The following is a 57671-nucleotide window of genomic DNA, read 5'->3' as shown; positions in this document are numbered from 1 at the left end:
TCTTCTTCAAATCACGCACCCTGTCCATTTACTTTGTTGTATTCGTTTCAACTTGTTCAACGGGTTTTGATCCAAGTTCTTTAACGTCAGTCTCGTTTTAATATCGTATTGTATGATTTAATTGGGTGGTGGTAATGATATGTCACCATTCCAAACGTAATTGAGCGAGCGAACAGATGTTAGAGTCATTTAGTTTAGAAGGAAAAGTAGCGATAGTGACTGGTTGTAATACTGGCCTTGGACAAGGTATTGCAATGGGTTTAGCTGAAGCTGGTTGTAAGGTTGTTGGCGTTAATCGTACTGAGCCGAAAGAGACGATTGAGGTAATGAATGCCGCAGGTCACACGTTTTTAGATGTACGTGCCGACCTTCTAAAGCAAGAGTGCATTCCAGGCATTATAGAGAAAGCTTTGACTGAGTTTGGTCAGATCGACATCCTTGTGAACAATGCTGGAATCATTCGTCGTGAAGACGCCATTGAGTTCTCAGAGCGAAATTGGGATGACGTGATGAACGTTAATACGAAGACCGTTTTCTTTATGTCTCAAGCTGTTGCGAAGCAGTTCAAGGCTCAAGGTACTGGCGGTAAGATCATTAACATCGCATCAATGCTCTCGTTCCAAGGTGGTATTCGCGTGCCTTCTTATACTGCCTCAAAGAGCGCAGTGATGGGAATGACACGTGCGATGGCGAACGAATGGGCACGCGATAATATCAATGTCAATGCGATAGCCCCCGGTTATATGGAAACGAACAATACTCAAGCTCTGCGTGAAGATGCTGAGCGCAATCAAGCGATTCTTGAGCGTATTCCGGCTGAACGCTGGGGTACACCGAAAGATGTGGCTGGCCCATGTGTGTTCTTAGCATCGTCAGCATCGGATTACATTAACGGCTATACCATTGCTGTTGACGGTGGTTGGTTAGCTCGTTAACTGACCTTGTAACAAACTCGGTTAAGAATTTTAAATTTGCAGCAATCTTGCAGGAGAACATAAATGAAAATCGCTTTAATGATGGAAAACAGTCAGGCAGGTAAAAATGCCATGGTTGCAGCTGAGCTAGAGTCAGTGGCAGGTGGCATTGGTCACGATGTTTTCAACTTAGGTATGACCGACGAGAATGATCACCACTTAACGTATATCCACTTAGGTATCATGGCGAGTATTCTCATCAACTCAAAGGCTGTGGACTTTGTTGTGACGGGATGTGGAACAGGGCAAGGTGCTTTGATGTCACTGAACCTGCATCCGGGTGTGGTTTGTGGTTACTGTTTAGAACCATCAGATGCGTTCTTGTTTAACCAAATCAATAACGGCAATGCTCTCGCTCTCGCTTTTGCTAAAGGCTTTGGCTGGGCTGGTGAACTCAACATTCGTTATATCTTTGAAAAAGCGTTTACAGGCGAGCGTGGTAACGGGTATCCGCTAGAGCGAGCAGAACCACAACAGCGTAACGCAGCACTGTTAAATGAGGTGAAAGCGGCGGTAGTGAAAGATAACTTTATTGACTCGCTAAGAGCGATCGATCAAGAGTTAGTGAAGACAGCGGTTGGCAGCGAGCGTTTCCAGCAATGTTTCTTTGATAACTGCCAAAACCAAGACATTGCTGATTATGTTCGTTCGGTTTTAGATTAAATCTATCAAGGTCTTACCTAGTTATTAGATGAAGATAGAAAAGAAAAAGAGGAGTACTGAGGCTCCTCTTTTCTTTTGCTCTATGAACCTGTTAGTTTTTAGACGCATAGATAAATGATCTGTGATTCGTTCTAGATGATCAGTCCACACGCTTAAAGTTAGGCAGTAAGGTTTCAGACTGCTGCTCTACAAACGCTTTGCTTGGTGAATATGCGCGGAAGTAAACAAACCAGTTTTCATCTTCTCGGGTTTGAACCCAGTTCGCTTCATTTACACCATTTGGCTTTGTTGGTGAGAAGTGGAACGTGTAGTTACCTTGAGTATCTTTAACCGTTCCTTCTATGTTTGAACCGACATCGGCACGCTCAATCTGATTGTCGATGATGGCACGGTTTTCGACGTTGTAGACGGTAATTGTCCAGAACAAATCGGCAAAATTTACATCCCCATCCAGTGTCAAAGTGTAGTGATTGCTGCCATTAAGTCCGTTGCCATTATCGTCACGGTAATTGTCTAGATAGATCTGACCCCAACCGCCGTTTTCAAAACCGTGCATCGCAATATCGTTGGTCACCGCTTCATAAAACCAAGCCGCACGTCCATCGAGATCCATACCGTAGTCACGATCTTGGTTCGGAGTCGAAGCGGTTGCTATTTCCCACGAATTTCCTTCATTACCGTAAGCTGCGTGTGGCAAGCGTTCCGTTTTGTTGAAGTCGATGTTCTTAACCATAGCTTCACCCATGATGACAGCTTGCTCTAAAATCTCACGTTGTTGAGCTGATGGCGTAAACGCTTTATCTTTCTCAATGCCTAATGGGCGCAGCATGTCGTGCATCATACGATCGCGCTCTGCTACTGGCTCAGATTGGATTGCTTCATTTAGCGTTTCCCAAAATGCCATGCCACGCGGGTGTTTGGCATCTTCGCCACGCTCAGGGAAGTTCACCCCTTTATTGCTAAGTAGTTTGCCACTGAGGTCTGTGATTTTTAGCGCTTCTAAATCTTTCATACGTTGTTGTTCTGACTTAGCCATTAAGCGAACACCGAAGAAAACATTGTTTGTGTCAGACTCAAATACCTTTGCACCCTTTGGAAGGTTGCTCGGCGTTTCAGAACCTTTCGCTTTTACAACATAAACACCCGGTTCTGTCATCTGAGAAATGCCAATTTGCCACATGGTGTGTACTGCGCCACGCAACTCATCCGTCGGGATCTCAATCACTACTGGTTCTTTCTCTACGTTAAACCAGGTAATCGCATAAGGCGTAGAGGTATTGTAAGTTAAGCCGCCCAGCTTGGATTCATGAGACTCAACGTAGGTGATTTGGCCATCTTCTGCCCCCATATCTGCATACGCTTTTTTCCACGCGTAGTTCGAGACTAAAGGTACCGACCAAATGTACGCTTGTGACGCGCGTTGATAATCCATTAATTCAAATAGCTTCTCTGAGCTTGCTTGTGTTGGAATGCCGTGAAGAAAGTCGGTTTCGAAAGTAAAGTCACCTGCACGCGTCTGGATCGTTTCTGTTGCATCATCGTTTCCGGCTATCGCCGCTGCTGAAAATAAAGCCGTTACAGAAACGAGCATGGCAGCAGATCGTAATGGGCAAGTGAAACTTCCGACAAAGGCTTTAGATATCATATTCATAATGTGTCCTCAAAAACTCAAAATTGTTCGTTAAAACTGGAATTTCTCGTTAAAGCTGAAATTGTTCGTTAAAACTGAAATTGCTCGTTAAACTGAAATAGCTCGTCAAACAGAAATCATGGGTTAAGACTGCAAGAGCTTATCCGCACAGAAAATTACTGCTTAAAACTGATAGTTAAATTCGATACGGTGATCACCGTCTTCGATACTGGTGTTTTCTGTCCAGTTTGCGAAATAACGAACGTTGGCTCTTGGGTTAATTTGGTAACTTGCTGCAAACTCATGCGCGAGTACAGAATCACTGCCTTCAAAGCCATGATCTTTGAACGTTGAAGAACCAGACATTGTGCCTAAATACATAGGGTTATAGTTCAGCCAAATTTTGTCGGTAAGTTGCATCTTGGCGTACATACCCGCTACGTAGAAAGTACCGTGCATGTTGTAGCGATCGCTGAGCTGCGCGGCATCGAGGTCGCCTCCAGTCCCTTCAACTAACTCTTCACCTGCAGCGATACCGAGACCAGCAAGCGGATAGAAGTTAAACATGCCCATCTGTGGTAGCGCCTGAATAAAGCTGTAAGATGCACTACCTTGATTACTATCGAAATCCCAAGACATATCGACTTGTGTACCTCGGCCATTGGTTAAATCCACACCGAAGTTTCTAAAACGAATTGAATCAATACTGTCGTCTGCGCCTCGGTTGTTCCAACCAACGGCTTCACCGGCGATGCCTTTTATTTCGAACACATTCATGCCCATGGTTGTGTCGCTACCAGTATCGTAGGTTTGGCCTATTTTTAGGTTTAGGCCTTTATCTGTGTAACCAAAGCCACCTTGTGTATACACCGCCAGAGGGTCGGACATATCTTGAATTTCGGTTTCTTCCGCGATAGCTAAACCAGCGAAAAGGAAAGAAGTAAGAGAAAGGATTGAACGGTGTAATAACATAGTTGCCTCATAAATTTATCTCACTACGTCCGTGTAATTCGTGAATGTGGGATAACTATACAAAGTGGACATTGTTAAGTTAATTCATATAAACTTAACCATTCGTTAATCTGTGCTTTATGGTTGTGTTATGAAACTGAACAATGTCGATTTGAACTTACTGAAAGTTTTTGTGGTGGTGTATCAGGAAAAGAGCTTGCGCAAAGCCGGCGAAAAACTGTTTGTTTCGACACCCGCGGTAAGCCAAAGCATCAAAAAGCTCAAGGAATCGTTAGGTGAAGAGCTGTTTGTTTTGTCTTATAAGCAGTTTCTACCGACGCCTTATTCCGATGATTTGTATCGACGTGTTTTTCCATTATTGGACGGATTAGTCACGGCGATAGAGGAGGGCAAGCAGTTTGCTCCTGCCGATCTAAATGAAGATTTTAAGATAGAGGCGAACCCTCATATTTTGCCTTGGTTAACACCAGCTCTCTTCCATCAACTCTCAATGGAAAGCCCGCTTTCTAGGCTGATAAGCCATACTAGTTCCCAAAACTCGTTAGAAAGACTTCGAAGTGACGACGTTGATTTTGTTATTCATTTTGAAGCGGAGAGCCTGCCTGCCGAGATCATTGCCGTGCCTCTCGTGACCTTAAAGTTTGTATTGGCGGTAAGGGCTGATCACCCTTTCAAGGCGTCTATCGCTACAATTGATGATTTGTTGCCCTTTCCATTCGCTCATGTTGACCTCGCTTACTTCGACCAAAACAAGCACTCGCGATTGGAAGAAGAAGTTTTAAGCCAAGGCAAGTCGATCAATATGGCGCTTCGAACCACGTCAATTGTAGGACTCATCGAAACGATCAAGCACTCCAACATTATTGCCCCTTGTATGCCTCCAGTGATTGAACAACATAAGGGAGTATTGCGCTCAATCGTGATTGAAGGATTAGAGGAGGGGGCTGAGGAAATGGAGGTATTCGCCTATCTTCACAAGAAAAACCAACATTCCTCAAAATACAAATGGCTACTGGATTTGATTGAAACTGCGATGGTGGATGCTAATCACTCGTAATAGCTAGTCTGGTTTGTCTTTGTTGGTGATAACAAGCACACCGTTATCTTGTGAACACTTCTTCAATACACGATTCAAGCCAGCGTATTTTGGATTGGTTACGGTGCTTACGTCCAATGGTCATGCCAATATCACTGTTCGGCATATTGGGTATGTGAGGGAATTTCACAAATGAAAACTCATCAGATAGTGAGTTCGCTAGTAATTTAGAGCAAGGGAACAACACATCACTCTGTTTTACGATTGACAATAAACTGTGTAGATAGGTCGATCGTATTTTCACTTCAGTATTGATTCCGACGTCCGCTAGCACGTTAGGGGCAAGTGCTATATTCTCGTTCCAATCACTCACTACTAAGCTTGCTAATTGAAGCGGCTCTTCCTGATCTTGTGGTAATAATGAGTCAGCAAGGGGATGCCCAGAGCGGCAGATCAAGACAAAGTCATCATTCGCTATTCGTTTTTGGTATACCTGCTTAGATAATTCTAATGGGTAGTAATTGATTCCTAAGTCGATTTCACCAGAGGTCATCAAGTCCGATGTATTTACTCCCCAATCGACGATGTTCACTTTCACCTTCGGGGCTTGTGCTAACAGAATATTAATCAGCTTCGCCGAGATGCTATTGGCAATGAATCCATTGATAGCAATGTTCACGGTGCCATCAAATTGAGCGACATCAAACTCAGATTCTGGTTCAAGCACTTGTTCTAATTGTAGTAACACTGGCATCAAGGTTTGTTTAATTTCAAGTAATTTAGCGGTCGGCTCTAAACCATGTTGTGAGCGTATAAACAACTCATCGTCAAAGTAGTCGCGTAGCTTTTGTAATGAACGACTGATTGAGGGTTGGCTCGTAAACAGGAGTTCTGACGCCTTTCGAGTGTTTTTCACCTCGATCAACACCTTCAATACTTTAAGTAAGTTGAGGTCCAAGCGCTTAAAGCGGTTACTTATTATCATTGTGGGATCCAGAACAAAGATGATTAGATATACCTAAAGTGTATATCTTGTTTTCATATAATCAATTGGAGTATATCACGGCGCATCTACATACTGAGCTCATCGAAACAAACACGAGAAACCATCATGAATAAAACGACGTTAGCGACGCTACTAGCATTAACCGCATTTGGTGTAACGGCAGAGGACAACAATCGTTCATCTACCTATGACCATGCTGCCGTTGGTGGTGTTAACTGGGATAACTACCCTGAAGCCGAGTCTGATTGGAACTTCCTTGGATTACAAAACAAAGTGGGCGTAAACCATTGGCTGCACGCAGACCCAGTATCCAAAGACGCACAAACGGTGATTCGCTCAAATCGTGATGTCGTTTACTCGACGATGGTGGTTGACGTATCAGAAGGTGCAACGTTCCATGTACCAAAAGAAGATAACGATTATTTCCAGATCATTCATATCATGGACGAAAATCATCTTCTGCATAAAGTGGTTCGCCGTGGCGAAACGCTAACTCTAACCGCTGATGATCTGACGAACGGTACTCATGTCCATGTATTAGCGAGAACACGCATTGCAGAATCCATTGAAGATACTAAGCGCCGCCAGAGTCTACTCTCTATAAAAGCGAACTCAGCCACGCCTTATCAAGGCAAAGGTTACAACCCAAGCGACGTTGAAGATTACCGTTTAAAACTCATCAACAACGTGATGAAACATGGCGCACCGATTGAGGGCTTGAAAGGGTTTGGCGCCACGTTAGATGACGTGGAAGATCACCATTTTAAATATGTGACGGCGTTTGGCTATGCAGGGCTACCGGCAGATACAGCGCAATATTTGGAGCGTGTTCCCGGCCAAGGTAAAACTACCTGCCAAGAGTGGACGATTCCAACACCGAACCTAGACTTTGAAGGTCGTGGCGGTTATTACTCTTTGACCACTTATGGCGCAAACGGTTGGATTGATTCTGAGCAATTCTATGCGTCTGGCGAGTCCATGCGTGACAACGGTGATGGTACCGTTTCGGTCACGTTCAATTGTGATACTGGTGCTGAATATGACTTTGAAGTTTCTGAAGGTTGGGCGGGAGTACTGCGCTTATACGAACCAATCGATGTAAACGAGACTCTAGAGTACATGGAAGCATTGCGCCAAATCGAGATGAAAGAGCTTTAGTCAATTATTGATACCGAGCCCTTTGAATTTTAAAATCCCCTCAAGAAAGGCTCTTGCGGGGATTTTTGATTAATCACTGGGTTGTCCAATTGCTGGTTTACTTATCGAGTCGTTGTTCTCATAGGATCAGCGGCTTTATTGCATCTAGTCCTCACTTTGTGTTTCTTTAGAAACGTTCGATCTCATGTCTTTCTTCAACCAGTTATCGAGTACATGTTGCAGTGCATTCAAAGAGGTTGGCTTCTCTAGGCGACCATCCATTAACCTGCTGATCATGTCCAGTTCGTGTTGCCCGGATTCCCCAGACAGTGCAATGATTGGCGTTTGAGGTGAGCGCGCTTTGATGATCTGGCTTGCATCAAAGCCATTCATTACAGGCATTTGCACGTCCATTAAGATCAAATCGACTTGATTGCTTCTAAAAAGCTCAACGGCATTTTCACCATTTTTTGCTTGTAAACTATTTACACCAAGTCGGTTTAAGTACATTTGAACAAGTGTGCGCTGTACCTCTTTGTCATCGACGATAAGAACGGTCGGTGCGTCATGGTTTACGTGTTCTTGAACGCTACTTGGATCATGTTGATTCGTTTGTAAACCTGCCTGTATATCCGCTTTGGTTTTATCTTCACTCGTTGATTGGCTTTGCTTCCAATCATTGAAATCAGGCGTACGAAGCGCGTCTGCTTTGGGCGCATTAGGTACCACTGGGAAATATAGGTGGAATTCAGTAAATTCATCCAGTTTAGAGTGGCACTCAACTCGACCGCCAAATGAGCGCATTACGCGTTGGCAATAACCTAATCCTAAGCCGCTACCACCACTTTTTTGATACGAGAAAAAGTCATCGAAAATCTTATGAGCAATGGTTTCGTCAATGCCCGGACCTGTGTCTCGGAAGATGAGAATGTTCTCGTACGATCCGGTTTTAGTGCTGATCTCAATTTGGCTCTCTGGATAAGAATCAAAGTAATAGATCGCATTACGTATCAGGTTGAAAATGACAAAGTTGAATAAGGTCTCATTGAGTTTTGCGACAAAATCAGCATGTTGTGGTAAACGAATTCGCTCAATAATCTTCTCGTTTTCAAAACCGTATTGGCTTACTGCCTGATCCACAGCTTTGTGAATAGAGGTCATCGCAACCGGCCCATGCTCCGGTGAGCTGTCACTGACCTCACGCAAGATGATGTCAATCAATTGTCGCCCACGTTGAATGGCAGCTTGGCCGTTCTCAATATCAAGCAGTATCTGTTTTGCTGGTGCTTGGTTATCAATGTGCTGCTTTAGTACTTCAAAATGCAATTGTACTTGAGCGAGCGGGTTACGCATCTCATGAGCAATTGAGTTCGCTAGTGCACGGCTTTGACGAATGCGTCTATCAGCTTCGATGGTACTTTGCACACGAGTTAACAGGGTTTGCAGTGCCAAGATTTCTTCATTAGAAAACATCTGGTCGTTGCTCTTGTGTGATGATATCAATAAGTGCGAGACAGACTGCCCTTGACCAAACAAAGGCATAACTAAGGCAGTGTTATTCGAGCTCATCTTGTCATAAAGCGCCCTGATCGAGCTTTTCGTGGGCTCTGCGTAATCTAACTCTTCAGAAAGTTCATCGAATAACAAAACGGACTTATTTGTTGAAAGGTAGTCTTCGTAGAAGGTCTCGTTGTAGTTGCTGTTAACGAGGCGCAATTTGTCTTCTGGAATTTGCAGTAGGTTACCCAAGCGACGCATCGCGTCATCAATAGATAGTTTGAAGTCTTCTTCTAAAGCAAGGATTTGCTGTACAGGCGTTTTCTTGTTTCTGTAAACCAATAAAGAGGCGTAATGGCTCACGCGTTTATAGAGTACATGCCAAGTGATGCCGATAAGCGCACAGATAGGTATTGCGATTAGCCATTGGTTGTTGTCGGTCAATGGGATGAATATTGCGCCGAAAGGTATCACTAAAATTGCACACACCAATAGCGCGTTAAGGCTCATATAAGCTAGGTATTTAACACTGTAGAAGCGAGAGGTCAGCAGAGCATAACCAACGAACAGCATCTCACTAATAGACAACGCTGGTGGTAACCAGGTTAGTGAGAAATCATGCATGAAGTATGTCATGCCAAGGTGAATGGTTGCGGTAGAAAGCATGAAAACTAAGATGCCCGCAATCATGTAACTGGTTTTGGCGAGTATGAGTTTGCTGCTATTAGCTCGCATGGCCACAAGGTTGGTTAAGGTCAGGACAACAAAGCTCACCAGTCCGATAAAGAAATATGGTGTATGAGGACCAAACTCAATAACGAATTGGCTTGGGCCGACAATGTCGACGTGTTCAACGGTTAACCCCGGACTTAAATTAATAAAGAGGGCATAGACTGATGATCCGACAAAAATAGCCTGTTGCCATATGTGTACTTTACCATTGCGTTGCTCGGCTGCGAGCTGACACGAGAAGTAGTAGGCAAATGCAAACGCAAAGAAAGAGGCGAGATTGGCAAATTTTGCCGCCAACACCGCGGCCGAAGCGCCAAGCTCCGGTAATAAGTCAGTATGGAAATACGCGTTGCTGCTGATCCACGCAACAATGCAAACCGAGTAAGCAATGTAAGGCACATGGTGCGTGCCCGCGATGGCTTCATTTTTTTGCTTCAGACGATAGCAATAGTAGAGTAACCACATCACTACGATTGCTGCCGTCATAAGAAGCGTTATCGCTTTGGCATAGATGATCGCCTCTAGGCCGAAATCAAACATGTTCATCTCTTTTTACCGAACTTAGTTTTTCTATCGAGCTTACTTTTTTTACTGAGTTTACTTTTTCTGCTGAGCCTAGCTTTCTACTCTCACGCACTGCGCGTTTGTAGCGACGAAAATCGGTGTTATTAAATACTTTGACCATCACTTCGAAATTCCACAATCCACGATAAATGGTTGTACCGTCATCATTCAACTCGCAATATCCGGAATGGAAATACGCTTTGGGATCGATAGCTTGATAAAACTGGAGCATGAAAGGCTGCTCGATAATGGTGAAGCCGATTTTGTACCCTACTTGGTGCAATACACTCATTAGTTCTTTTTGGGCGAGATAGAGGAAATAGAGTCTTTGTTGAGTATTACCGCTTACTGTCAGGCGGAGCACTTCACATATGGCACTTTTGTCAGACAATTGTAACTGAAACTTATTATCAAATTCTAGGAGAGAATGACATTTTGACAGTGTAGACGGTGTAAATATCTGTAACCCAGCCAAATCATCGTAACCATGATCGGGTAAACAGTATTGCCACTGTTCATTGCTGAACGGTGGCGCGTAACTTAACCAAGTTTCATTCTTAGACCAATCTTGAATCAACGCAGAAGAAACTAGGGTTGGGAAAGCTTCATCGGTCGGGTGTTTGAGTAAAATAAAGTGCTTACCCGTTTGTGAAAGGTGGAGTAAAGGTAGCATCTCAAACCATTTCTCTCCCTTGATAAAAACCTCAAGATTACTTAACGCGATGGCATCACTGATTGGCATAGCTTGAGGGTGACAGGGTGTTTGCACCATAAGCTGATCATTCTCTATCTGTTCAATGATGGCACCGTAGTAAGCGCTGTCTTTGATAGGGAGTTCTATATGAGAGGATACACTCGCATCGAATGGTGATTTCGCTTTTATTGCGGCAATTTCACATTCACACCAAAAGTCTAACCAATGTGTGTAACAATCGCCGGCTGCCGTTTCCAGCAACGTCATCTCTGTCGATAAAGTGTTTGGATAGCGTTGGATGAGATCGCGATAGTCCATCAATTCAAATAGCACTGAGAAGCTGTTATTTTGATGCTCAGGGAAAAGCAATTCCAGCTGGCTTGTGCGATATTTTGTAATGGTTTGGAAAAGAGCAGTGCGTTCTTGTGGCTGATAAGTACTAATAACGAGCTCTATCAGCGCTCGCTGTTTTTTTTCGATAGACAGACTGCTAGCCAACAGTGAGCCTAAAGACGACGTTATTTTCATTTGATTAACCGAACCTAGCCTAGGTTTATATAATTATTTTTATTCGATTTGCACTGTCTACAGGACACAAATTTTTTAGTATTTTTTGAGTCATGTTACTTGGAGCGAGTCTGCCGTAACGTTACTTGAGCCTATGACTTGAGGGATAAGTTGCATAATCGGTCGCAAGTTTACTACTTGCGGTCATCCTTAACAACATAGCCTTGCCATATCTAAATCAATTAGTGATCAAATAAACTACCTTATTATCAGTAGTTTGTATTATTCGATAGTGTTTTGAGCTTATGAGTTCTTGTCGAGCATAAACCTTTGAATTTATAAAATAACGCAAAATATCTATTTTTTGAACCAACCTCATAAATCATAAGCAACTGAATTCACCTTGTTAATCGTAAGGAATATAACGGCGACCCAAAATATATAATTAACTAATGAGTGTTGTATGTCTCATCCCCGTTTATTCCCACGTCATCGTTTGGCGATCGCTTGTGTGCTTGCCAGTGTTTCCAGTTTCTCTTTTGCCGAAAATCAATGTGATGTTTCTGATCTTCAGTTAGCCTCTGATCTCGCTCTTTCTGTCTCTACGGCGGACTACAGTTGCTATGGTTCTTGGTTCTCTGCATCTGAAAATGCATTAAACAATATTTACAGTGAAGCGAGCTTAAGCCGCATTCAAGCCACGCTGAACCTAGAAATTGCGGGTTATCGAGGTGAAGAAGAACAAGCTCGTAAACTCGAAAACCTTGGCGAGTTTGTTCGCGCCGCTTATTACGTTCGCTATAACGCGCAAGCGGAAGATTTTTCTGATGTGCTGAGCCAACGTTTTGCACAGTCGACCAACTTGTTCCTCGCTAACCCTAATGCTTTAGATCAAGGTCGTGAGCAGGTGGGTGCATTGAAAAGCCTGACGCTAATGGTCGATAACGTTAAACAATTGCCACTGACTATGGATGCGCAACTTGCGGCACTTCGCCACTTTAACCGAGAGACCGCGCAAGACTCACAATGGGTCGACGGGCTAAACAATCTGTTTCGAGCAATGGCTGGTCACGCGGCTAGAGATGATTTTTACGATTATATGGCGAGTCATACTCAGCATATCGATACACTTGCAGCGTTCGCTCGTGATAACTCATGGGCACTGGATACTGATGCCGGCTTTCTTGTTTATAACGCAGTCCGTGAAACAGGTCGCTTACTTGCAAGCCCAAACAAAGAAACTAAAGACAAAGCGTTGCGAGTTATGCAGCAAGTGATGGCACAAAACCCGCTTGGCAGTGAGCACGACAAACTTTGGTTAGCAGCGGTTGAGATGATGGGGTATTACGCTCCTGAAGGTTTAAACGGATTGGATCTTGAGCAAGCCAAACGTGATCTAGCCATGCGTGTTCTTCCTAATCGTCATGAATGCCAAGGGCCTGCCATTATCCGCTCACAAGATTTAACGCAAGCACAAGCGATGGAAGCTTGTAATGTGTTGGCCGTTAAAGAGGCCGATTTCCACCAGGTCGCGAATACGGGTCAACAACCTGTCGCCGACGATAACAACAACCGAGTTGAAGTGGCGGTGTTTGGCAGCAAAGGCAGTTATATCGATTACTCGTCGTTCCTGTTTGGTAATACCACAGACAACGGCGGTCAGTACTTAGAGGGTAACCCTGCAGAGGTGAGGAACGTGGCGCGTTTCGTTGCTTACCGTTACGCCAATGGCGATGACCTCTCTATTCTTAATCTTGAACATGAATACACTCATTACCTCGATGCGCGCTTTAACCAATACGGCTCCTTTAGCGACAACTTGGCACACGGTTATGTGGTGTGGTGGTTAGAAGGTTTTGCCGAATTCATGCATTACAAGCAAGGCTACGATGCTGCGGTAAGCTTGATTAACAGCGGGAAGATGAGCCTATCGGATGTGCTTGCGACCACCTACTCTCATGATTCCAACCGTATCTATCGCTGGGGCTACTTGGCGGTGCGCTTTATGATGGAAGAACATCCTCAAGAGGTGCAGAGCTTATTGACACTGTCTCGTACTGGTCAGTTTGCCGAATGGGCGCAGCAAGTGAAAGTCCTTGGGCAACAATACAATGGTGAGTTTGAGCGTTGGTTAGAATCTGTCTCAACCGAGCCTGAGATACCAAACCCGGATCCGAACCCAGGAGAGCCAACTGATCAAGTCACTGTACTTGTCTCAAACCAAGATGTGCTGTTAACCGGCACGGCTTATAGCGAACAGCTTTTCTACATTGATGTACCAGAGAACACCACGCATTTTGAGGTTTCGATTGAAGGTAATGCTCTGGGCCAAAGCCAAGGTGATGCTGACCTCTATATGAGTTACAGCAAAGAGGCGCATTATTACGACTTCGAGTTTAGCCAATACGGCAACGGCAGCAATGAGCATGTGACGTTTGAACCAGAGGCATCAGGTTATATCAAACCGGGACGCTACTACATGAGTATTGCGGGGCGTACCGATTTCAATGATGTGACACTGTTGGCTTCGTTAGAAACAGAAACGCCAACACAACCAACACAAGAACAAGATGATTTAACGCCTGTAGTATTGGAATCCGGTCAGGCCCAAGTATTGACTGTGCACCAACGACGTTATGCAGCAGTCTATGTACCACAGGGCGTACATGAGGTTCGAGTGTGGTTGAACGATAAGAATACAGAGCAACCAAATCGAGGCAACGTCGATCTGTTCGCCAGTCACTCATATTGGCCAACGGCAGGACAACATGACTATGCGTCTGATTACCGTGGTAGCAATGAGTACCTACAAATCCCTGTAACAGAAGAAGGCTATGTGCACTTCTTACTCAGTGCAGAACAGCAAGGGGATGATGTCGAAATGTTGGTGTACTTTCATTAAGACACTAACCTCAATGGCTTTTTATCATCAATGATATTTAAGCCATTGAGATAAAAAGCTGAGCATGAGTGCTCGGCTTTGTTTTTCTGACAGTGTTCTGTGTTTAGGGGATCGTTACAGCATAATTTCTGATGAAGTGATGACATTCGAGGTTTAAGCTTGTCTGCATATGAAACATCATTGTGGGTAACGCCTCGTGAATGACAGAGGTAGAGAGAATTTATGAAGAAAGTACGATTAACATCATTACTTGGAGTAGCAACCTTGTTTAGTGTCGCTGTGTTAGCAGGATGCAGTCAGCAATCTGAGGTTCCAGCTCGATCACAAGAGAATGCGAATCCGATTTGTAGCACTAAAAATCTGACGGGTGGTTGGTCGCAAAGTGATATCACACCACAAGCTAAGCAAGCGTTAGACGTCGTTCTTGGCCAAATGGACACCTCTGCTAAGCTCAAACAGATCTTGAGTGTTCGAACTCAGGTCGTCGCCGGTTTGAACTATGCTATCGAGTTTGAAATGGATAATGGTGAGGTGTGGAATACCGTCGTTTATCGTTCGCTACAAGGTGATATCGAAATGATGCAAGCTGCGCAGCAAGGCCGTCTGTGTCTATAGTATAGATATTTTCAATACCTATATTTTTAGGTAACTTATGTTTGTATACAGAAAGTAGAAATGGCTCCGTATTGGGAGCCATTTTTAATTCTAATTAAGGTCGGTTGATTGAACGGTATTAGCTGGTCAGTTCAGGTTCCAATAACTCTTGAACACAAGCTCGGCTGATGTTTTCATCAATGTAGGCCATCCCAAGTTTATTCAGATAGTCCATGCGATCGGCAGTGCGAAGCTCGATGTCGGGGCCTGCAATGTTGTTCTCTTGATAGATCTCGGTGAGGTGAGACATGAATTGCTCGCCAACACTCATCATCAACAGGCTCATTGCGCCTACATCCGGTCTGACTTTTGCTTGTTGTTTGTCAGATAGATTGACGGCTAACACGATAGGTTGCTCTTCACCCTCAAAACGAGTGCTGCGCTCGCGAATGGTTTGCTGAGCCCAGTAATACGCCAGTTCTTTACTCTGAGTTAAAAAGACGGGTTCAACGGATTCTGTGTAGTTGTTGCCAATGGTCGCCATGGTTTTTGAAGCCGCTTCGTTGAGCGCTTTGTCTCCAGAGCGCTTTAGCCCTTGACCTTGAATAGACGCAAGTAAAGCTGAAGATGTGCCGTGATACCAAGTATCACCCGTTGCGAAACCATTTTCTGATAACAGTGTTTTTGCATCTTGTAAGTGTGTCGGTATTGAAGTCATAGGCACTCTCAATCAAAAGGAATATCAACGAATAGGAATCTGAGCAAATATGTACACAGTTAGCTTAAACAGAAGTTGTTCGGTTAACCGTGGTGTGGAACACAAATCTGAGGCTTTGAGATAAAGCTGGCAGTAGTAGCTTTATCTCAAAGCCTTCCCCCGGATCTTACCTAAGTAAGAGAGAAGGGCGGGGGAGGCTTTAGTCTTAGCGATTAATCAAAAGTGTTAGCGACTAATCAAAAGTGCTAGCGATTAATCAAATTGATTCGATGTATTCGCTTCACCTGCTGCTTTTAGTGCATTCTCACCAGCAAAGTACTCTTTGTGGTCATCACCCATGTCTGAACCAGACATGTTTTGGTGTTTAACACATGCAATGCCTTGGCGGATTTCTTTACGTTGAACATTCGCCACGTAACCCAACATGCCTTGGTCACCGAAGTACTCTTTCGCAAGGTTGTCAGTAGACAGCGCTGCAGTGTGGTATGTAGGTAGTGTAATCAAGTGGTGGAAAATACCCGCTTCACGTGATGCATCGGCTTGGAATGTACGAATCTTCTCGTCAGCGCTTGCAGACAGTTCCGTTTCATCGTATTCCGCACTCATTAGGCTTGCACGGTCGTAAGCTGATACATCTTTACCTGCTGCTGCCAGTGCATCGTATGCTTGCTGACGGAAGTTTAGCGTCCAGTTGAATGATGGAGAGTTGTTGTATACCAGCTTAGCGTTAGGGTGAACTTCACGTACGCCGTCCATCATCTCTTTGATTTGACCGATGTGTGGTTTCTCAGTCTCAATCCAAAGAAGGTCAGCACCCGCGTTGATTGCTTCAATACAGTCGAATACGCAGCGGTCTTCACCTGTACCTTCGCGGAATTGGTATAAGCCTGAAGGCAGACGCTTAGGACGAACTAGCTTGCCGTCGCGGTTGAAGCAAACATCACCTTCAGCCATATCTGCAACATCGATCTCTTCAACATCTAGGTATGAGTTGTAGATGTCACCTTGGTCGCCAGGTTCTTTCACTACTGCGATTTCTTTTGTTAGACCAGCACCTTGTGAATCGGTACGAGCAACAATAACGCCGTTGTCGATGCCTAGTTCAAGGAAAGCGTAACGAAGTGCGCGAAGTTTTGCGTGGAAGTCAGCATGCGGAACCGTTACTTTGCCGTCTTGGTGACCACATTGCTTCTCATCGGCTACTTGGTTTTCGATTTGTAGACAACATGCACCCGCTTCAATCATCTGCTTAGCCATTAGGTAAGTCGCTTCTGCGTTACCGAAACCTGCATCGATATCGGCAATGATTGGCACTACGTGTGTTACGTGGTTGTCGATTTTGTCTTGGATTTGGTCTTGTAGATTCACATCGCCAGCTTCACGTGCCGCATCTAGTTGACGGAATAAGCCACCTAGTTCACGAGCATCTGCTTGGCGTAGGAAGGTGTATAGCTCTTCTACTAGGCCAGCAACTGACGTTTTCTCATGCATAGATTGGTCTGGAAGTGGACCGAAGTCAGAGCGAAGTGCCGCGACCATCCAACCTGAAAGGTATAGGTAACGACGGTCTGTCTTGCCATCAAAGTGCTTTTTAATCGAAATCAGCTTTTGTTGGCCGATGAAACCATGCCAGCAACCCAGAGACTGAGTGTATTGAGAGCTGTCTTCGTCGTAAGCCGCCATGTCTGCACGCATAATATCTGCCGTGTATTGCGCAATATCCAGACCTGTTTTGAATTTGTTTTGAGCTCGCATACGGGCTGCAGATTCAGGGTTAATTGCATCCCATGGAGCACCAGCAGCGCTTTTTGCAACTTCAATCTTTTCGATATCTTGTGTAATTTGCGACATAACTATTCCTTAGTTTCACGTGGACATGTTGGCCAATTTGGCGAGGTCATTTGATTTGGATTAAATCTAACCATGGACAAAGAATAACCATGTATGTGATAATTTTGTTAATTTATAGTTATTATATTCGGTATTTTTCTTATGAATATTGCTCGTGTTGACCTTAATTTACTTGTGTATTTAGACATGTTGCTCCGTGAAAGAAACGTAACGCGTGCAGCAAATCAACTGGGTATTACTCAGCCAGCCATGAGTAATGGCCTACGCCGATTGCGTGATCTGTTTGAAGATCCGCTACTGGTGAGAACAAGTGAAGGGATGATACCGACCGAACGAGCACATAAGTTGCAGCCACTGATTCGAAACATCTTGGTTAATGTAGAGAAGACACTGCAGCCGACCACGGAATTTAATGCAGAAGACAGTGAACGGGTGTTTCGTATCATGGCGAGTGATTATGCTGAGTCGACCATTATTCAACCTCTTCTGAAAAGGTTAAGCGAGATCGCGCCGAAAATACGACTGGATATCATGACGCCAAGTGACGTGAGTTATCAGGATGTAGAGCAAGGCACTGTTGATATTATCATCAACCGTTTTGACGATATTCCACAGTCGTTCCACCAGATGAGCCTTTGGCACGACGGGTTTTCTTGTCTATTTAGTTGTGACAACCCAATAGCCGACAACTTCGATATTTTGTCTTATCTAAAGGCGCAACATATCTGGGTAAGCAAGACAGGTATGGGAACCGGAGTTGGGATCAACCCAAGCGAAGCACAAAAGCTGGGTTGGATAGATGAAGCACTAATGCGTATTGGTAAAACACGCAATATTACGGTGTTTACTCGACACTACTTGTCGGCGATTTTGTTCGCTCAACAGAAAAATTTGATTCTTACCATTCCAACCAAAGCTGCACAATTGCAGCGTAATAATCCTAGGTTGTTGATCAAACCTGCGCCATTTGCGATTGAACCTTTTGAGGTGAAGATGGCATGGAGTCCATTGTTGCAAACCAATCCAGACCACCAGTGGATGCGTCGCTTGATTAAAAGTGTCGCTAATGAAATCGAGAGTGGCGTGACGGAATAACACAGTTTGTAGGGTATTTTTTTTGTGAATATCCAGTATAACTGGCATAAATTAGCTAAATTTATGTCCGTTGCGTAAGTTTAATCTAGTAACGTAAATTTGAGCTAGTAACGTGAATTTAAGCCAGTTACGTAGATTTAATGAGTAGTCATCAGTTAGTTTGAGAGAGATTTTATGAGCAGTCGTATTCAACAGGGAAGCTTGAACATTGATAGCACCCTCTACCAATTAATTAATGAGCAGGTCATTCCTGGAACAGGCATTGTTGCTGAAGACTTTTGGCAATCATTTGCAACAATCCTTGAAGACTTGGCTCCCAAGAATCGCGCACTGCTTATCAAGCGTGAAGATCTTCAACATCAAATTGACGTTTGGCACCAAGAGCGTGCGGGACAAACGCTAGATGCGGCAGAGTACAAACAATTCTTACAGCAGATTGGCTACTTAGTCCCTGAGGGCGAAGACTTTCAAGTAACCACCGCAAGCGTTGAACCTGAAATTGCAACACAAGCGGGCCCGCAACTCGTTGTGCCTATTATGAATGCACGTTTTGCACTTAACGCGGCTAATGCGCGTTGGGGCAGTTTATATGATGCGCTCTACGGCACCGATGTGATCAGCGAAAATGATGGTGCAGAAAAAGGGGGCAGCTTTAACCCTGTACGTGGCGCTAAAGTAGTGAGCTACGCTCGAGGTTTCCTTGATGACGCAGCGCCTCTCAACGGTGTCTCCCATAAAGACGTAACCAAATACAGCATCAGTAACGTCAGCATTGGCAATACATTGACAGCGACCTTAGATAACGGCGAAGAAGTCACTCTAATTGATCGCAACCAGTTCATTGGTTACCAAGGTGATGCAAGTGCACCTTCAAGTATTCTGCTTAAGCACAACAACCTACATATTGAAATTCAAATTGACCCGAGCGCGCCAATTGGCAGCGTTGATGTAGCTGGTATTAAAGATGTGCTGGTGGAATCGGCTCTCACCACCATTATGGATTGCGAAGACTCGGTAGCTGCCGTTGATGGTGAAGACAAAGCATTGGCTTACCGTAACTGGTTAGGCTTAATGAAAGGTGACTTACAAGAGTCGCTAGAGAAAAATGGCAAAACCATTGTTCGTAACCTCAACCCAGATCGTCAATACACCAGTGTGACGGGGGGCGAGATCTCGCTTAAAGGTCGCAGCATGTTGTTCATACGCAATGTGGGTCATTTGATGACCAACCCTGCCATTATTGATGCTGACGGTAACGAAGTCCCTGAAGGCATTATGGATGGCATGGTCACCTCTCTAATCGCAATGCACGATTTAAAAGGCAACAGTGCTTACCAAAACTCGACCGCGAACAGCATCAACATCGTGAAACCTAAGATGCATGGACCAGAAGAAGTCGCGTTCACCAATGAGCTGTTTGGCCGTATTGAAGATGCATTAGGGCTAGACCGATTCACGATTAAAGTCGGTATCATGGACGAAGAGCGTCGTACTTCAGTTAACCTCAAAGAATGTATTCGCGCCGCCAAAGACCGTGTTGTATTTATCAATACCGGTTTCTTAGACCGAACCGGTGATGAAATTCATACCAGTATGGAAGCTGGCCCGTTTGCGCCTAAAACACAGCTGAAAACCATGACTTGGATTGGTGCATACGAAGATCAGAACGTTGATCTTGGCTTAGCTTGTGGCCTGCAAGGTAAAGCCCAGATTGGTAAAGGTATGTGGCCAGAGCCAGACAATATGGCGAAGATGATGGACGCGAAAATCGGACATCCACAAGCGGGCGCAAATACTGCTTGGGTTCCTTCTCCAACTGCCGCGACTCTGCATGCCTTGCACTATCACAAGGTGAGTGTACCAAGCCGCCAGAAAGAGCTTCGTGAGCGTGTGAGAGCAAATGTTGACGATATTCTTACTATCCCATTGCTAGGTAATCAAAAGCTGACCGCTCAAGATATCCAAAACGAATTGGACAACAATACGCAAGGTATTCTTGGTTATGTAGTGCGTTGGATTGACCAAGGCGTCGGGTGTTCTAAGGTGCCAGATATTAACGATGTAGGTTTGATGGAAGACCGCGCTACGCTGCGTATTTCGAGCCAACACATTGCGAACTGGTTACGTCATGGAATTTGTAATGAAGCCCAAGTAATGAAAACCATGAAGCGCATGGCCGCAGTGGTTGATGAGCAAAATGCTAGCGACCCGAGCTACCGCAATATGGCACCTGACTTTGAAAACAGCATCGCATTTTCAGCAGCGTGTCAGTTGGTATTCGAAGGCTGCGCTCAACCTAGTGGTTACACCGAGCCAGTGCTGCATGCTATGCGTCTGAAGCTGAAAGGAACTGCACAATAAATAATAAAAAAAGAAATACCCCTATTTGAACCGAGCCCAAGGTGCCGCGCTAATTTAGCGCGGCTTTTTTTATGTTCAATGGCGTGCTTATTACTTTGCATTAATTTGGGTGTTTAGACGTCTAGACGTTGACAAGCCTTAAGTGTGACATTAGTCTGCTCATCTTCCTGTTCTATTGTGTTGTCGTTCCATGTCCAATTCAAAAAATTCTAATGCGGTAATTGCCCCTTCGGCAGTTGCGCTTATCCCTCTGATCGTGTTCCTAGCGCTGTTTATTGGCGTAGGTACGTACTTGTCACTGCAAGGCGTCGATTTTGCTTTCTATCAGCTTCCAGCTCCGATTGCAGCTTTACCTGCGGTGATGCTAGCGTTGTTGCTAAGCAAAGATAAATTGAACCGTGCTATCGAACAGTTCTTAGGTGGAGTCGGTCACAAAGACATTGTCGCAATGTGTATGATCTACTTATTGGCGGGTGCTTTTGCGGCTGTGGCTAAAGCGTCTGGTGGCGTTGACGCGACCGTAAACCTAGGGTTATCGGCGATTCCAACAAGCATGATCCTACCGGGTATCTTCCTAATTTCAGCTTTCATCGCGACAGCAATGGGCACCTCAATGGGTACTATCGCTGCGGTTGCCCCTGTGGCACTAGGCATTGCAGATTCAGCAGGCATGAGCATTCCACTGACGGCTGGTGTTGTTTTAAGTGGCGCGATGTTTGGTGACAACCTTTCTATCATCTCTGATACCACGATTGCCGCGACACGCTCGCAAGGCTGTGAGATGAGAGACAAGTTTAAAGAGAACATCCGCATTGCACTGCCTGCTGCTCTTATCGCGATTGTTATCTTTGCTTTCAACAGCACGGCAACTCAAGTGCCTGAAACGGGCCCAATCGAGTGGCTGAAAGTCCTTCCGTACATCACTATTTTGATTCTTGCTGTATCGGGTATGAATGTATTCGTTGTGCTGACGATTGGTATCTTGCTGGCGGGTGGCGTAAGCCTAGGTTCTGTTGAGAACTACGGTATGACGGATTACGCTCAAGACATCTACGCAGGCTTCGGCAACATGCAGGAGATTTTCTTATTGTCGATGCTGATTGGCGGTTTGAGTGAGCTCATGCGTCGTCAAGGTGGATTGGCGTTCCTGACTAGCTTAGTAAGTGGTGTGATTCGTGCGTTTGGCTCTTCACACTCTAAGCAAGCGAATGGCCGTGCGAGTGAGTTGGGTATTGCGGGCTTGGTATCTATGGTGAACCTATGTACTGCAAACAACACGGTAGCGATTATTGTGTCTGGTAGTGTGGCTCGCCAATTAGCTGAAGAAAATAACGTTTCTCCACGTCGCTCTGCCAGCTTATTGGATATCTTCTCTTGTGTGATTCAAGGCGTATTGCCTTACGGTGCACAGGTATTGCTATTAGGTTCGGTATTTAACTTATCGCCTTTGGATATAGTGGCTAATTCTTACTACTGTTTCGCGCTTGCAGTCGTTGCTGTGGTAGCTGTGTTTATCAAACACCCAGCGCGTCAAGTGGCTAACGCTGAGTAGTAATTGACCAAACTCAGTCGTAACTGGCTTTGATAAGAAGGCTCCTTAATAGGAGCCTTTATTACATCTGATGAATGGATTACCATGAATTCAAGTTGTCATCGATATCTATTGAATTATCGAGGCTATGTACTCAGTTATTTAAATGGAATTTTGATGCTCGCCATTCCCCTACCATTTATTGCAGCTCTGCTGTTATGCGTCACGGCTGTTTTACTTAGATATCGTTACCCACAGACAAGCCAAAAACCGTTTTGGTTTATTATGTTGTGTGCGTTGATGATTACTGTCGTTGGGCTACGTTGGACGTTTGATATTGCACTGTTCCGTTTCTTACAACCGGTTCTAGGGGCAAGTGTACCGGTGGCTGCATGGCTCTGCTTTGCGGGAGCTCATCGAAGTAAACCTATGTCTCTTTTGCATTGCTTAGGCCCAGTCGTTGTTCTGGTTGGCTCCTTTTCTTATTCGTATATTTGGGATGGAACGATTGATCTATTGTTGATCTCGCTATATCTCAGCTATGGCTGCTTGTTGTTGAAATCATCGTTTAACTTCCCAGAGCACGTCAGGCTGAGTGATGTATCGAATGTTTTGTATGCTGAGCGTACAGCAGGTATAGCCTTACTGTTTTCGGCTCTAGTGGATAGCATTATCTCGTATGATATTTTGCTGCTTAACGCACAACACACCGACTTAATTCTGTCTATTGGTTACCTAGTTCTTATTCCCGCAATTGTTGGGGCTGTAGTCGTTGTGAGTACTAGCACGGCACCAATTCAGGAACAAAACCAACAGCAGAGTGAATTGATAACGGCAAACCATTTACCTGAAGCAATTGATGTATCGTCGACAAGCTTAGAAGTAGATGAAGAAGTCACGCAGATCGTCGCTAAGTTTGATGCGTTAATGAAGGATCATCAGGTGTTCAAAGATCCGGATTTATCCCTCAATCGATTGGCGAAAAAGCTAGGTATCCCAGCACGGAAAGTATCGTCTTCGGTTAATCAAATCCACCACGAGAACCTTTCGAAGGTGATCAACACCTATCGAATAGAACATGCCAAGACTCTATTGAAGCACAGCGATAAAACGATCACAGACATCTTTCTCAGTTCTGGCTTTCAAACTAAATCTAATTTCAATCGAGAGTTTTCGAGAATAACGGGGCAAACTCCGAGTGAGTATCGGAGCTTGCCAAAAACATCAGCTTGAGACAGTTTGAGCGCGTGTTTACTGTTCTAGAAAGCTAACGATGTCAGATAACACCTGTTGATGAAGTTTGTTGCGTGTGGTCTCTACGCCATTTTTACAGATGATGCCATCGCCCGGAACTTCCTCTTCAAGCATCGCTTCTGCTCCCGGTTTGCATTGTTGAATGAAACTGAAGTGAGTGGCGTTTTCGTAGACCTTGTATCGTCTTGAATTCAGAGGCATGTGCTCTGCAATGTAGCCAGACTCCAAGGCTTGAGGTAAGTCCCCAATATCAATACCAGCGGCCAATATTAGGGTTGGTACATTGATGTCATTTAGGCTGCGTACTGAAAAACTCCGCGCAAGCCCTAAATCAAGACTTACAACGCGCTGTATTCTAGGATCTGAAAGGTCTTTATTGTTTGGCTCTGTAGCTTGACTTTTTGACAGCCCTAACTCCGCAGAAAGCCCACAGGTACGCGGGTTAGGGTATTTTAGGCACTCAACCTCTAAAGCTGCTCTATCGATTTTCGCCCCCGCTAATTGCATCACTGTCCAACCTCCCAATGAATGCCCGATTGCCGAAATGTGGTCAGTATTAATGGCGTGTTTCCACTGAGCTTCGGTTAGTAGGTGATTAAGGATTCGTGTGATATCGCGAGGCCTTTCCCACCATTTGGCCGCCTGCTGAGGCGATTGGTTATAAGTCGTGGTTCCCGGATGATTAGCAGCAGCGACGATGTATCCGCGATGGGCAAGCTCTGTCGCTAACCAATTTTGATTGCGCCAGTTTCCTCTATAGCCATGCGACAACAGTACTACGGGAAATTTTCCTTGTTGGAGTTTGGCTCCTTTTATGACCTTGGTACCGATAAATGCTGGATTGTCCCCAATAAGAACAGTGTCTGAATCGTCTAAAGTTGGATACCAAATTGCGGTGTTGAGTGGGCGTTCTAGATTATTAGAGGTATTGGGTAAGGTGATTTGGGTGAATCCAACACTAGAAGCGAGGGCCGAAGTGCAAATAGAAAGTAGGGATGTGAACAGTAAATGTATCCATTTCATGGTTTAACTCCAATTGAGGTCATTGGAGCTAATATGCGTTAAAGCTTGGTATAACGAGACCTCAAACACGATCGAGGACGCCCTAAATCGTGTTTGAGTACAAACTTAGTTATTTTGGATGCGCCTAATTCAGCTTATTAGTCACGAACTCTTTGTTTCTGACCATTAGCCACATCAGGCCGCCTAACGTACCGACGGATAATTGAATAAAGCCTAGGTTTTCAATCAGTGAATCTGGGCGGATTGAAACCAACACCATGCCAAGCGAACCACAAATCATGCTGAAGAACTGTATCAGTGCGACGGCAGAGCCCGTGTCATGATCTTGTTGATTCAACATCAAGTTGGTACCCGGTACTCGCATGATGATCGCCATTAATGTCGCTGGTGCAGCGATGAACATGAAGAACCAAGGGGACAGGTCGCCAATGGTTAGAGTGAAGATTCCCGCAAGCGCTAATAAAGCAAAACATCCTGAGATGACCTTTTGAACCGGCATTCGGTAGGACAACTTCATGTAAATTGTTGGACCAAATGAGGCGCACAATGCATTGAATGCGAACGCGTAACTAAACTGTTGTTCGGTCAATCCAAAGTGATCGATGTAGATATAAGAACCCGCCGCAAGAAAGCCCATCAACGCCATCGGTATGATAGAGAAAATGACCAGCAGCTTGACGAACGAGCGGTTTTTCATGACCACGCCCATTCTTCCCCATGAGCGGAATATGGAACCTTGGTATTTGTTTTCGAGTGTTTCTTGGTAGCAGCAAGCTAATACTGACGCAAATGCACCAAAAATGGCGAGCGTAACAAACATCATTCGCCAAGAAGCAATTTTCAGTAAAAAGGCTCCAAACACAGGCGCAACCATTGGTGCGATGATCACCAGTGACATGATAGTCGCCATGATCTTTTCACGTTCTCGGCCGTCATAAAGATCTTTTACAATGGCAGTCGCGATAACGGTGATGGCACTGCCCACAAAGGCTTGGAATACACGAGCACCAATCAACTGTTCGATGCTATTGGTCATCGCGCACAATATGCTAGCGACCATATAGCCCGCTAATCCAATCAATAGGATCGGCTTACGACCAAATTTTTCGCTGAGCGGCCCCCAGAACAAAAGACCGATGGCGTAAGTAACGAAGTAGCTGCTCAGGGTTAGGTTGACCATGGATCGATCAGTATTAAACACCTCGACCATCTGCGGAAGCGCAGGTAAGTAAAGGTCGATAGTCAATGGAGGGAAAGCACTTATTATGACGAGAAAAAATAGCATACCGGTCTTTCCCAGTACTGGTTGTGGTCTCTTCAAGGTGGCTCTCCGTTGTCCAAGGTCGGTTTCTAATTGATGTGATATTGATATACAGAAGGCTAGGCACGTCAGACAAGAAGGATAGAGTCGTTCAAGAATATGGTGAAAGTATCGATGAGCTTATCTCTATGAGTTCGAATCTACGAAGTCGGTCTGCGCACTGAATTGTATTACAAAACATTATTACTTTTATAGCTAACGAGTTCAATCAGTTAGTAGCAGGGTGGCTTGTGATCGCCAACGACACATTGTAATGATTATCGATTTGGCTTGTTATCTTTTCTTTGGGCGTTTTTCGACTAAACCGTTACGCTCTAAACCACGTCGAACGCTGCTGCAAAGCTTACCAAAGCGGCGCAGTTCCTCGAAGTTGGGGCCTTGGCCAATGGAAATACTGTGCTCCCAATACATTAACTCACTGTCGACCATCTCTAGTAGTTTCTTAGAGCAACCCGAGCAGTTTCCTTTTGGCCCACAGATAAACGTCTCCGATTCGTAAAGTGGGAGTTCGTTTTTAACTTCTTCAATTAAGCTTAGCATTGCCAAATTTAGATTAGGCTTTTTGGTTGCTAGTGGTTTCAAGCTTGGTGCTTGCGCAGTTATCAGAGAAGAAGTTCGTGTGTTGTGGGGCAAATTCAAAGCAGCTGATGACATATCAAAGGCCTCAAGGAGAGAAGAAGGTGGGCATGCTACTCTTCACAACAAAGTGAATCTTGATGTAGTGCAATAAGCGTGGAGATATACCCAAAAGAGGTAGGAGCCACAAGCGGTGTGACTCCTTTTTTAAAGCTCGGTACTAATGAGAGATTTTAGAATTCAGCGTCGAACTGGAACTCCATCCACTCTTTGGTGACTGGGTGGTGCAGTGCAAGTCTTTCTGCGTGTAGGTGCAGTCGGTCGGCTTTATTACCATATAGGCCATCACCCACGATAGGCATGTTAAGCCCTTCTTGGTGTGAACAGTGAACACGTAACTGGTGTGTACGGCCTGTTTTAGGGTGCAGGTAAACCTTAGTGGTTTGTTCGTTTCGCTCAATCACTTCCCATTTGGTTTCTGCAGGCTTGCCGTGTTCAAAGCAAACAATCTGACGAGGGCGGTCATACAAGTCACCACGCAATGGCAGTCGAATATAGCCTTCATCTTGGTCTAGAACACCTTCAATCATTGCGACATATCGCTTCTCAACTTCACGAGTAATGAACTGCTTCTGTAAGCTTTTGTTCGCACGTCGTGTTAAAGCAAATATCAGAATGCCAGAGGTCGCCATATCCAAACGGTGGATAACAAATGGCCCTTCAACATCTTGGTGCATTTCTTGAACGCGTGTGTAGGCCGAATCTTTAATGTTTTTACCCGGCACGGATAGAAAACCTGCTGGTTTGTGTACTACAACAATGTGTTCATCTTGGAACAGGATATCGAGGTCTTTTCCTTCTGCTGGGTTCTCTAGTAATGGGTTTGGATCCACCTCTAGGCCTTTCATCATATGGCCTAAAATCGGTACACACTTACTTTGGCAAGAGGCGTAGTATTTCTTGTGTTTACGGATCTCCGATTTCGGTGAACGACCCCACCAAAATTCAGCCAGTGCCAATGGTGTGTAACCGTTTAAATACGCGTATTGCAAAAGCTTGGGTGCGGCACACTCGCCAGAACCTGCTGGTGGTATTTTGTTTGGCGTGTCTTCAAAGATCTGGTTGAGATCCTCAATGTTACCTTCCGCATTTTGGAAAGCGTATTGTGAAAACAGTTTATGCTGAAGTTGATGAGAAAGGTGTGCTCTTTGCTCTTTGAGTTCAGCTAATTGATTAGTGAACACATCAACTTTGATTTGTAACTCGTTTAAGATCTGTTCCCAGTTGAGCTTGAGATATTTTTGCTGATTTTTGTCGGCAACACTGGCCTTGTTTAACTCGCTATTTAGCTGTTCGAAGGCTTGCTCATCAAGGTTTTCTTTACCTTGTTCACGCTGTTCTTTACGTGTTTTTCGGCCTTCTATAATTAATAAACGCTGAGCTTCAATCTCTTGTTCAGCTTGTGCTTTTTGTTGTGCCAGTTGCTCGCACAGTTCAAGGTAATCAGCGTTTGCTTGCAGCGCTTTAAATTTCGCATTCACAGCCATCATGTCGGCTGTGTCTTGATGGAAAAAGCTGTCGCTGCTCAACATGTCGAATACGGGTGGCACAAAGTGAGGCAGTAGGTTTTGGTCGGCGATTTTTCCAGAGAATGCAGAGAAGTAACCCAATTCACCTTCAGGGCTTTTCACCAGTAACACACCAAACATTTTGCCGCGACCAGCGTCAGAATCCAGTCCGAAGTCATGCTGCCAGTCGGTTTGAGTTTCTAGATATTGTTGAAGCTGATGAGAAGCGATTTCACACAGTGCGTGTGGTTCATAATAGAACGGGAAGGTGAAACGCTCAGGCAACGAATATGACTCGATCGGCTGTTGAAAGCGGGTGAAGCAATGCTCAGGTGTGTGGCCGTTATCTGAGTCGTGCGTTGAGTTTGATGAGTGCATAGTCGTCTTAATACTTATATCGTGGTGATAAATGGGTGTGAGTCTACTGTGTGAGAGTCTAAAAACTGATGCGCTAAAAACAAAAGTGAAGAAACACAGTACAAGACGGCGATTCTACTCTTTATCGAAATACGCCTCAAATAAGAATCGCTCAATGACTGGGTACAAAGGTTGTTATTAGATATACAAACCTCAAGAGTTACGCTTGATGTTTATAAATTGATGAGTGGCCTCTCGTTTTTAATCAAAGAAGACAACTTCACAAATGAAGGGTGGTAGCCTTGCCGCCCTCTTTTTCAATCTAAGGTAACGTTATGATTCCACTCAATACTTCGATTGTATCCGGTGTCGCTATTTCAGAGATCGACGGACAAATGAAAATGCTACTAATGAAGCGTGTGAAGGGCGAGTTTTGGTGCCATGTCGCAGGCTCGATTGAAGCAGGTGAAACAGGTTGGCAGGCTATCGTGCGCGAGTTTGAAGAAGAGACCCAAATTAAAGTGGAAGCCTTGTATAACGCGCAGTTTCTGGAGCAGTTTTACGAGGCTCACGTTAATGTGATTCAGCTAATCCCAGTGTTTGCGGTGCTATGCCCGCCCAACCAAACGATTGAACTGAATGACGAACATACAGAGTACCGCTGGTGCGATTTAGAGGAAGCGAAAGCACTTGCGCCGTTCCCCAACCAACATGCCGTCTACGATCATATTTGGTCGTATTTTGTCGATAAGCCAGTCAATCCGCTTTATCGAGTCAAATTGAGTTAGCGTTGGCTGTTTAAGAGCTAAGACTTACCAAGATACGGGGTTAGAAAAGCGCTCACTTGTGCTTGGCATAGCCCTACATCCACTTTCACGCCGTGCGATTCAAGTATCGCAACACCACGACCATTATTGCGAGGGTCTGGGTCTAGCATCGCCACGACTACGTGTTTTACACCTGCTTTAACCAATGTATTGGCACAAGCGGGTGTTCTGCCAACAAATGAACATGGCTCTAAAGTTACGTAAGCGGTAACCTCTTCCATTGTTCCGTCCGTTTTGCTGTCATAGCCATTCAGTGCTTCAACCTCGGCGTGGTTTCCACCGACTTTTTGTGTGTACCCAACAGACACCACCTTATCGTTCTTAACCAAAACACAGCCCACTGGTGGGTTTGGTTGGCAATCGGGTAGGGCTTGGCGCGAAGCTTCAAGAGCTTGCAGCATGTATTGTTGGTTCATGGTCGTTACTCAGTATGACGAGAGAGCGCAGCAGTTAGTGGTCGCGCGCGGTTGATGAGTTGATTAGTTACTAAGCTAATAAATTAATAAGCTAACAAGTGGGGGCATGTTCGATCTGATTGGGCTTTTAGTCAATGGTTTTAGTACAGAGGTAAAGTTTTGATTCGATAAAGGTTAACTATGTTAACTACGGCATCATAAGGTAGAGTTGATGTTGTCTACGCAATAGAGCTCAATTATTGAATCACCACGATAAATACTTAATTCAATAGGCTAGCCATGAATTCGCTGACCGGCTCTGACAATAAATCTTGTGGGTGGTCACCGCCAAAGGTAGCTAGCCCGCTTTTTCCTTCGATTATGCCAGACTTAATAATTACTTTTGTTTTAACATCAACAACTGTAATTTTTACCCTTACTTTATCTGGCTTTGCTGACCATTCAGTCGCGCGATCTTCCCAGTGTAATATGGTAGGAAAAATTAAGTAGTTGAACTCATTGCTTTTCGCATATTCAAGGACAAAATTGTAATCAGCTGCTTGGTTAGCGATTGCGACGTTGTTTAGTTTTGTGAATAACTCTGATTGAAGAGCTTTACTCACCATTAGTCCTGAGCCTGAATAATAGTGCTTCCCATACTCCCCATTCTTTGAGCGGGCAATTAAAACTGAATCACTTGTTTCAAATTTAGCTGTCGAGTTTACATCCGTAATCTGAAGTTTATGTGTATCAGCACACCCAATGATAACTAAGCTTAAAAGTATTGGTAACGCACGTATGATCGACATAATAGCTACCTTATATGAGTATGAGATAATATTAACCATAGTTTATATCAAACATATTAATGTATAAAATTGGCAACTAATTAGTACGAGCGACAAAGGCACTTTTCGGACTCTAACAACTAATAGTTAACTTGGACCACTGGGTAAGCCAGTCCTTGGATTGTACTCTTTGACCAAAGATATCTCGGCTACGCTTTGGATTGGGTGTGATTTGCAAATCAAACAAACTCTCTAAACCAAAAGATGAAATACACTCGATGTCTCCATTAAGATTTTGCTTTACGGCGACTGCGGTTTCTTTCTCTGGCCAGTAACTCATCGCATCCAATGAGCCTTGGTAAGGTTCATCTCCATTTCTAGTGTGCATGCAGGCTTGATTGCGAACTTGCCAATGCAGTTCGGGTAAGCATTGTTTAAGCTGAGCCTCGTATCTAAAATCCGATTCGTAAGAGGTATCAATGGGATCAAAGTAGATCACATCAATATCATTGAGTGGAGTCGGGGAGGCATAGCCATGTAGGTGATCCCAAACGAGGTTTCTCACAAAGCCTGCAGCAACATAACACTGCGGTAAATCCAACTGAGAGACACAGTCTAAAACCTGCATTCGTAAGGGATCCTGTTTGATCAATGTGACGATACTATTGGCAAGCGGATGTATCATTATGATGTCGGAACATCGGTGACTTGATAATGACGAGTCACGTTCTTGGAAAGATCACCCCATTCAGACGTTTTTACTCGCTGTTGGTGCGCTTCGAATGCTTCTCGGCTAGTGAATTCTTCATACACTTCAAAGCGATTAGGTTGAAGCGTGCTTTGACTGACTCGAAACACGATACAACCAGGTTCTTCCAGTGTCAGTTCTTTGTGTACAACCAAGGCTTGTGTGACGGATTTTAGGTCGTTGTCTGGCACTAGAATATGCCCTTGCAGAATTACTTTACTCATAATTACGTCCATTTAATTTTATTCACTACGGCTTTCTTCTATAAAAAGCTCTACCCATTACAAACATAATCCCATTTTGATGTTGTGACGTATAGGCTGATGTGGCGATTAATTGTTCACATTGAAGATAGGGTTGGTTACGCTGTAACTTTGCGGGTAAGGTGAGTAATAAAAGATAAGATGTTGGAACTAAATCCGCGTTGGTCCGGTCTATTAAGTACGTATCATTGAACTGTATTGATACTGAAATGAATTTGTCATCTGAGATAACTAATCTAAATTTCGAACAACGGCTTAAGATATTAAATTGGTCCATAGTTGGTAGCTAGGTCATACTTTGATGTAAATGGTACTCAAAACTCTATAAATTTTGTGATTTGTATCATTGATCTGGACATCAAACACCGTTAGATTCGAATGGTTGGCAATAAAAATAGCTCATGAAGAGCAGTTAAAGAAAAGGAAATATCCCTTATGAAAAAAATGAGAAGAGCACAGCTTCATCGCGTTCGCATCCAATACTGGAAAGACACAGCGAAAGAAGCTTCAAAGAAATAAGCTTTAAATCGTAAAGCTTTAAGATAAAAAAAGCTGAAAAGCTTAATCAAATGTAAAACGTAACAAATCGATTTCATTAGCACTCTCAAGGACCTTCATCTGGTCGGCGACTAAAGAAATCATCCTCCAAAGAGCTGACAGGCATTAACAACAATGCATTCAATGTCAGCTCATTAATACCTCCTCTTAGATTCTCTTGTCGCTTCACTCTGTTACTCCTAACTAAAACCCTTTTGTCCCTTTGTTCTTGTTACCCATATCTGTATTGGCAAAGTCGTGATCAAAAAAAGCTCCCGATTTCTCAGAAGCTTTGATTTAGATTTTGATATCTGATGTTATCCGATCAGGATAGATGACTCTATCGTTGGAACAGCGTCTTCAAGCTTACATCGTCCGTTCTATTCAATTTCAGGCTCAGTAGATAACCACCAACACCAATCAATGCGTAAATACCTAAAGATAAAATAGGCGCTTCTGCAATCGCGCTGAATGGGTTGCTTGCTATGAGCACATTCATTGGTAATGACGCAATGAGAGATAGGAAATCATTGATGCCATAGAACCCAAACACGGCGACAGAGAGGAACTTAATCGCATAGCTTGAGATAAAAATGACAAGCAGCGGAGAGTTCACCAGCTGCGAAATAGCTAGAGTGATAGTTGCCAGTGGCAATAAAACCAGTGCAACTAACATCATTCGTCCAAAAAACACGACCCAGTTGCTCAGCACATAAAACAGAGATCGCTGCTCAACCAATAGCGCCAGTTGTTGCTCACTTGAGACGTTCAATATCCAGAATAGAAAATCTGCGAACAGCACTAACAATGCACAGATAGCCGGAATAACCACTAAACCGAAGCCTAGCTTCACGCCGTGAGTCATTGCATTGGATACCGGCATACTTCTCCAAAACATTGAACTGCCTTCTTGGCGTTCTTTACGCAGCGTTTTAGGGATATATAGCGTCGACAGGATCAGTGAAATAAGGCCCGCGCCAAAGTAGATTACTGAGTTGAGATCTTGTGCGAACTCTCTGTGGATGTCGCTCACGTCACCATTCACTTGCATTTCAAAGAAAAACTCATGTTGCGCTGCGCCATTAAAGAACAGACCAACGAACAGTAAGAAACCACATAATGCGACAAACAGAGGCAATCGAGTGTTAACTTTGTGCTCGATGAGTTCTTTTTCTAGCATGTAAAAACTTGGATGCATTATGCCTTCTCCGTCTGTGTTGCAAGGAATAGGTCTGCTAGACCAACGTTATAGATGTTACCCAGTGATTCAACCTGCGCTTTGTATTGACCTTCTAATAGCCACTTAGTCGTCCCTAACCCAGGCTGAGAGGTGAGTGGGTTAAGTTTCTGTATCTCGCTTGAATGGTTGTTTGCGACTTCGATAATGAAGTAGTCGTGCTCGATGTCTTCCATGCTTTTTTGCAGGACACAATGACCTTGCTTCAAAATCAGTACATCCGTTAATAGGTGTTCAATTTCTGAAACCTCATGGCTTGCAATGATCATGGCGCGTTCACCGTCGTGGAACCATTCTAGTAGGTGGCGATAAAAAGTATCGCGGTACAGCAAATCTAAGCCCAGTGTAGGCTCATCTAAGATCAACACTTGAGTGTCAGTCGCGATGATGATCGCAAGGTGAAGTTGTACTTTCATCCCTTTAGAAAGCTGCTTGATAGTAGAAGACAACTTAATGTTGGTGCTGCTTAATGTCTGCTCTGCTTTTTGCTTGTTGAAGCTAGGGTGCACACCTTGTGTGTATCGAAGCAGTTGTTTAACCGTCATCCACTCTGGTAACACGTTAACATCTGAGATGTACGACAAGTGCTGCATGAGCTCAGCGTGCTGGTGGATAGGGTGGTAGCCGTTTACTTCAATCTCACCTTGATAGTTGTGTCCACCAAGCAGTGATTTGATCAGAGTCGATTTACCTGCGCCATTGTGGCCCAGCAGACCAAGTACTTGCCCTGGCTTTAACTCAAAGCTGATGTTTTCGACACCCACTTGATTTGAATAGGTTTTGGTTACGTTTTTCACGGAAAGTAAAGTACTCATGACTTGTCCTTTATATGTTGTGCTAGCTGTTTCACGAGTTCTTCGACACTCATATCAATGATGCCTAGCGTCTCAGCGATGGCTGGGATCTGTGTGTTGATGAATGATTTGTGTGCAGACTCTTTCAATTTTTGAAGTGCCCCTTCGGCCACATACATGCCTTGGCCGCGTTTTTTCTCTACCAAGTCTTCATCCACCAGTAACTGATAGCTTTTCATGACAGTAAGGTGGTTGATCTTGAGATCGGCAGCAACCGCACGCACAGAGGGTAATGCTTGTTGCTCTAACCAAACACCTTGAAGAATTTGGTCACTGATCTTTGCGGCAAGCTGCCTAAAAATCGGTTGGTCGTCTTTCCATTCGGTCATAATTAAAACTGCATGGTGATATACATGTGTATAACACTAACCTTTTTATTCGAATTGGCAAGGGTTTTATGAAAATGGATCGGATATTTTTATATTTGGATAAAGCATGTTTGGCGGGGAGGGTACTTGAAGCCAACGTCCTTGTGGGCTTTCAAGCAGCTGTATGAGCGATGATTATTTGAATAGGAAATGGTGTTGCTCGTCAAGATTTCTGTTAGGGGGGCCTATTGCTCCTCTGAGTTATTGGGCCGGCTATACAGATAGCCTTGATGTAAGTTGTAGCCTAGCTGACACAAGATATATTGCTGCCTGCGCGTCTCGACACCTTCATAAATCATCGTGATATTTGATAAGCGTCCAATCTCAGAGATATTAAGCAATACGCCCTGATGGTGCTCTCCTGACTCGATATCCTTAACAAAGCAACGATCCAGTTTTAGATAGGTCGGAGAGATAACATTGATGATTTCGATGTTGTTATTGCCTGTACCAAAGTCATCCAGAGCGATGGTGATACCAAGCTTTTTGATATCCTTAATGTTATCGATAACCTCGCATCCATAGCCAATGTTCGAATATTCAGTAATCTCGACGACAAATTCATTCGCTTCCATCGCGGCTAAATGCTCTCTGAGCCTTGCGAAGTTCGACCCCACCAAAGCGCTCGGACACACGTTGACACCATAGATCTCATGGCTGTTGTGTAATTTGGCTTTTCTGACCGTCTCGATGAGCAAGATAGTGTGAAAGGTGAGTAAATTGGTGCGTCTCATGGTGTTGATGAAGCTTAAAACGCCGACGTTACGAACTCGAGATAGCAACTCGTAATACAGAACGCTGTTGTCTTCGGTGTTGATGATGGGCTCTTCTTCAAAGGAGATGTGTTTCCAACGAAATAGGTAGGTTATAAAGCCCAGAATATAGGAGCGATAAAGCAGTGTGGCGAGAATCAGAGAAAGCGCAGTCCACAGTACGACAATATCGTCACTGTAAAAGGCAATGGTTGCGCCGGTAGGAAGCGGTGTTTGATAGATAGCTTTACTTTCTTTACCAAGGTTCAGAATGTAATAACCATTCTTCTGGATAGAGACCGAGTCGACTAACAGAGGCAATAGTGAGTTCTTGTATCGAGCTTCAATAGAGCGTGTAGAAATACGCACCGTTAGGTCAATGTCACGCTTAGTATCTACGAAGCGTGAATAAGCGAAATCGGTACTATCGTAAAAGTCATCAACTTGATCAAGGTTTACCATTTTCGAGCGTGTTTTGGAGATATAACATGAACCATAAGACGTAGTCATGATGACAGAATCTAGGTTGAGTGAATGTCTTAATGAGTGCACAGCCCCTTGGTTATCACAACCATAGAGCATGATTTCTTCAGCAATATGTTTGGTGTTTTCGCTGTATTCATCTGCAATCTTCGTCGTATAAAGGATTTGGAAAAAGTAGACAACGAAGAGGAAAAATGAAGAGATGGTAAACACGGTTATCAGAGCCTTAATCAGTTCTCTATGATAGGTGTTGAACATCATTTTCAACATTTCTATCTGACTGGGCTTGAATTGATTGATGTCGTACTTTGATGCGACGCAGTTTGTAGAGCTCTTATCGAGATCGATGAAGTAACCCACCTTATAAAGGTTAGAGATAAGTTCGCTATTATTATCTATCTTTGCTTTTTTACATAAGTTTCGATATTTCTTTCTTATTGAGGCGATGATGTTTTTTAATGCATACAAACTAAACTCTTCATCAAAATGTAATTTAAAAGACTCTTCAACATCTCGTGCAGATTGAGGGTTAGATATTGATGAGTGCTCAATAAGGTATTTGAATACAAAACTCTCTTTACTATTAAGACTTTCCTCTGATATCTTATTGCTGTTGTTCTTGATATATATCTTTTCTTCATTGTAGATCAGTTGCAAGCTCTCATTATTGTTGTTTATATTGAAAGAACAGTGCATGGCTCAACTCCTAAGCGACAGTTATTATATTTATGTGATTGATGTGTATTGGCTGGGATTTTCATTCAACCTAAGAGTCCTTTCCAAATAATATAACCAAAATGTCACCATTTTCTCTTAAGATGTTGATACTAATCGCAGAATTTGGGCTTGAATGAAAGGTTATGGAGATGTTCATCCAAAAGTTGAATTTATAAATGAAAGCCAATGATTTACAAGGGATAAAAGGGATTTATCCATTTGTTTTGGTATTTATCCATTTCACCGCTTCTATGTGGAAGATTTAGCTACTGGATTTAGAGGTTTCTAATGTAGCTTTTGATGGTATTCATTCGGTTTATTGATGTGTGAGATTTATCAGAATTTTTCAGGATAAACTTAGATTATGTCAATTTATGTAATATTAATTACAACTTAATTAAGACATGATTTTAGTAATTGAATTATATGGCTAGATGATGGAATTGATAATATTGTATTTTGAGTCTGCTTTATTTGTATTATTACGTATTATTAAATAATGAAATTTTTAGGTGGGAAGTTTTAGATAGCACGAGGATGCTATTTATAATTATATAATTATATATTTATACCTATCTATTTACGAAAGGTGTTTAACCAAAACACTATTGATATCTATATCAGAAATGCACCTATGTAGATCTTTACAGGCTAATTATAAAAAATAAGATATGAATTAAGTTCATGTTATAACGTAAACAGCACTTAAAGATGTAAGTAGCAACAACTTAACCCTATTCGTATTATTTTTGAACAAATTTATCGTAACCAGATGATATTCAAAGATCTGTCTCGATGGCTTAGCTCTAACTTCTGAATGAGTAAAATCGTTGAGTATTTAACATGCGCCATCAAGTACGACGATTTGAGGTTCTTTTTCTGGTTGATAGAGTACCTGACAAAAGTCACCTTCAGGTGAATAGGTGTAGTTATCTGCGTCAAAAGAGATAGCTGCTACTCTTTCGGCATTGCTGCCAGGATCGACTTCTTTGTTGATCACGTGAAGCTCTGTTCTGTCGATATTGAGCAGTCTTCTTAGTGAATCCACATAAGCTATTGGGTAGCCGTGACAGACGTAGTAGGTTTCAATTTCCGTTTTTTCTACATAGTTGCACTCTCCCTCAACGCCAGCAATCGCAGACTTGGCGTAAATCATATCGATACCGGTACGTAGGTTACCCGCTACGTCGTGTATTTTACTCGCACGGGCGCTTCCTTGAACGTTTAAGAACTTGACCATAGCCGTGGCAGACAGGATAGCCAAAATTAAGACTGCGATGATAAGTTCTAAGAGAGTGAAGCCGTTTTGTCTTCTCATATTTACCGATTATTTGATCTGATTGAGGGGCTGCATGAGGGTAATCTAAATACCAAAGCCATTACAGAAGGTAGGTATATCTATTATATGGCTTACAGGTTGATTATTCTCAATAATTGCATAATAAACAATACTTTAACTTCGGTTTGTCGTTGTTGGCCGCAATGTAAGCATACGTAAGCGTTGATACGGGTATCACTCTCTGGACTACGAAGTGTTCAAAACTCTAACTTATTGATAAATAAGTTTTTAAATGTCTATTAATCGACCCGTTAAAAATTGTCTTTCGACTTCATTTGACGGGATGGGCTTACTAAACAAGAACCCTTGAAGATACTGGTACCCACAATCGATCAAGAACGATTTTTGCGTTTCGGTCTCGACGCCTTCAGCAACTACTTTTAGCCCCAGTTTATCGCAGATAGCATGAGTGGCTTGGACTATTGCTTTGCTCCCTTTGTGCGAACCATGGACAAAACTTTTATCGAGTTTAACGGTGCTAATTGGCAAGTCATGCAACATTGAGAGTGAGGAGTACCCTGTGCCAAAGTCATCAAGGTGAAGTTCTATGCCTAATTTTGATATATCACTTAATGCTTGTCTGACTTCACCATGCTTGAAGATCATGGAAGACTCCGTGATTTCAAGGGCAACGCTTTGAGGCTGGATGTTGTAGAAGTTCAGCATTGCCAATAACTGTTCGGCAAAGGTAGCGTGCATCTGAATACTCGAGATATTGATGCTCATCATCAACTCATTATCAAACTCTCGTTGCCACATCGATAACTGTTTGAGTGCGGAATTGAGAACCCATTTTCCGAGAGGAACTATTTGCCCACTCTCCTCCGCTAAGGTAATAAATTCGTCAGGAGCTATGTCACCTAGTTCTTCGTCCGACCATCGAAGTAAGGCTTCAAATCCTTTCACCTTGTCGCTGTTAGTGTTCATTATCGGTTGGTAATGAAGGTTGAGGTCGTCATTCTCTAAGGCATGCGTGAGTCGATGACGGATCTCTACCTTGCGGTGAAGGGTTTGTGCTAGACAAGGTGTAAAAGTTTGAAATCGATTTCGTCCATTTGTTTTGGCCATATGCATCGCCATACCCGCTTGCTTGAGCAGTGACTCTTGATCGACGGCATTATCAGGGAAATGAGCGGTACCGATGCTGCAACCAACAGACAAGGTGCCAATCCCTCTGATGTGGAAACTCTTGTTCAAGGCTTCAATAATACGAGAGCAGAGCAGCGGGATATTGTGATTTCGGCAGGCGTGGGCAATAACAATGAATTCGTCGCCACCAAATCGACCGATCATGCACGTTTCGTCGACGAGGTGTTTAAGACGTTCGCCAACCTGCTTAAGTAGTTGGTCACCGACACTGTGTCCATAAGTATCATTGACCAATTTGAAGCCATCAAGGTCGACAAACATCAACTCAAAGGGCGAGCGATAGGCAATACTGGTTTCCAAAAGGTTGGTGATACCGCGGCGATTGTAAAGCTCAGTTAAACAGTCGTGCTCAGCGTTGTATCTGGCTTTGATCAACTTCTCTTTCTGTTTAGTTGTACAGGTGAGGTTTAACAGAAGCTCGCTTTTATCAAATAGCCATTTTCCTTGAACGTCAAAGTGATGAATTTTGTTATCTATTTCGCAGCTGACTTCTTCTAAAATCTCGCGGCCTTTACGCGCAGCAAACAACCATTGTGCTGCTGCCTCTTCACTTGAAACGAAGTCGGATAGGGTACTAAACGGTGAACCATAGCTTTGAAAGAATGCGGAGTTAGCGCTCACTACGTCTCCCGAGTTATCAAATAGAAGGGATAGATTTGCGCCATCAGAGCAAGCTAAGTCGTGCTTTAGGCTGCCCTCTTCGGCAATGACTTGTACCAACATCCCAGTTCGACCATCGGGCAATGGGATCCCAGAAAATAGGCATAATGCACGTTTGGAAATGTGGTTTGGCGTGAAGTTCCACCATGTTTTGATGCTTTCGTTACGTAGAAATTGTCTTTGGTATTCTTCCAGTGTTGCTTCTATCGCTTTTGACATCTCGACACTAAAGTCACGTGATGTCAGCTCAAACATCGACTCAGACTCCCAGAGGGGGAGCGCGTTACTATTTGCCCAAGTTATTCTTTTATTATCAATATCATATATCCAAATAGGACACTTGAGATGCTCGAAAGGTTGATAATTGGTCATCATATTGAACTCGGTGAACTGATGTGTTGGTCGAACAGTGCCTACCGAACTCATGCATTCAGTAGGCGCTTATCAAATTGAATTCTGGTCTTCAACAGCCGTTAAAAGCCGTGTTGAAGAAGAAAAAAGTGCTACAGAAAGGAGCGCGCTATAGAACTCACAGTTGAAGCCCATCTTTTGACGAATGTTATTTTTGGCGCGACCTGAATGTTTATCCAAGAATTTGCCTGCGCTTGAATCGGATTCACTATTTCTTGTTTATTGTTATCAGCTAATAACTGCGTTGAAAATAAAGGGGGGCTGGTCAGTAACAGTGAAAGCGGTTTATTCATCTTAAAGTGGACCCTGTGTGGTAGTGGTGATTAGCAAATGCTGGATCGAATTATCAATTTCATGAATATTACTTGAAGAAGATATTGCTTAATAGCGCCTGCCGAGGCCCTGAAAATGCAAAACACTGGCTGGTGGGTAACGTAATCGTTTTCTTTCGACTGTTGAACGATATGTTCGGATTTTAAACCTATAAATATGTCATTTGTCAGTGATATTAACCGACAAGTCATTACTATTTGGAGGGTTTATTTGATTGGGTTTTGTAAATGCCTTAAATGTAAGTGTGAGTAAGAAAATAAAGCAAACGTAAGCGTTGTATAGGCAATTAAAACACCGTGAATAGCGAGTTATTGATGGCCAACCTTCTTAAACTAAGGCGTACTGGTGGTTAAGCACTGCGTTTTGTAAACGTGTATGTACAAAAGTGATTACAATATTTTGCGTACGGTAAAAGTGAGGCTCGAATCACAACATTGATGATATATGAGCAGTATATATACTGCCCTCGCTTTTAATAAATACGGGTGATAGGAATGTCGAAAACCAAAGTGCTCATTGTCGAAGATGACCAAGAGATAGCTCGTTTAACTACGCTTTACCTAGAAGCTGAAGGCTACGATGTTAGCGTTGTTCATGAAGGGAATTTAGCACTTGAAGCGATCCGCAGTATTGAACCTGATTTAGTGCTGTTGGACTTGATGCTTCCAGGCATGAGTGGCGCTCAAATTTGCCGTCAGGCTCGAGAGTTTTACAATGGAATAATTTTAGTGTTGACCGCCTCTGCCGATGAAATGAGTGAGGTAAGCTTATTTAAGTTTGGCGCGGATGATTACGTTGCAAAGCCTATTCGTGGCCATGCTTTGTTGGCGCGAATTGAAGCGTTATTACGTCGAGCTGCTCCTATTGCTATCGCGCCAGAAAAAATGGCTGAAAAGCAATGCGATATTGTGATCAACAATATTGCTCAAAGTGCCACTCTGTATGGGCAAAATCTTAAGCTTACTTCTGCCGAGTTTGAAATCTTAAACCTTCTTGTGAATAACATCTGTCAGGTCGTGACTCGAGACCAGTGCTGCCAGTTATTTAGAGGGATTGATTATGCTTTTAATGATCGTTCTATTGATATGCGAGTTTCCGGTTTAAGACGAAAACTACGCATTCACGCAAAAGACAAACAGTTGATCCGTACGGTTCGCAATAAGGGGTACATGCTGGTTGCGTAAGTTCATGACTGCGAAACTTCGTTCTGTTTCGATGTTTGCTCGATTGTATCTTGGGATTGTGGTTGGTATGTCGGCAACGATCTTTTTGTTTGTGAACCTAGGTGAAGGGCACATGCGAAGAACCGAGATCGAAACTTTCCTAAATGATGGTATTTACTTCGTTGAGCAGTATACCCGTCAGCACAATCAATATAATTCACTTTATAAAGAACTCGATAGAACAGGCTACCAACAATTTTATATCTTCAATTTACGCCTGTTAGATAATTGGTCGGGAGAGGCTCCATGCCAACGATGCGAGTTATTTACCACTTTAAATGGTGTACCTATATACCTCAGTGATAACGATCTGTACTCGGCGGTGTTTCAACTTCCAAATTCTAAATTTAGTTTCGCGTTCAGTGAGGTAGGGGATTTTTTCTCTCCTGAAATTGAATGGTATGAAGATTCAGAAAGAAACTTTTTACTCGGGCTTTTGTTCGCCATTATTGTCGCGATCGGCGCAAGTGTTTACTTACCTGTGAGGCGTTTTCAAGAAAGAATCGAGTTGCTAGTTGAGAAGCAAAAACAGTTTGGTCGAGGGAAACTCAGTACTCGTTCTGATCTAGACGACATTCATCCAGTGTCTGATTTGGCCAGCAGCTTTAACTTCATGGCGGAAGAGATCGAGAGCAAAGTGAAACAAAGCCACATCTTTGCTCAAGCTATCCCACATGAGGTGCGCACCCCGCTCAGTCGTATTCAGCTGGCGACCGATATTCTAAGAAGGGGAGCCCCCGACCATCATCAGGCGCTTTTCGATGATATTGATACCTACATTGAGGATATCAACGATCTCACTTCAGAAATTATCATGCTGTCGAAGTTGAATGTCATGGATAACTCATTCTTTGAGCTCGTTAAAGTGACCTCTGATCTTCATGAGTACTGTCTCGATCGTATTCGTTACTCTCAGTTAGACAATGTGCTCTTTGAATCCAAAGTAGGGCAAGATTGCAAGATTAAGTGTGACTGCTCAATGGCACGTTTGGTCTTCGATAATATTCTCAAAAACGCGGGTAATTACACGCGCGATGAGGTGTGGATGACACTGGATGAGAATTCAGAAAATTGGCTAGTGGTTATTGAAGATAATGGTTCTGGAATCCCAGAAGACAGTCGTGATGAAGTATTTCTTCCGTTTTCCCGTCTAGATTCAAGCAGAACCTCAACAACGGGTGGTTTGGGGTTAGGCCTCGCGATTGCGATTTCAGCGGCTAAAAAGCTTTCTTGGGATATCAAAATCGATGACAGCAACCATGGTGGAGCTAAGTTCAGTATCGTGATTCCTAAGACCGTATAACTGGGCGCTCTGAGGGCTACTTAGGTTCTAGGTTCGTAAAATAACAAAGCCACGGTCGAATACCGTGGCTTTTTAGTATGCTCATTTACATAATAGTGACTGCTTAGAGCTTAGAGCTTAGAGCGATGAAGACCATAAATGGCGTGGTCTACGATGCGGCCATTCAAGTTCTCATTACGAGTTATAATACCTTCTAACGTGAAATGTAAGCGCTCACAAACTTTACGGCTGCTCATGTTCTCAGTGGCAGCTGATATTTCAATCTTTTCCATATCTAACTTATTGAAAGCAATATCAATCAGTTTTTCGACCACACGGGTGACTATCCCTTTACCTTGGTACGATTCAGACAGCCAGTAACCTATCGTGACTTTCTGTTTGTTGTGGTCAATGGTGTTGAAGCTACAGTTACCGACGATATTGTCTTTATACACAATCGCACATGTCATGCTTTTCCCTTCCGCATAATCGTGTAGCGAGCGCTGGATGAAGATCCTAAAGTCTTGCTCGGTTTTACAATGTGGTGGCCACACAAGCCATTGGCTTAGATACTCATTCTGACTTCGTGAAATTTCCGCATAGTGAGAAGCGAAACTCTCTTCAACCAATGCGATGGATAGTTCGTTATCGATAATCGTTTTAAACATGTCTTTCCTTTTCTTTTGGCTGATGATTTAGTGATTTTTGGTCGGCAGACTATAATGTCGCATGATTTTCAATATGCAACCACTTGTAGCACGGATTTTTCGTGATACGTTAGTTCTATCACGAAACTCATTAAACCTTACAATAGTTGTGTATATAATCATTAGCTATGCATTAGTATTAGCAGCCTAAATATATAAAAACTATAAAAATGCTAGGCTTAAATAATGATTCAACATTGCCAAGAGGTAACCGTAGACCTAAGAAAGGCTCTATTTGGTATTGCTAAGGCGCTTGATAACGTCGGTTTTGAAAGCAAAAACCATGGGCAGAGGGTAGGTTATATCGCGTATCGATGTGCTCTGAGCGTCGGGTGGGAAGAAGAGCAGGCCCAACTTGCGTTCTCATTAGGGTTAATTCACGACTGTGGCGTATCGCAAATTGATGAGCAGCTCAGCTTAACTTCTGGGTTTGTGCCCGACTCGAGCTATCACCATTGTCAGAAGGGCTACCAAATCTTAAAAGAGTGCCCAGTTCTTTCTATATTCGCTAAGCCGGTTCTTTATCATCATACCCCGTGGGCTGAGTTAAAGACGATTCATATCAGCGAGTTAGAAAAAGAATTGGCCGCGATCGTGATGCTTGCCGACAGAGTCGATTATCTATACGGCATAACCTCTTCTGATCGTTATGGAAATTTAACACCAGATGGAAAAGCGAGCATTATTGAACGTTTGACTGAACAAGCGGACGAGATGTTCGAAACCAACCTTGTGCAACATATGTGCGAGCTGGTCGATCTGGATGATTTTTGGTTCTCGATGGAAATCCCTTACATCGAGAACATGAGGGATAACTTTGAGCCTGTGCCATTCTTCTCTCAGCAAATGTCGCTGGACGAGACGGTGGCCTTTGCCGAGTTTATCGCCAATGTTGTTGATACAAAAAGTTCGTTTACTTTTAAGCATTCGTTGAAAGTCGGGCAGCTTTCTGAATATCTCGCCAAGCAGTTGGGTTATTCATACACAACTCAGCGTAAACTCTATTTAGCAGGGCTAGTTCATGATATCGGCAAACTGCAAACACCTAATGACATTCTTCATAAGCCGGATTTGCTGACCGAAGAGGAGTATTGCTGTATTAAACGCCACGCAACGGACACTCGATTCGCACTGCAAGAGCTGTTTAGTTCTCCTCAGGTATGCCAATGGGCATCCAATCATCATGAAAGGTTAGATGGATCAGGTTACCCAATTGGTAAAACGGCGGAAGAGCTGGATCAACCGAGTCGGATCGTCGCTGTGGTAGATGTATTCCAAGCATTATCTCAATCACGTCCTTATCGTGCTGGTATGACGTTAGAACAGACGATGGCTATTTTGAGAGACTATGTTGAAAACTATAAGTTAGATAGAGAAGTGTTTGAATGTCTTGAAAAACACGCACAGTACTGTTTCGAGTTATCAACTGATAAAAGAATGTACGCGTTTTAACGCTAGTGAATGCTGATTGGTTGTGAGGCGTTGGCGTGATGCACTTGTTAGTCATGCGTTTCAATTCATGCTAAAAGATAATTGACTAAGCACCAGAAACAGAAAAGCGATAGCCGAGACTATCGCTTTTTTAATGGGGGCATATCAGGATCTTTAGATCGAGATTAGTAGCGTTTTAAGATCTCGATGATCTCTAGCTCTGTTTCCGCTGCGATAATGGCATCAATGTCATCATCATTTTGGAACAACTCTGATAGCGCCATAATAGTATGGATATGGCTGTCTGAGTCCATCGCTGCCAGAGTAATTGAAAGGTAAACGTCACCGTTGTCTTCCGACTCTAAATCAACACCCTTTTTGAATACCGTCACTTGCAGAGATGCTTCGTTCACACCATCTTCAGGACGAGCATGAGGCATCGCTATCTTTGGTGCTAGAACATAGTACGCGCCAATGTCCTTGTGTTTTTGTTTGATAGCTTCAACATAGCTAGCTTCAATTTTGTTGCTTGCTAGCAGTGTTGAACAGGTTAAATCAATCGCAGCATCAACTGTTAGGTTCTCTTCAGAGTTGATGATAACGCCTTGTTTACCGATTAAATCAAATAGGCTCATGAAACAATCCATCCTAAAATCAGACCAACAACACCGAAGTCGAAGTCAGCAAATGTTGTTGCTTCAAGACCAAGGCCACCCAGTACTGGAAGCAGCAGCATCGGTAGGAAAGAGATACATAGACCTTGCGTGAATGAACCTAGGATTGCGCCACGTAAACCGCCAGTTGCGTTACCGTAAACGCCTGCCGCACCACCTACGAAGAAGTGTGGAACCACGCCCGCTACAATGATTGTCCAACCAAGTGCACCTTGTACTGCCATTGCTAGTAGACCTGCTGCGAAAGAACAAAGGAAGCCGATAAGTACCGCGTTTGGTGCTACAGGGAATACCATTGGGCAGTCTAGAGCAGGTTTTGCGCCTGGTACTAGCTTGTCTGAAATACCTTTAAATGCAGGTACAATTTCAGCAATCAACATCTTCACACCTTGCAGTACGATGTAGACACCACCAGCAAAGATAAGAGATTGCATGAAGGTGAATACGACCCAGTTTTGACCGCTAGAAACCGTTTCTACAAACTCGCCGCCAGCAATAATAGATGCAAGCATGAAGAAGATAGCCATTGTTGTTGCAACAGCAACCGGCGTATCACGTAGGAACATTAAGCTTTTTGGAACTTGGATATCTTCTGTTGTTTTCGATGTGTCACCGAATTTGCTGCCAATGAAGCCCGATACGATGTAAGAAAGGGTAGAGAAGTGACCGATAGCAAGTTGGTCTGTACCCATTACTTTTTCAGTGTACTTCTGGCCCAGTGCAGGCATCACAACCATCAGTGTGCCGACAAGAATTGCACCAATAGCCACTAAAACGGTTCCTTCGATACCAGCTGAAGACAGAATAACTGCCACTAGCATCGACATAAACATGGTGTGGTGACCCGTTAAGAAAATATATTTTAAAGGAGTAATGCGAGCCAATAAAATATTCACAACGAATGCGAAGAACATAATTAGAGCCATTTCATAACCGAATGCTTCTTGTGCTAATGCAACAATTGCTTCGTTATTTGGAATAACACCACTTACGCCGAATGCTTCAGTAAATACAACTGAGAAGTTATTTAGTGCGCCAACAAGAGCGCCAGCACCAAAACCTAAAATTAGGAAACCCATTACGGTTTTAATTGTGCCTTTTAGAATGGTAGAAATATCAGCTTTTTGTGCAACAAGGCCAATAAAAGCAATTAAACCTACCATGATTGCTGGCTCTTTTAATAAGCCGAGCATGAATTCGAAAAAGTTTTGCATAATTTGACCTTACATGAAAGTTTTTAGTTGTTCTTCGATTGATGCTTTGTCAAAAATATTTTTAAGGCTGATGATGTTCTCTTTTCCACCGTCTTTCAGTTGGTTAGCAACGTCTGTTGCCGCGACCCAAATATCCGCATTACTTGATGCTGCAGAAGATAGATCTTCGTGATCAATCTCTGCTTCGAAACCGATTTTTTTAGCCACTTCTTTCACTGCCATTTCCATCATTAGTGAAGTACCAAGGCCGTTACCGCAAACTACAAGAATCTTTTTCATAATATTTGTCTCAATTGGATTTTAGGGGTTGAGAAACTGCGTTCTCTTATTGTGTGAGAGCATAATAATGGAAATATTCAGATTTCAATAAGATCTCCATCACAAAGCTAAAATGAGATTGTGATGTAGATCTCGTTAATTCGCGTTAAAGATCCAGAGTGAGACTTTGATCAAATTTAACTTTTCACTCGAATATGCAACGTATCTTATTGAGAAAGGCAGGAGTAAATGTATTTATTTTTCGGAAGGCAAATATTTAGAGGATCTGTGAAATAAAATAGATAACTAATCGTATCGACCGTAATCGGTAAGCATTTTCTTAAGCATACTATTGACGTCTTTGGTCTTTTTATTTCTTTTTGTTAATTGACTAAGAGAGGTTGGCTTTGGAGCCTCAGTTTTATCATTCTCAACATCTTCGACCTTATCTTTCATTTTTTGTACAGCGGGCAATAACATTCGAATTTCTTCGTTATTAGTATTGGTTAGTACCACAATATTTTCAGATTCAACTTGGGTAATGGTCAATATTCCATGTTTAACGGATTCAACCTTTTCACCAATCATAATTGATTCAGGTGCGACAGAGCGATCGGTTAACTGACCTGTACGTAATTTCGCCGCACTGATAGCGCGGATATTGCCGGTGTTTTCAAACGCGACAATAACAGTATAGGTATTATAATATTCAACTACTGTCACATAGCCATGTCTATTTGTTTTGAATTTAGCTCCATTGTTCATGTCATGCGGAGCTTCCATTTTCTTCAAGTGTGTCCTCTCTTAGTCTCGATGGCTGTTATATCTAATCAGCTCTATTAGTATTTTATAGATAATTATTTGGTGAGATCATACAAAGTATATACGCATCTAAACTTAAGATGAATCTTGAAGTATCGGGAAATGAGGCAGAGCACAGAAAAGTAGTAAGAATCACACAGAATTAACCGAGTGATTACGCTCGTACGTTTAAAGGCTTAACATTACAAATTCAACTTCATACAGGTTGTTTACAGTTTTTATGCACACAAAAGGCGATAAACACAGCGTTTTGTTTAATCCTTGACCGCGCGATCGTTTGCGTTAAAAAATGTGATGAAAGTCTCACTTAACTGTTTATACTTCTTTTCCGGTTTTAAGCCGGTGCTTAGCCAATACAAGCCGTCACATGGATATGTGAATGACCCCACGGACCGGACCAGCTACGTTCCACTGCTTGTATAAGGTGATTTTTACATGAACAACTCGTTGTTACAGTCGCTAACGTTGTTAGCTCCTTCATCGCGTAGCGTTTTGCTTGCGGTTCTTTGTCCTATTCCTTTGATGTCATTCGTTTGGCTCATGTTCACTCTTTAAGGATTACTAGGACACATTATGAATATTCTATTTGGTCTTGTCGGTGTTATTGCACTGATTGCTTGCGCATGTCTGCTATCTGAGAGTCGCTCTTCTATTAACTGGAAAACGGTCTCTCGTGCACTATTACTTCAAATCGGCTTCGCTGCTTTGGTGTTGTATTTCCCTTGGGGACAACTGGCGTTAACAAGCCTAAGCAATGGCGTTTCGAGCTTGCTTGGTTTTGCAGACGTTGGTATCGCTTTCCTATTTGGTGATCTGGCTACTGAAGGTTTCATTTTCGCGATTCGCGTACTTCCAATCATTATCTTCTTCAGTGCTTTGATCTCTGCGCTCTATTACTTAGGCGTTATGCAGAAAGTGATTCAAGTTCTTGGTGGAGCCGTGCAAAAACTGCTGGGTACCAGTAAAGCTGAATCTCTAGTTGCAACAGGTAATATCTTCCTTTCTCAGGGTGAGTCTCCTCTTCTTATTCGTCCCTTTTTAAAGTCTATGACTCGTTCTGAACTGTTTGCTGTAATGGCGGGCGGCATGGCGTCAGTAGCCGGCAGTGTACTGGGTGGCTATGCAGGATTAGGTGTTGAACTTAAATACCTTATTGCAGCAAGCTTCATGGCGGCTCCGGGCAGCCTATTGATGGCGAAGATCATTGTTCCTGAGCGTAGTACTCCGAGTGACTACGACCACATTGAGCTAGATAAAGCTGACCAAAGCAACGTGATCGATGCATTGGCAAGTGGCGCAATGAACGGTATGAAGGTGGCGGTCGCTGTCGGCACTATGTTGGTTGCATTCGTGAGTGTGATTGCAATGGTCAACACGGGTTTAGAAAGTCTAGGCGAAATGTTCGGTTTTGCGGGCATTACCCTGCAAGCCATCTTCGGTTACCTATTCTCGCCTCTTGCATGGTTAATTGGTATCCCGAGTGATGAAGTATTAGTGGCAGGTTCTTACATCGGTCAGAAGATCGTAATGAACGAGTTCGTTGCTTTCATCGACTTCGTTGAGAACAAAGCGCTGCTATCTGAACATAGCCAAGTCATTGTGACTTTTGCATTGTGTGGTTTTGCCAACATTGGTTCTATCGCGATTCAATTAGGTTCGATTGGTGTTATGGCACCAGAGCGTCGTGCAGAAGTGGCAAACTTAGGTTTGAAAGCGGTAGCGGCTGGTACGTTAGCAAACCTAATGAGTGCATGTTTAGCGGGTATCTTCATCCTGCTTTAAGCTAGATTAAGTTAAAGTAGTTAGATTCAATAAAAGCGCTTAAATTTAGTAAAAGCGGGTATCTTACTTACGGAGTTTACGTAAGAAGGGTATCCGCTTTTTTGTGCCTGCTGGTTAGGTTGATTCAGATTCAAACCACCACTTTCATTACTCTGTCGTGTATAAGGCTCACTCGGAAGAGTAATAGAGCAAGCTCCTTTTATCCGATATACTTGAATATCATCAGGTTGCGATTAATAGCATTCGACTTCGATTAAGAACATTCGACTTCGATTGAGAATATTCGGTTTCGACTAAGCACATCCGCTTTCGACTAAGAATAATGGCAACCAAGTCCAATAAATCAAAGGTCTCCCCATGAACATGCGCGTTCTCATCGGTCTTATCACTGCCTTTATCGGCTTGTTTGCGATGGTTTATCTTATTGCTGGTGGTACTCAGTTTCCTATCTCTCAGTGGCCACAAGAGGCTTATCTCGGTTTGGTGTTTAGCGTCGTGTGGGGCACTGGTGTAGCGGCATCGGTGGCGTACTTCTTCTCGGCATTGGTGTTTGTGACTATTGCAGTGGTTTGCTATGCGATTGGTTATAAGATCGGTGGGCTCTTTTCTAGCAAGTCAGAAGCATAAAACAGAAGTTTAAACGTACACTTTTTGCATTTTCTTTTAGGGTTAACGTTCGCCTTAACCCTCCCTTAACCTCCAGCTCGCTATCTTGCCTCCATTCTTACAGGAGACAAGAAGATGAAATTGAATCTTCCTTTAAAACATTCCCTTATTTCACTTGCTCTAATCGGGTTGATCGGTTGCACGACAACCAGTCAGGCTGACTATGTTTCGTTAGCAGAGCAAAGCACTAGCAAGACACAGCAAAGCTTGCTTTCAGAGCTGATCCAACAAACCTCTGAAGAACAGGCTTTGAACCAGCATGCTTCTAATGAACAAGAGTTAGATACAGAGAATCTACAACTCACCGATTTAGTGAATGCGCCGGAGCTCGATCTCTATATCGAGCGCGCTCTGCAGAACAGTCCAAGCCTTCAACAAAGTATCACAGCACTCAAAATTGCCTATGCACAGCAAGGTGTGACGTCTGGCGACCGCTTACCAACCGTCGATGCGAGTTTTTCTGGTCAAGCTGACGAAGGCACTAAAGGCTCAAGCACCACTGAAACCTACACCACGGATGTCACGGTCGGTTGGGAGTTGGACTTATGGCAGAAATTAGCAGACACAAACAACGCCGCGTTAAAAGATATTGCGACGTCTCAGGCTAACCTTCAGGGCGCTCAAGATCTTTTGGTCGCGAGTGTTATGAGAGGTTGGCTTGATATCAGTTTGAAGCAGCAGCTTGTTGATATTGAAACGCAGCGCTTAGTGATCCTCGAAAACAACGAAGAGCTGGTTTTAGAACGTTATCGCACAGGGCTAGGTAGCCTTGAAGAGCTAGATAACGCCAAAACGAGCAGCGCATCGACTCAAGCAACTTTGGCCGATTACCAAGAGCAACTGGCACAAAGTCGACGCGCGTTAGTTTTGTTAACGGGGCAGTGGAGTGGGGAGTCTGAGGAGTTATCACTTGCGGATCTCGGTTCATTCCCAACCATCATTAACCCGCTAGACAACATGCCGACGCAAGATCTGGCAGGGCGTCCGGATCTTCAAGCGGCTTTCTTCAATATTGAAGCAGAAACACTGCGTGCTGATGCTGCATACAAAGCGATGCTGCCTTCGATCAGCTTATCAGCAAGCCTAACCGATATGGAGGAATCTCCGAGTGAAGCCTTGTTGACCGGACCTTTGTGGAGCGCACTTGGTCAAGTGTCAGCACCACTGTTTCAAGGTGGCAAGCTTAAAGCACAGGCAGAGATTGCAGACTTAACCACAGAATCCAGCTACTGGGCTTACCAAGAAACCCTACTTACTGCGGTGAATGAAGTGGAGAACGCGATGGGTCAAGAGTCCTCATTAACGCTTCAACAGCAACACCTAACGAACGCCTTGGTGAGCGCACAACGCAGCTTCACCAGCTATGAAGAGAAATACCGTCAGGGTTTGGTCGACATTTTTGATCTACTTACTGTTCAGCAACAAACCTATGACCTTGAAGCGCAGCTAACACAAACCATCTATAACCGTCTTGTAAACCGAATTGATTTAGGCCTAGCTCTGGGCTTGGGAGTATCTTCATGAAACTGAACACCATCACAATTGCAATCACCCTTGTTGCGGGTTCAAGCATTTTTGCTGCCCTCGCTTACAACGGTTCACAAACAGAGCTTACTCCTCAAAAGACGAATGAATTAACGGTTTCAGAGTCTCAAATCATGGTTGCTGAAACTAAGTCTATTGGAACTAAGTCTGTTGAAACGACCACCTTAGCAGCCTCGCAACAACAGCAAGTGTCTGTCGTACTCGCCACTCTCGGAGACTACCAAGCGGAAGTGGTGGGCTATGGAGAAGCGAAGTCGCGTTATGAGTTGATGTTTTCAACAGAAGTTAGTGGCCGAATAGAAGCAATCAGATCGCAGTTCGAAACCGGTCAAGTGATTGGCCAAGGTGAGGTGATCGCCAATATCGATTCGACCAGTTACCAGCAAGCGGTAACCCAAGCCAAGGCGAATGTTGCTCAAGCTCAATTGGATTTATTGGAAGAACAGAGACAAGGCGAACAAGCTAAGTCTGAATGGCAACGCTCTGGTTTGTCCGGTGAGCCAGATTCACCTTTAGTATTACGCGAACCACAACTGGCACAAGTAACAGCTGCCTTAGAGAACGCCAAGCTTGAATTGGTAAAGGCTCAGCAAGACCTCGAAAAAACAACCTTGGTTGCCCCTTTTGATTCGTTAGTCGTGAGCCGTGATGTTCAACCGGGAAGCTACGCACAAACGGGCGCGCAGATTGCTACGTTATACAGCGTTGATGAGGTTGAGGTCTCTGTTCCTTTGTCTGAAAGCCAATGGTTGAGCTTACCCAACAGCGATAACTCGCAATTGAAAGAGCAGCCGTGGCCAGTGATTCTGTCGAGTTCTGATGGTCAGTACCAGTGGCAAGGTTATGTCGAGCGAGTAGAGCAGCACTTACAACAAGACACACGTCAACGTTCACTGATCGTGAAAGTCGATAACCCTTTGGAGCAAGAGAAAGATCTTTATCCAGGCACATTCGTGCAGGCAACGATCTCGGGTAAGCAACTAACTCAATTATGGGAGCTGCCAGCTTCAGCACTTTCGCAGCAGGGTGACCTGTGGTTTGTGGATGGCAACGGTCTGCTCTCTAAATCGAACGCGAATGTTGAGTTTGAAAAGGGCGGTTTGATTTACATCGATCCTACCAAGCTGAACAACTCTGCCGATCTGAATAGCGTTACAGAATCAAATAGTGACAGTGTGCAAGTGGTCAAGCGTCCGTTAAGCAGCTTTAAATCAGGCATGGTTGTGCTGGCTAAGGCGGAGGGTTAGTCATGTCTAACGAGCTGAAACCGAATTACCAAGTGCACAGTAACCAGACGTCGGATAAACCGCATACTGGCGTAATCGCGTGGTTTGCTAACAACTCTGTGGCAGCGAACTTACTGTTAGTGGGCGTGATCATCATTGGTGTGTTGTCGCTTAACACGTTACGTAAAGAAGCATTCCCGAGCCTAGAACCCGATGTTGTCACTGTTTCAGTGACTTATGACAGTGGTGACCCTGTTCAAGCGGAAGAAGGGTTAGCAATCAAGATCGAAGATGCGTTAGAAACCGTACCGGGCATTAAGCGTATTACGTCTACTTCTGATGCGAACGGTAGCCACGTTTCGATTGAGAAAACGAGCACCTATGACCTTGATACCCTGTTAACCGACGTTAAAACCAAGGTTGATGCGATCAATAACCTGCCTGCTGGCGCTGATAATCCAGTGATTGATAAGGCTCGCATGCAAGACCACGCCTTATGGGTACAGCTTTATGGGGATGCAGACAGAGCAACGCTTCAAAGCTTAGCCGAGCAACTTAAGTCGGACTTGTTGAGCCAATCAGCGATTCGTGACTTAGAGATTAAGGCTAAGGCTGATCCTATGATCTCAGTCGAGGTTGATGAGAACAAGCTGCAAGCATACGACTTAACTCTGACTGATGTTTCAGAAGCGATCAATGCGGAGTCTTCTGCTGCAATTTCTACCAGCCTTCGCAACGGTGAAAAAACGGTTCGTTTGAAGGTGTCGGAACAGGCGTACGAGATCCAAGATTTCAACGCGATTCCGGTGATGACGACGACTGATGGTACGCAAATTACACTGGGTGACATTGCCAACGTTGAAGACATGTTTGCCGACGATACCTTCATGCTTTCTCGTTATAACCAGCAGAATGCGATGGCGATTCAAATCGTGATGGATGAATACGGAGACGTCGTCAGCATCGTTGAACAGGCTCAACAAGTGGTAGATCGCTGGGAAAAAAGCAACATGTTGCCTAGCGATGTCGAAATCGAAACTTGGTACGACAAAAGTACCATGATCAAAGACCGTTTGAGCCTGTTGGTGAAGAACGCGTTAACGGGTATTGCTTTGGTGTTCATCGTGTTAGCGGTATTCCTTAATGTGCGTGTCGCTTTCTGGGTGGCTGCGGGCTTACCGTTCGTATTCTTTGGCACCATGTTCTTCATGACAGACACCTTTATGGGGTTAACCATCAATGAAATGACCACCTTTGGTTTCATTATGGCGCTCGGAATAGTCGTCGATGATGCGGTGGTCGTCGGGGAAAGCATTTACTCCACGCGTAAGGAAGAAGGGGATTCGATCGGCAGTACTATTCGAGGCACGATGAAGGTGGCATCACCAACCATATTTGGTGTGCTAACGACGGTTGTTGCTTTCCTAGCACTGGCTAACGTTGAAGGCAAAATGGGTCAGATTTACGCTCAGTTCGGCACGGTCGTGACTATCTGTTTGTTGCTGTCTTTGGTTGAGTCTAAGTTCATCCTGCCATCGCACCTCGCGCACATTAATACCAAGCGCAGCGACAAAAAGGGGCTTTGGGCTCGTGTTCAACATGCTGCCGATACTGGGCTAGGTTGGTTTAATAAGCGCATCTATTGCCCTGTGATTGAATGGGCGCTGAAACTGCGTTACGCCGTGGTAATGGTTTTCTTGTCACTGCTTATCTTGGTGGCGGGGCTGCCAATGACTGGGGCGGTACGTGTGGCATTCTTCCCTGATATGCCGGGCGACACCGTGACTGCTGACATGTCGATGCAAAACGACGCGAGCTTTGGTCAAACACAACAGAACTTGCTAGTGCTTGAAGCGGCGGCAACACAAACGGATGAAACTCTGAGAGCGCAATACGGTGCTCAAGATGGATCATCGGAACTGCTTAGCCTTCAGGTTATCGCCGATGCCGATGATTCTGGCCAAGTGAAAATTGAATTGGACAGCGCCAGTGTTTACACATCGAACGAGTTTGCAGATGCGTGGCAAGAGACTGTTGGCCAAATGGAAGGGGTTAAGAAGCTTAAAATCTTGTCTAAAATGGAGATGGTCGATAACTTCAAAGTCGAGCTAAAAGCGTGGAATGAAGAATCAGTTTCGGCGGCCGGCAATGAGTTCTTAACCAAGCTTCAAGCTATTGACGGTGTGAGTGGCATTGATCATAACTTGGATCTGGGTGAGCCTCAGTATCGTTTCGAATTAACACAACAAGGTCGTGCGTTAGGTTTTGATACGGCAAGTCTTTCACAGCAAGTATTACAGGCGTTTGGTGGTGACATAGTTCAGCAATTCCAACGTGGTAAAGATGAGGTGAAAGTTCGAGTTCGTTACCCAGAGTCGGATCGTCAAACCATTGCGGATATCAAGCAATCGAGCGTGAGAACCAACGACGGTACCGTGGTGCCTTTGAGTACGGTTGCTGAGGTGCATTCAGACTACCAAGTATCAGAGATCACACGCATTGATAGCCAACGTGCTGTGTACATCAGTGCAGTATTGGACAAAGAGGTGGTTGCGCCTGCTGAGCTTGTTCATCAGTTGCAAGACACATTAGTACCCGATTTAGAAGCGCAATATCCGGGGCTAACGGTCGACTTTGCTGGCGAAACGGAAGAGCAAGAAGAAACCGCGAGTTCAATGATGAGCATGTTTGTACTCGCCATGATTGCTATCTACACGCTGCTTGCTATCCCGCTGAAGTCTTACATTCAGCCTGTGATTATTATGACAGCGATTCCATTTGGTATTGTTGGGGCAATCTTAGGGCACTGGTGGAATGACTTAACAATCAGTATCCTATCGTTAAACGGTATCCTTGCGTTGAGTGGCGTGGTGGTGAATGACAGCTTGTTGTTGGTTTCTCGTTTCAATGAGCTAATCAAAGAGCAGGGCAAGTCGGTTCACGATGCGATAGTTGAAGCGTGTTCAGGTCGACTAAGAGCCGTGTTACTCACATCGGTCACCACGTTCGCAGGTTTGACGCCACTATTAAGTGAAACGTCTCTGCAGGCTCAATTCCTGATCCCTGCAGCGGCAGCACTAGGTTACGGCATTTTGTTTGCGACGTTTATTACGCTGATTCTGACGCCAGCATTACTAATGATTCAGTGTGAGATTAAGTCGCTGATTCTTAAAGTCACAAATCGAGTCAAAGGCGTTGAACAAACGGCTTAACAATGGCTAAGCTAATGATGATATCTAATAGGTGGATGCTGAATTAGTCTCAGCAGCATTTGTTTAGGTTCATTAGCAGTCAAAGCTCAATAGGCTAAGGCATTACAGAACTGCGCATTACTAGCCACAATATAACTAAAATAGAGGTCGTCATGATGGCAGAATCCGTCACTAATAAACTCACAGATAAGCTTCAATTGCTTTTGGTTGAAGACGACCTCGATTTGGCCACTGCTGTTATTGATTACCTCGATTTAGAAGACATCCAGTGTGATCATGCAGCAAATGGTCTAGCTGGACTCAATCTAATTGAAACTAATCGCTATGACGCAGTAATTCTCGATCTCAACTTACCTAAAATGAATGGCTTGCATGTTTGTGAGAACTTGCGGGCACAGGGGATCGACACACCAGTATTGATGCTGACGGCGCGTGATACGCTTGATGATAAGCTGACAGGCTTTTCAAAAGGTGCCGATGACTACTTGATCAAACCATTTGCGATGGAAGAGTTGATTGTTCGAGCTCAAGTATTGGCAAAGCGGCGCAGTGGTCAGGTTAGCCGCTTATCGGTGAGTGATCTGGAGATCGACCTTAAACAGCATCAAGCTTATCGTGCGAACTCACCTCTCAAGCTTTCCCCAACTGCGCTCAAAATCTTAGAAGTTTTGATGCGATCTAGTCCTAATCCTGTTTCACGAGAGACGATCATGCAGGGCGTGTGGGGCGATGATCAACCAGACAGTAATAGCTTAAAAGTGCATATTTTCAATCTACGTAAACAAGTCGATGCTGAACAAGATAACAAATTACTTCATACCATTGCGGGCAAAGGGTTTGCGATTAAGGAGCAACCAGAAGGATGAAGATTAGACCAAGCTTAAGAATCTATGTATTGCTGGCGATTTTGGTTACGGGCGTAACGACGATTCTGGTTCTATCAGCATTGAGTATAAATTACTTTATCTCAGGTATGGATGTCGCTATGCGTGGCTCTATGATTGCTCAAGCTCAGCAAGAGGTTGTGAAACCGGGCAAGCCTATGACCAATCAAGAGTTTACGGTTGCAACGCAATGGAGCGATTTACCACAAGGTATTCAAACTCATATTGAGCAGAGTAACGTTGAGTTAAATGTCATATCAAAAAAGGTTCTTGGTAAGTCAATCTTTGCACCGCCAAAAGAAGGTTACTTTGTTATGAAAG

47 protein-coding genes (1 of these 47 running past the window's edge) are annotated in these 57671 nt (G+C 43.8%); 21 read left to right on the top strand and 26 right to left on the bottom strand.

Features of this window, described 5'->3' with window-relative positions:
- Positions 1 to 176 precede the first annotated feature (176 nt).
- Both kduD and L3V33_RS04605 read left to right on the top strand, forming a co-directional pair.
- Complete coding sequence (gene kduD, locus L3V33_RS04610) at positions 177 to 935, top strand: 2-dehydro-3-deoxy-D-gluconate 5-dehydrogenase KduD (protein WP_054545798.1); 759 nt, start codon at positions 177 to 179, stop codon at positions 933 to 935.
- Between the two features lie 63 nt (positions 936 to 998).
- Positions 999 to 1637, top strand: coding sequence for an RpiB/LacA/LacB family sugar-phosphate isomerase (locus tag L3V33_RS04605; protein WP_054545797.1), 639 nt, complete (start codon positions 999 to 1001; stop codon positions 1635 to 1637).
- A gap of 139 nt (positions 1638 to 1776) precedes the next feature.
- Here L3V33_RS04605 and L3V33_RS04600 read toward each other — a convergent pair whose 3' ends face one another.
- Positions 1777 to 3288, bottom strand: a complete 1512-nt coding sequence (locus tag L3V33_RS04600; RefSeq protein ID WP_237289379.1) for a DUF1214 domain-containing protein — start codon at positions 3286 to 3288, stop codon at positions 1777 to 1779.
- Positions 3289 to 3450: 162 nt separating this feature from the next.
- Entirely contained in the window at positions 3451 to 4239 is a 789-nt protein-coding gene (locus L3V33_RS04595; RefSeq protein ID WP_054545795.1) for a hypothetical protein, read from the bottom strand.
- 130 nt (positions 4240 to 4369) lie between these two features.
- On the opposite strand from L3V33_RS04595, the gene L3V33_RS04590 reads away from it, so the two are divergent.
- Positions 4370 to 5296, top strand: a complete 927-nt coding sequence (locus L3V33_RS04590; RefSeq protein ID WP_145568998.1) for a LysR family transcriptional regulator — start codon at positions 4370 to 4372, stop codon at positions 5294 to 5296.
- Between the two features lie 43 nt (positions 5297 to 5339).
- Here L3V33_RS04590 and L3V33_RS04585 read toward each other — a convergent pair whose 3' ends face one another.
- The gene (locus tag L3V33_RS04585) at positions 5340 to 6260 is read right to left on the bottom strand and encodes a LysR family transcriptional regulator (RefSeq protein WP_237289377.1); all 921 of its coding nucleotides are present in this window, start codon (positions 6258 to 6260) and stop codon (positions 5340 to 5342) included.
- Between the two features lie 888 nt (positions 6261 to 7148).
- Between L3V33_RS04585 and L3V33_RS23235 the strand changes: the two genes are divergently transcribed.
- On the top strand, positions 7149 to 7439 hold the full coding sequence (locus L3V33_RS23235; protein WP_346730170.1) for a hypothetical protein: 291 nt from the start codon (positions 7149 to 7151) through the stop codon (positions 7437 to 7439).
- Positions 7440 to 7583: 144 nt separating this feature from the next.
- On the opposite strand, the gene L3V33_RS04575 is transcribed toward L3V33_RS23235, so the two are convergent.
- Together L3V33_RS04575 and L3V33_RS04570 are read right to left on the bottom strand one after the other, a co-directional pair.
- Positions 7584 to 10187 (bottom strand): hybrid sensor histidine kinase/response regulator, encoded by a 2604-nt coding sequence (locus L3V33_RS04575; protein WP_237289367.1) that lies wholly within the window; start codon positions 10185 to 10187, stop codon positions 7584 to 7586.
- Positions 10180 to 11433 carry an acyl-homoserine-lactone synthase gene (locus L3V33_RS04570; protein ID WP_237289365.1) on the bottom strand — a complete coding sequence of 418 codons (1254 nt, stop codon included), beginning with the start codon at positions 11431 to 11433 and terminating at the stop codon, positions 10180 to 10182. The genes L3V33_RS04575 and L3V33_RS04570 overlap by 8 nt, the downstream gene beginning before the upstream one ends.
- 442 nt (positions 11434 to 11875) lie before the next feature.
- Between L3V33_RS04570 and L3V33_RS04565 the strand changes: the two genes are divergently transcribed.
- The gene (locus L3V33_RS04565; RefSeq protein WP_237289363.1) at positions 11876 to 14314 is read left to right on the top strand and encodes a M9 family metallopeptidase; all 2439 of its coding nucleotides are present in this window, start codon (positions 11876 to 11878) and stop codon (positions 14312 to 14314) included.
- A gap of 222 nt (positions 14315 to 14536) precedes the next feature.
- Positions 14537 to 14929 (top strand): cystatin domain-containing protein, encoded by a 393-nt coding sequence (locus L3V33_RS04560; RefSeq protein ID WP_065206969.1) that lies wholly within the window; start codon positions 14537 to 14539, stop codon positions 14927 to 14929.
- A 118-nt stretch (positions 14930 to 15047) separates the two neighbouring features.
- Here the strand turns inward: L3V33_RS04560 and L3V33_RS04555 are convergent, their stop codons facing one another.
- Both L3V33_RS04555 and L3V33_RS04550 read right to left on the bottom strand, forming a co-directional pair.
- On the bottom strand, positions 15048 to 15626 hold the full coding sequence (locus L3V33_RS04555; RefSeq protein ID WP_237289362.1) for a hypothetical protein: 579 nt from the start codon (positions 15624 to 15626) through the stop codon (positions 15048 to 15050).
- 252 nt (positions 15627 to 15878) lie between these two features.
- On the bottom strand, positions 15879 to 17477 hold the full coding sequence (locus L3V33_RS04550) for an isocitrate lyase (RefSeq protein WP_237289360.1): 1599 nt from the start codon (positions 17475 to 17477) through the stop codon (positions 15879 to 15881).
- Positions 17478 to 17618: 141 nt separating this feature from the next.
- Here L3V33_RS04550 and L3V33_RS04545 point away from each other — a divergent pair, with 141 nt between their 5' ends.
- From L3V33_RS04545 to L3V33_RS04530, 4 genes are all read left to right on the top strand, one after another.
- Positions 17619 to 18572: a LysR family transcriptional regulator gene (locus L3V33_RS04545; RefSeq protein ID WP_017077357.1), complete on the top strand. Its 954-nt coding sequence runs from the start codon at positions 17619 to 17621 to the stop codon at positions 18570 to 18572.
- Between the two features lie 174 nt (positions 18573 to 18746).
- Positions 18747 to 20933 (top strand): malate synthase G, encoded by a 2187-nt coding sequence (locus L3V33_RS04540; protein WP_237289351.1) that lies wholly within the window; start codon positions 18747 to 18749, stop codon positions 20931 to 20933.
- Between the two features lie 190 nt (positions 20934 to 21123).
- Positions 21124 to 22485 carry a Na+/H+ antiporter NhaC family protein gene (locus tag L3V33_RS04535; RefSeq protein ID WP_237289350.1) on the top strand — a complete coding sequence of 454 codons (1362 nt, stop codon included), beginning with the start codon at positions 21124 to 21126 and terminating at the stop codon, positions 22483 to 22485.
- Between the two features lie 153 nt (positions 22486 to 22638).
- Entirely contained in the window at positions 22639 to 23697 is a 1059-nt protein-coding gene (locus tag L3V33_RS04530; protein WP_237290169.1) for a helix-turn-helix domain-containing protein, read from the top strand.
- An 18-nt stretch (positions 23698 to 23715) separates the two neighbouring features.
- On the opposite strand, the gene L3V33_RS04525 is transcribed toward L3V33_RS04530, so the two are convergent.
- The 4 genes from L3V33_RS04525 to L3V33_RS04510 form a co-directional block, all read right to left on the bottom strand.
- Positions 23716 to 24741, bottom strand: a complete 1026-nt coding sequence (locus tag L3V33_RS04525) for a dienelactone hydrolase family protein (RefSeq protein ID WP_237289348.1) — start codon at positions 24739 to 24741, stop codon at positions 23716 to 23718.
- A gap of 124 nt (positions 24742 to 24865) precedes the next feature.
- Complete coding sequence (locus L3V33_RS04520) at positions 24866 to 26026, bottom strand: multidrug effflux MFS transporter (protein ID WP_237290168.1); 1161 nt, start codon at positions 26024 to 26026, stop codon at positions 24866 to 24868.
- Between the two features lie 309 nt (positions 26027 to 26335).
- Positions 26336 to 26716 (bottom strand): hypothetical protein, encoded by a 381-nt coding sequence (locus L3V33_RS04515; protein WP_171308027.1) that lies wholly within the window; start codon positions 26714 to 26716, stop codon positions 26336 to 26338.
- Between the two features lie 155 nt (positions 26717 to 26871).
- Positions 26872 to 28584 carry an RluA family pseudouridine synthase gene (locus L3V33_RS04510; RefSeq protein WP_237289346.1) on the bottom strand — a complete coding sequence of 571 codons (1713 nt, stop codon included), beginning with the start codon at positions 28582 to 28584 and terminating at the stop codon, positions 26872 to 26874.
- A gap of 314 nt (positions 28585 to 28898) precedes the next feature.
- On the opposite strand from L3V33_RS04510, the gene L3V33_RS04505 reads away from it, so the two are divergent.
- Positions 28899 to 29351: an NUDIX domain-containing protein gene (locus L3V33_RS04505; RefSeq protein WP_065105316.1), complete on the top strand. Its 453-nt coding sequence runs from the start codon at positions 28899 to 28901 to the stop codon at positions 29349 to 29351.
- Positions 29352 to 29368: 17 nt separating this feature from the next.
- Here L3V33_RS04505 and L3V33_RS04500 read toward each other — a convergent pair whose 3' ends face one another.
- The 10 genes from L3V33_RS04500 to L3V33_RS04455 all read right to left on the bottom strand — a co-directional run bounded on the left by L3V33_RS04500 (position 29369) and on the right by L3V33_RS04455 (position 40106).
- Entirely contained in the window at positions 29369 to 29806 is a 438-nt protein-coding gene (locus tag L3V33_RS04500) for a bifunctional diaminohydroxyphosphoribosylaminopyrimidine deaminase/5-amino-6-(5-phosphoribosylamino)uracil reductase RibD (RefSeq protein ID WP_171310852.1), read from the bottom strand.
- 260 nt (positions 29807 to 30066) lie between these two features.
- Positions 30067 to 30594, bottom strand: coding sequence for a DUF4823 domain-containing protein (locus tag L3V33_RS04495; RefSeq protein ID WP_237289345.1), 528 nt, complete (start codon positions 30592 to 30594; stop codon positions 30067 to 30069).
- A 112-nt stretch (positions 30595 to 30706) separates the two neighbouring features.
- Positions 30707 to 31258, bottom strand: coding sequence for a nucleotidyltransferase family protein (locus L3V33_RS04490; RefSeq protein WP_237289343.1), 552 nt, complete (start codon positions 31256 to 31258; stop codon positions 30707 to 30709).
- Complete coding sequence (locus L3V33_RS04485; protein ID WP_065205828.1) at positions 31258 to 31545, bottom strand: antibiotic biosynthesis monooxygenase; 288 nt, start codon at positions 31543 to 31545, stop codon at positions 31258 to 31260. Before L3V33_RS04485 ends, L3V33_RS04490 begins: the two co-directional genes overlap by 1 nt.
- A 916-nt stretch (positions 31546 to 32461) precedes the next feature.
- Complete coding sequence (locus L3V33_RS04480; protein ID WP_237289342.1) at positions 32462 to 33319, bottom strand: hypothetical protein; 858 nt, start codon at positions 33317 to 33319, stop codon at positions 32462 to 32464.
- Positions 33319 to 34173, bottom strand: a complete 855-nt coding sequence (locus L3V33_RS04475; RefSeq protein WP_171310849.1) for an ABC transporter ATP-binding protein — start codon at positions 34171 to 34173, stop codon at positions 33319 to 33321. Before L3V33_RS04475 ends, L3V33_RS04480 begins: the two co-directional genes overlap by 1 nt.
- Positions 34170 to 34541 carry a GntR family transcriptional regulator gene (locus L3V33_RS04470; RefSeq protein ID WP_237289340.1) on the bottom strand — a complete coding sequence of 124 codons (372 nt, stop codon included), beginning with the start codon at positions 34539 to 34541 and terminating at the stop codon, positions 34170 to 34172. Before L3V33_RS04470 ends, L3V33_RS04475 begins: the two co-directional genes overlap by 4 nt.
- 224 nt (positions 34542 to 34765) lie before the next feature.
- Positions 34766 to 36511 (bottom strand): EAL domain-containing protein, encoded by a 1746-nt coding sequence (locus tag L3V33_RS04465; RefSeq protein WP_237289331.1) that lies wholly within the window; start codon positions 36509 to 36511, stop codon positions 34766 to 34768.
- An 859-nt stretch (positions 36512 to 37370) separates the two neighbouring features.
- Positions 37371 to 37850: a type II secretion system protein gene (locus L3V33_RS04460; protein WP_017079599.1), complete on the bottom strand. Its 480-nt coding sequence runs from the start codon at positions 37848 to 37850 to the stop codon at positions 37371 to 37373.
- Positions 37851 to 38099: 249 nt separating this feature from the next.
- Positions 38100 to 40106, bottom strand: a complete 2007-nt coding sequence (locus tag L3V33_RS04455) for an EAL domain-containing protein (protein WP_237289329.1) — start codon at positions 40104 to 40106, stop codon at positions 38100 to 38102.
- An 812-nt stretch (positions 40107 to 40918) separates the two neighbouring features.
- Here L3V33_RS04455 and L3V33_RS04450 point away from each other — a divergent pair.
- Both L3V33_RS04450 and L3V33_RS04445 read left to right on the top strand, forming a co-directional pair.
- Complete coding sequence (locus L3V33_RS04450) at positions 40919 to 41608, top strand: response regulator transcription factor (protein ID WP_054547152.1); 690 nt, start codon at positions 40919 to 40921, stop codon at positions 41606 to 41608.
- The gene (locus tag L3V33_RS04445; RefSeq protein WP_054547151.1) at positions 41601 to 42950 is read left to right on the top strand and encodes a HAMP domain-containing sensor histidine kinase; all 1350 of its coding nucleotides are present in this window, start codon (positions 41601 to 41603) and stop codon (positions 42948 to 42950) included. The genes L3V33_RS04450 and L3V33_RS04445 overlap by 8 nt, the downstream gene beginning before the upstream one ends.
- A 110-nt stretch (positions 42951 to 43060) precedes the next feature.
- Here the strand turns inward: L3V33_RS04445 and L3V33_RS04440 are convergent, their stop codons facing one another.
- Entirely contained in the window at positions 43061 to 43597 is a 537-nt protein-coding gene (locus L3V33_RS04440) for a GNAT family protein (RefSeq protein WP_114635598.1), read from the bottom strand.
- 225 nt (positions 43598 to 43822) lie between these two features.
- On the opposite strand from L3V33_RS04440, the gene L3V33_RS04435 reads away from it, so the two are divergent.
- Positions 43823 to 45088: an HD-GYP domain-containing protein gene (locus tag L3V33_RS04435; RefSeq protein ID WP_237289327.1), complete on the top strand. Its 1266-nt coding sequence runs from the start codon at positions 43823 to 43825 to the stop codon at positions 45086 to 45088.
- A 164-nt stretch (positions 45089 to 45252) separates the two neighbouring features.
- Here L3V33_RS04435 and L3V33_RS04430 read toward each other — a convergent pair whose 3' ends face one another.
- The 4 genes from L3V33_RS04430 to L3V33_RS04415 form a co-directional block, all read right to left on the bottom strand.
- Positions 45253 to 45702 carry a PTS sugar transporter subunit IIA gene (locus tag L3V33_RS04430; protein ID WP_237289325.1) on the bottom strand — a complete coding sequence of 150 codons (450 nt, stop codon included), beginning with the start codon at positions 45700 to 45702 and terminating at the stop codon, positions 45253 to 45255.
- On the bottom strand, positions 45699 to 46955 hold the full coding sequence (locus L3V33_RS04425) for a PTS ascorbate transporter subunit IIC (RefSeq protein ID WP_237289324.1): 1257 nt from the start codon (positions 46953 to 46955) through the stop codon (positions 45699 to 45701). The genes L3V33_RS04430 and L3V33_RS04425 overlap by 4 nt, the downstream gene beginning before the upstream one ends.
- A gap of 9 nt (positions 46956 to 46964) precedes the next feature.
- Complete coding sequence (locus L3V33_RS04420) at positions 46965 to 47234, bottom strand: PTS sugar transporter subunit IIB (protein WP_004729968.1); 270 nt, start codon at positions 47232 to 47234, stop codon at positions 46965 to 46967.
- 285 nt (positions 47235 to 47519) lie between these two features.
- Positions 47520 to 47996 (bottom strand): hypothetical protein, encoded by a 477-nt coding sequence (locus L3V33_RS04415; RefSeq protein ID WP_004729970.1) that lies wholly within the window; start codon positions 47994 to 47996, stop codon positions 47520 to 47522.
- 612 nt (positions 47997 to 48608) lie between these two features.
- Here L3V33_RS04415 and L3V33_RS04410 point away from each other — a divergent pair.
- The 7 genes from L3V33_RS04410 to L3V33_RS04380 all read left to right on the top strand — a co-directional run.
- Positions 48609 to 49817 carry a NupC/NupG family nucleoside CNT transporter gene (locus tag L3V33_RS04410; RefSeq protein WP_237289322.1) on the top strand — a complete coding sequence of 403 codons (1209 nt, stop codon included), beginning with the start codon at positions 48609 to 48611 and terminating at the stop codon, positions 49815 to 49817.
- Between the two features lie 357 nt (positions 49818 to 50174).
- Positions 50175 to 50444 carry a hypothetical protein gene (locus L3V33_RS04405; RefSeq protein ID WP_055319859.1) on the top strand — a complete coding sequence of 90 codons (270 nt, stop codon included), beginning with the start codon at positions 50175 to 50177 and terminating at the stop codon, positions 50442 to 50444.
- A 114-nt stretch (positions 50445 to 50558) separates the two neighbouring features.
- Entirely contained in the window at positions 50559 to 52007 is a 1449-nt protein-coding gene (locus L3V33_RS04400; protein WP_237289320.1) for a TolC family protein, read from the top strand.
- Positions 52004 to 53275, top strand: coding sequence for an efflux RND transporter periplasmic adaptor subunit (locus tag L3V33_RS04395; RefSeq protein ID WP_237289319.1), 1272 nt, complete (start codon positions 52004 to 52006; stop codon positions 53273 to 53275). The genes L3V33_RS04400 and L3V33_RS04395 overlap by 4 nt, the downstream gene beginning before the upstream one ends.
- 2 nt (positions 53276 to 53277) lie before the next feature.
- Positions 53278 to 56466 (top strand): efflux RND transporter permease subunit, encoded by a 3189-nt coding sequence (locus L3V33_RS04390; protein WP_237289317.1) that lies wholly within the window; start codon positions 53278 to 53280, stop codon positions 56464 to 56466.
- A 155-nt stretch (positions 56467 to 56621) separates the two neighbouring features.
- Entirely contained in the window at positions 56622 to 57332 is a 711-nt protein-coding gene (locus L3V33_RS04385) for a response regulator transcription factor (protein ID WP_237290167.1), read from the top strand.
- Positions 57329 to 57671, top strand: the 5' end (the start) of a protein-coding gene (locus L3V33_RS04380; protein ID WP_237289315.1) for a HAMP domain-containing sensor histidine kinase. Its footprint extends 911 nt past the window's final position; only the first 343 of its 1254 coding nucleotides appear in the window; it begins with the start codon at positions 57329 to 57331; its stop codon lies off the right edge, out of view. The genes L3V33_RS04385 and L3V33_RS04380 overlap by 4 nt, the downstream gene beginning before the upstream one ends.

The organism is Vibrio sp. A2-1, assembly GCF_021728355.1.
In the GTDB taxonomy this organism is placed as follows: domain Bacteria; phylum Pseudomonadota; class Gammaproteobacteria; order Enterobacterales; family Vibrionaceae; genus Vibrio; species Vibrio splendidus_K.
Note: the sequence above shows the minus strand (reverse complement) of the source record. Positions and strands in the feature narration are given on the sequence as shown.

What these genes read in the sequence shown, in the direction of transcription:
- kduD (WP_054545798.1), top strand. Translation starts at nt 177, where the DNA reads ATGTTAGAGTCATTTAGTTTAGAAGGAAAAGTAGCGATAGTGACTGGT.
- L3V33_RS04605 (WP_054545797.1), top strand. Translation starts at nt 999, where the DNA reads ATGAAAATCGCTTTAATGATGGAAAACAGTCAGGCAGGTAAAAATGCC.
- L3V33_RS04600 (WP_237289379.1), bottom strand. Translation starts at nt 3,288, where the DNA reads ATGAATATGATATCTAAAGCCTTTGTCGGAAGTTTCACTTGCCCATTA.
- L3V33_RS04595 (WP_054545795.1), bottom strand. Translation starts at nt 4,239, where the DNA reads ATGTTATTACACCGTTCAATCCTTTCTCTTACTTCTTTCCTTTTCGCT.
- L3V33_RS04590 (WP_145568998.1), top strand. Translation starts at nt 4,370, where the DNA reads ATGAAACTGAACAATGTCGATTTGAACTTACTGAAAGTTTTTGTGGTG.
- L3V33_RS04585 (WP_237289377.1), bottom strand. Translation starts at nt 6,260, where the DNA reads ATGATAATAAGTAACCGCTTTAAGCGCTTGGACCTCAACTTACTTAAA.
- L3V33_RS04575 (WP_237289367.1), bottom strand. Translation starts at nt 10,187, where the DNA reads ATGTTTGATTTCGGCCTAGAGGCGATCATCTATGCCAAAGCGATAACG.
- L3V33_RS04570 (WP_237289365.1), bottom strand. Translation starts at nt 11,433, where the DNA reads ATGAAAATAACGTCGTCTTTAGGCTCACTGTTGGCTAGCAGTCTGTCT.
- L3V33_RS04565 (WP_237289363.1), top strand. Translation starts at nt 11,876, where the DNA reads ATGTCTCATCCCCGTTTATTCCCACGTCATCGTTTGGCGATCGCTTGT.
- L3V33_RS04560 (WP_065206969.1), top strand. Translation starts at nt 14,537, where the DNA reads ATGAAGAAAGTACGATTAACATCATTACTTGGAGTAGCAACCTTGTTT.
- L3V33_RS04555 (WP_237289362.1), bottom strand. Translation starts at nt 15,626, where the DNA reads ATGACTTCAATACCGACACACTTACAAGATGCAAAAACACTGTTATCA.
- L3V33_RS04550 (WP_237289360.1), bottom strand. Translation starts at nt 17,477, where the DNA reads ATGTCGCAAATTACACAAGATATCGAAAAGATTGAAGTTGCAAAAAGC.
- L3V33_RS04545 (WP_017077357.1), top strand. Translation starts at nt 17,619, where the DNA reads ATGAATATTGCTCGTGTTGACCTTAATTTACTTGTGTATTTAGACATG.
- L3V33_RS04540 (WP_237289351.1), top strand. Translation starts at nt 18,747, where the DNA reads ATGAGCAGTCGTATTCAACAGGGAAGCTTGAACATTGATAGCACCCTC.
- L3V33_RS04535 (WP_237289350.1), top strand. Translation starts at nt 21,124, where the DNA reads ATGTCCAATTCAAAAAATTCTAATGCGGTAATTGCCCCTTCGGCAGTT.
- L3V33_RS04525 (WP_237289348.1), bottom strand. Translation starts at nt 24,741, where the DNA reads ATGAAATGGATACATTTACTGTTCACATCCCTACTTTCTATTTGCACT.
- L3V33_RS04520 (WP_237290168.1), bottom strand. Translation starts at nt 26,026, where the DNA reads ATGCTATTTTTTCTCGTCATAATAAGTGCTTTCCCTCCATTGACTATC.
- L3V33_RS04515 (WP_171308027.1), bottom strand. Translation starts at nt 26,716, where the DNA reads ATGTCATCAGCTGCTTTGAATTTGCCCCACAACACACGAACTTCTTCT.
- L3V33_RS04510 (WP_237289346.1), bottom strand. Translation starts at nt 28,584, where the DNA reads ATGCACTCATCAAACTCAACGCACGACTCAGATAACGGCCACACACCT.
- L3V33_RS04505 (WP_065105316.1), top strand. Translation starts at nt 28,899, where the DNA reads ATGATTCCACTCAATACTTCGATTGTATCCGGTGTCGCTATTTCAGAG.
- L3V33_RS04500 (WP_171310852.1), bottom strand. Translation starts at nt 29,806, where the DNA reads ATGAACCAACAATACATGCTGCAAGCTCTTGAAGCTTCGCGCCAAGCC.
- L3V33_RS04495 (WP_237289345.1), bottom strand. Translation starts at nt 30,594, where the DNA reads ATGTCGATCATACGTGCGTTACCAATACTTTTAAGCTTAGTTATCATT.
- L3V33_RS04490 (WP_237289343.1), bottom strand. Translation starts at nt 31,258, where the DNA reads ATGATACATCCGCTTGCCAATAGTATCGTCACATTGATCAAACAGGAT.
- L3V33_RS04485 (WP_065205828.1), bottom strand. Translation starts at nt 31,545, where the DNA reads ATGAGTAAAGTAATTCTGCAAGGGCATATTCTAGTGCCAGACAACGAC.
- L3V33_RS04480 (WP_237289342.1), bottom strand. Translation starts at nt 33,319, where the DNA reads ATGCATCCAAGTTTTTACATGCTAGAAAAAGAACTCATCGAGCACAAA.
- L3V33_RS04475 (WP_171310849.1), bottom strand. Translation starts at nt 34,173, where the DNA reads ATGAGTACTTTACTTTCCGTGAAAAACGTAACCAAAACCTATTCAAAT.
- L3V33_RS04470 (WP_237289340.1), bottom strand. Translation starts at nt 34,541, where the DNA reads ATGACCGAATGGAAAGACGACCAACCGATTTTTAGGCAGCTTGCCGCA.
- L3V33_RS04465 (WP_237289331.1), bottom strand. Translation starts at nt 36,511, where the DNA reads ATGCACTGTTCTTTCAATATAAACAACAATAATGAGAGCTTGCAACTG.
- L3V33_RS04460 (WP_017079599.1), bottom strand. Translation starts at nt 37,850, where the DNA reads ATGAGAAGACAAAACGGCTTCACTCTCTTAGAACTTATCATCGCAGTC.
- L3V33_RS04455 (WP_237289329.1), bottom strand. Translation starts at nt 40,106, where the DNA reads ATGAGTTCGGTAGGCACTGTTCGACCAACACATCAGTTCACCGAGTTC.
- L3V33_RS04450 (WP_054547152.1), top strand. Translation starts at nt 40,919, where the DNA reads ATGTCGAAAACCAAAGTGCTCATTGTCGAAGATGACCAAGAGATAGCT.
- L3V33_RS04440 (WP_114635598.1), bottom strand. Translation starts at nt 43,597, where the DNA reads ATGTTTAAAACGATTATCGATAACGAACTATCCATCGCATTGGTTGAA.
- L3V33_RS04435 (WP_237289327.1), top strand. Translation starts at nt 43,823, where the DNA reads ATGATTCAACATTGCCAAGAGGTAACCGTAGACCTAAGAAAGGCTCTA.
- L3V33_RS04430 (WP_237289325.1), bottom strand. Translation starts at nt 45,702, where the DNA reads ATGAGCCTATTTGATTTAATCGGTAAACAAGGCGTTATCATCAACTCT.
- L3V33_RS04425 (WP_237289324.1), bottom strand. Translation starts at nt 46,955, where the DNA reads ATGCAAAACTTTTTCGAATTCATGCTCGGCTTATTAAAAGAGCCAGCA.
- L3V33_RS04420 (WP_004729968.1), bottom strand. Translation starts at nt 47,234, where the DNA reads ATGAAAAAGATTCTTGTAGTTTGCGGTAACGGCCTTGGTACTTCACTA.
- L3V33_RS04415 (WP_004729970.1), bottom strand. Translation starts at nt 47,996, where the DNA reads ATGGAAGCTCCGCATGACATGAACAATGGAGCTAAATTCAAAACAAAT.
- L3V33_RS04410 (WP_237289322.1), top strand. Translation starts at nt 48,609, where the DNA reads ATGAATATTCTATTTGGTCTTGTCGGTGTTATTGCACTGATTGCTTGC.
- L3V33_RS04405 (WP_055319859.1), top strand. Translation starts at nt 50,175, where the DNA reads ATGAACATGCGCGTTCTCATCGGTCTTATCACTGCCTTTATCGGCTTG.
- L3V33_RS04400 (WP_237289320.1), top strand. Translation starts at nt 50,559, where the DNA reads ATGAAATTGAATCTTCCTTTAAAACATTCCCTTATTTCACTTGCTCTA.
- L3V33_RS04395 (WP_237289319.1), top strand. Translation starts at nt 52,004, where the DNA reads ATGAAACTGAACACCATCACAATTGCAATCACCCTTGTTGCGGGTTCA.
- L3V33_RS04390 (WP_237289317.1), top strand. Translation starts at nt 53,278, where the DNA reads ATGTCTAACGAGCTGAAACCGAATTACCAAGTGCACAGTAACCAGACG.
- L3V33_RS04385 (WP_237290167.1), top strand. Translation starts at nt 56,622, where the DNA reads ATGGCAGAATCCGTCACTAATAAACTCACAGATAAGCTTCAATTGCTT.